The 57,671-nt window shown below is 70.6% G+C and carries 51 protein-coding genes (1 of these 51 running past the window's edge); 38 read left to right on the forward strand and 13 right to left on the reverse strand.

What is annotated here, in order from left to right:
• The first annotated feature begins 63 nt into the window (after window positions 1-63).
• From glgX to ACZ6YG_RS22295, 5 genes are all read left to right on the forward strand, one after another.
• Window positions 64-2,157, forward strand: coding sequence for a glycogen debranching protein GlgX (glgX, locus tag ACZ6YG_RS22275; RefSeq protein ID WP_148033950.1), 2,094 nt, complete (start codon window positions 64-66; stop codon window positions 2,155-2,157).
• The gene (treY, locus tag ACZ6YG_RS22280; protein WP_466019098.1) at window positions 2,150-4,318 is read left to right on the forward strand and encodes a malto-oligosyltrehalose synthase; all 2,169 of its coding nucleotides are present in this window, start codon (window positions 2,150-2,152) and stop codon (window positions 4,316-4,318) included. Before glgX ends, treY begins: the two co-directional genes overlap by 8 nt.
• Window positions 4,308-6,020 (forward strand): malto-oligosyltrehalose trehalohydrolase, encoded by a 1,713-nt coding sequence (gene treZ, locus ACZ6YG_RS22285; protein WP_466019099.1) that lies wholly within the window; start codon window positions 4,308-4,310, stop codon window positions 6,018-6,020. Before treY ends, treZ begins: the two co-directional genes overlap by 11 nt.
• A gap of 116 nt (window positions 6,021-6,136) precedes the next feature.
• Window positions 6,137-7,033 (forward strand): hypothetical protein, encoded by an 897-nt coding sequence (locus ACZ6YG_RS22290; protein ID WP_466019100.1) that lies wholly within the window; start codon window positions 6,137-6,139, stop codon window positions 7,031-7,033.
• A gap of 48 nt (window positions 7,034-7,081) precedes the next feature.
• Entirely contained in the window at window positions 7,082-8,020 is a 939-nt protein-coding gene (locus ACZ6YG_RS22295) for a hypothetical protein (RefSeq protein ID WP_466019101.1), read from the forward strand.
• Between the two features lie 43 nt (window positions 8,021-8,063).
• On the opposite strand, the gene ACZ6YG_RS22300 is transcribed toward ACZ6YG_RS22295, so the two are convergent.
• From ACZ6YG_RS22300 to ACZ6YG_RS22335, 8 genes are all read right to left on the reverse strand, one after another.
• Window positions 8,064-9,665, reverse strand: a complete 1,602-nt coding sequence (locus tag ACZ6YG_RS22300; RefSeq protein WP_466019102.1) for an FAD-dependent monooxygenase — start codon at window positions 9,663-9,665, stop codon at window positions 8,064-8,066.
• A gap of 80 nt (window positions 9,666-9,745) precedes the next feature.
• The gene (locus tag ACZ6YG_RS22305) at window positions 9,746-10,036 is read right to left on the reverse strand and encodes an MTH1187 family thiamine-binding protein (protein ID WP_271275450.1); all 291 of its coding nucleotides are present in this window, start codon (window positions 10,034-10,036) and stop codon (window positions 9,746-9,748) included.
• Window positions 10,037-10,099: 63 nt separating this feature from the next.
• Window positions 10,100-10,429 (reverse strand): hypothetical protein, encoded by a 330-nt coding sequence (locus ACZ6YG_RS22310; RefSeq protein WP_148033944.1) that lies wholly within the window; start codon window positions 10,427-10,429, stop codon window positions 10,100-10,102.
• Between the two features lie 9 nt (window positions 10,430-10,438).
• Window positions 10,439-11,116: a uracil-DNA glycosylase gene (locus tag ACZ6YG_RS22315; RefSeq protein ID WP_148033943.1), complete on the reverse strand. Its 678-nt coding sequence runs from the start codon at window positions 11,114-11,116 to the stop codon at window positions 10,439-10,441.
• 108 nt (window positions 11,117-11,224) lie between these two features.
• Window positions 11,225-12,124, reverse strand: a complete 900-nt coding sequence (locus ACZ6YG_RS22320; protein ID WP_148033942.1) for a carbohydrate ABC transporter permease — start codon at window positions 12,122-12,124, stop codon at window positions 11,225-11,227.
• Window positions 12,121-13,500, reverse strand: a complete 1,380-nt coding sequence (locus ACZ6YG_RS22325; RefSeq protein WP_364226312.1) for an ABC transporter permease — start codon at window positions 13,498-13,500, stop codon at window positions 12,121-12,123. Before ACZ6YG_RS22325 ends, ACZ6YG_RS22320 begins: the two co-directional genes overlap by 4 nt.
• Window positions 13,501-13,512: 12 nt before the next feature.
• A complete protein-coding gene (locus tag ACZ6YG_RS22330; protein WP_148033940.1) occupies window positions 13,513-14,841 on the reverse strand; it encodes an ABC transporter substrate-binding protein in 1,329 nt (442 codons plus the stop codon).
• Between the two features lie 8 nt (window positions 14,842-14,849).
• Entirely contained in the window at window positions 14,850-16,100 is a 1,251-nt protein-coding gene (locus ACZ6YG_RS22335) for an ABC transporter substrate-binding protein (protein ID WP_271275448.1), read from the reverse strand.
• 130 nt (window positions 16,101-16,230) lie between these two features.
• Between ACZ6YG_RS22335 and ACZ6YG_RS22340 the strand changes: the two genes are divergently transcribed.
• The 3 genes from ACZ6YG_RS22340 to ACZ6YG_RS22350 are packed head-to-tail and all read left to right on the forward strand — an operon-like array spanning window position 16,231 to window position 19,741.
• Window positions 16,231-16,737 carry a PadR family transcriptional regulator gene (locus ACZ6YG_RS22340; RefSeq protein WP_148033938.1) on the forward strand — a complete coding sequence of 169 codons (507 nt, stop codon included), beginning with the start codon at window positions 16,231-16,233 and terminating at the stop codon, window positions 16,735-16,737.
• Window positions 16,734-17,468, forward strand: a complete 735-nt coding sequence (locus ACZ6YG_RS22345; protein ID WP_148033937.1) for an ABC transporter ATP-binding protein — start codon at window positions 16,734-16,736, stop codon at window positions 17,466-17,468. Before ACZ6YG_RS22340 ends, ACZ6YG_RS22345 begins: the two co-directional genes overlap by 4 nt.
• Window positions 17,465-19,741 (forward strand): ABC transporter permease, encoded by a 2,277-nt coding sequence (locus ACZ6YG_RS22350; protein ID WP_466019103.1) that lies wholly within the window; start codon window positions 17,465-17,467, stop codon window positions 19,739-19,741. Before ACZ6YG_RS22345 ends, ACZ6YG_RS22350 begins: the two co-directional genes overlap by 4 nt.
• A gap of 56 nt (window positions 19,742-19,797) precedes the next feature.
• Here ACZ6YG_RS22350 and treS read toward each other — a convergent pair whose 3' ends face one another.
• Together treS and ACZ6YG_RS22360 are read right to left on the reverse strand one after the other, a co-directional pair.
• Window positions 19,798-21,498: a maltose alpha-D-glucosyltransferase gene (gene treS, locus ACZ6YG_RS22355; protein WP_148033935.1), complete on the reverse strand. Its 1,701-nt coding sequence runs from the start codon at window positions 21,496-21,498 to the stop codon at window positions 19,798-19,800.
• Window positions 21,499-21,769: 271 nt separating this feature from the next.
• Window positions 21,770-23,419 carry an asparagine synthetase B family protein gene (locus ACZ6YG_RS22360; protein ID WP_466019104.1) on the reverse strand — a complete coding sequence of 550 codons (1,650 nt, stop codon included), beginning with the start codon at window positions 23,417-23,419 and terminating at the stop codon, window positions 21,770-21,772.
• 70 nt (window positions 23,420-23,489) lie between these two features.
• Between ACZ6YG_RS22360 and ACZ6YG_RS22365 the strand changes: the two genes are divergently transcribed.
• The 6 genes from ACZ6YG_RS22365 to ACZ6YG_RS22390 all read left to right on the forward strand — a co-directional run bounded on the left by ACZ6YG_RS22365 (window position 23,490) and on the right by ACZ6YG_RS22390 (window position 31,697).
• Entirely contained in the window at window positions 23,490-25,331 is a 1,842-nt protein-coding gene (locus tag ACZ6YG_RS22365; protein ID WP_466019105.1) for a hypothetical protein, read from the forward strand.
• A gap of 22 nt (window positions 25,332-25,353) precedes the next feature.
• Window positions 25,354-25,974 carry a DALR anticodon-binding domain-containing protein gene (locus ACZ6YG_RS22370; protein WP_271275443.1) on the forward strand — a complete coding sequence of 207 codons (621 nt, stop codon included), beginning with the start codon at window positions 25,354-25,356 and terminating at the stop codon, window positions 25,972-25,974.
• A gap of 117 nt (window positions 25,975-26,091) precedes the next feature.
• On the forward strand, window positions 26,092-27,474 hold the full coding sequence (gene lysA / locus ACZ6YG_RS22375) for a diaminopimelate decarboxylase (RefSeq protein WP_148033932.1): 1,383 nt from the start codon (window positions 26,092-26,094) through the stop codon (window positions 27,472-27,474).
• Complete coding sequence (locus ACZ6YG_RS22380; protein ID WP_271275442.1) at window positions 27,471-28,760, forward strand: homoserine dehydrogenase; 1,290 nt, start codon at window positions 27,471-27,473, stop codon at window positions 28,758-28,760. The genes lysA and ACZ6YG_RS22380 overlap by 4 nt, the downstream gene beginning before the upstream one ends.
• Before the next feature lie 229 nt (window positions 28,761-28,989).
• On the forward strand, window positions 28,990-30,072 hold the full coding sequence (locus ACZ6YG_RS22385) for a glycosyltransferase family 2 protein (RefSeq protein ID WP_466019106.1): 1,083 nt from the start codon (window positions 28,990-28,992) through the stop codon (window positions 30,070-30,072).
• A complete protein-coding gene (locus tag ACZ6YG_RS22390; protein ID WP_466019107.1) occupies window positions 30,069-31,697 on the forward strand; it encodes a glycosyltransferase family 2 protein in 1,629 nt (542 codons plus the stop codon). Before ACZ6YG_RS22385 ends, ACZ6YG_RS22390 begins: the two co-directional genes overlap by 4 nt.
• 16 nt (window positions 31,698-31,713) lie before the next feature.
• Here ACZ6YG_RS22390 and ACZ6YG_RS22395 read toward each other — a convergent pair whose 3' ends face one another.
• A complete protein-coding gene (locus ACZ6YG_RS22395; protein WP_261808806.1) occupies window positions 31,714-33,096 on the reverse strand; it encodes a glycosyltransferase family 2 protein in 1,383 nt (460 codons plus the stop codon).
• A 251-nt stretch (window positions 33,097-33,347) separates the two neighbouring features.
• Between ACZ6YG_RS22395 and thrC the strand changes: the two genes are divergently transcribed.
• The 3 genes from thrC (at window position 33,348) to rho (ending at window position 37,914) form a co-directional block, all read left to right on the forward strand.
• Entirely contained in the window at window positions 33,348-34,406 is a 1,059-nt protein-coding gene (gene thrC / locus ACZ6YG_RS22400) for a threonine synthase (protein ID WP_148033928.1), read from the forward strand.
• A gap of 138 nt (window positions 34,407-34,544) precedes the next feature.
• Window positions 34,545-35,450, forward strand: coding sequence for a homoserine kinase (thrB, locus tag ACZ6YG_RS22405; protein WP_466019108.1), 906 nt, complete (start codon window positions 34,545-34,547; stop codon window positions 35,448-35,450).
• Window positions 35,451-35,907: 457 nt separating this feature from the next.
• Window positions 35,908-37,914, forward strand: coding sequence for a transcription termination factor Rho (gene rho / locus ACZ6YG_RS22410; RefSeq protein WP_466019109.1), 2,007 nt, complete (start codon window positions 35,908-35,910; stop codon window positions 37,912-37,914).
• Between the two features lie 50 nt (window positions 37,915-37,964).
• Here the strand turns inward: rho and ACZ6YG_RS22415 are convergent, their stop codons facing one another.
• Window positions 37,965-38,999 (reverse strand): hypothetical protein, encoded by a 1,035-nt coding sequence (locus tag ACZ6YG_RS22415; protein WP_466019110.1) that lies wholly within the window; start codon window positions 38,997-38,999, stop codon window positions 37,965-37,967.
• Window positions 39,000-39,214: 215 nt separating this feature from the next.
• On the opposite strand from ACZ6YG_RS22415, the gene rpmE reads away from it, so the two are divergent.
• From rpmE to ACZ6YG_RS22510, 19 genes are all read left to right on the forward strand, one after another.
• Window positions 39,215-39,433 (forward strand): 50S ribosomal protein L31, encoded by a 219-nt coding sequence (gene rpmE / locus ACZ6YG_RS22420; RefSeq protein WP_148033924.1) that lies wholly within the window; start codon window positions 39,215-39,217, stop codon window positions 39,431-39,433.
• Between the two features lie 85 nt (window positions 39,434-39,518).
• Window positions 39,519-40,571: a peptide chain release factor 1 gene (gene prfA, locus ACZ6YG_RS22425; RefSeq protein ID WP_148033923.1), complete on the forward strand. Its 1,053-nt coding sequence runs from the start codon at window positions 39,519-39,521 to the stop codon at window positions 40,569-40,571.
• On the forward strand, window positions 40,568-41,422 hold the full coding sequence (prmC, locus tag ACZ6YG_RS22430) for a peptide chain release factor N(5)-glutamine methyltransferase (protein ID WP_219551045.1): 855 nt from the start codon (window positions 40,568-40,570) through the stop codon (window positions 41,420-41,422). Before prfA ends, prmC begins: the two co-directional genes overlap by 4 nt.
• A gap of 103 nt (window positions 41,423-41,525) precedes the next feature.
• Complete coding sequence (locus ACZ6YG_RS22435; protein WP_148033921.1) at window positions 41,526-42,173, forward strand: L-threonylcarbamoyladenylate synthase; 648 nt, start codon at window positions 41,526-41,528, stop codon at window positions 42,171-42,173.
• Between the two features lie 87 nt (window positions 42,174-42,260).
• Window positions 42,261-44,648 carry a hypothetical protein gene (locus ACZ6YG_RS22440; RefSeq protein ID WP_466019111.1) on the forward strand — a complete coding sequence of 796 codons (2,388 nt, stop codon included), beginning with the start codon at window positions 42,261-42,263 and terminating at the stop codon, window positions 44,646-44,648.
• Window positions 44,648-45,022, forward strand: coding sequence for a hypothetical protein (locus tag ACZ6YG_RS22445; RefSeq protein ID WP_466019112.1), 375 nt, complete (start codon window positions 44,648-44,650; stop codon window positions 45,020-45,022). Before ACZ6YG_RS22440 ends, ACZ6YG_RS22445 begins: the two co-directional genes overlap by 1 nt.
• A gap of 50 nt (window positions 45,023-45,072) precedes the next feature.
• Window positions 45,073-46,335 (forward strand): serine hydroxymethyltransferase, encoded by a 1,263-nt coding sequence (locus ACZ6YG_RS22450; protein ID WP_219551049.1) that lies wholly within the window; start codon window positions 45,073-45,075, stop codon window positions 46,333-46,335.
• Window positions 46,336-46,395: 60 nt separating this feature from the next.
• Window positions 46,396-47,682, forward strand: coding sequence for a glycosyltransferase family 4 protein (locus ACZ6YG_RS22455; protein WP_219551051.1), 1,287 nt, complete (start codon window positions 46,396-46,398; stop codon window positions 47,680-47,682).
• A gap of 129 nt (window positions 47,683-47,811) precedes the next feature.
• Window positions 47,812-48,231 (forward strand): hypothetical protein, encoded by a 420-nt coding sequence (locus tag ACZ6YG_RS22460; RefSeq protein ID WP_148033917.1) that lies wholly within the window; start codon window positions 47,812-47,814, stop codon window positions 48,229-48,231.
• Between the two features lie 67 nt (window positions 48,232-48,298).
• Window positions 48,299-48,514, forward strand: coding sequence for an AtpZ/AtpI family protein (locus ACZ6YG_RS22465; protein ID WP_187281350.1), 216 nt, complete (start codon window positions 48,299-48,301; stop codon window positions 48,512-48,514).
• Between the two features lie 67 nt (window positions 48,515-48,581).
• On the forward strand, window positions 48,582-49,379 hold the full coding sequence (gene atpB / locus ACZ6YG_RS22470; RefSeq protein ID WP_271280216.1) for a F0F1 ATP synthase subunit A: 798 nt from the start codon (window positions 48,582-48,584) through the stop codon (window positions 49,377-49,379).
• Between the two features lie 70 nt (window positions 49,380-49,449).
• Entirely contained in the window at window positions 49,450-49,680 is a 231-nt protein-coding gene (atpE, locus tag ACZ6YG_RS22475; RefSeq protein WP_148033915.1) for an ATP synthase F0 subunit C, read from the forward strand.
• A 35-nt stretch (window positions 49,681-49,715) separates the two neighbouring features.
• Window positions 49,716-50,273: a F0F1 ATP synthase subunit B gene (locus ACZ6YG_RS22480; RefSeq protein WP_148033914.1), complete on the forward strand. Its 558-nt coding sequence runs from the start codon at window positions 49,716-49,718 to the stop codon at window positions 50,271-50,273.
• Window positions 50,273-51,082 carry a F0F1 ATP synthase subunit delta gene (locus ACZ6YG_RS22485; protein ID WP_148033913.1) on the forward strand — a complete coding sequence of 270 codons (810 nt, stop codon included), beginning with the start codon at window positions 50,273-50,275 and terminating at the stop codon, window positions 51,080-51,082. Before ACZ6YG_RS22480 ends, ACZ6YG_RS22485 begins: the two co-directional genes overlap by 1 nt.
• 23 nt (window positions 51,083-51,105) lie before the next feature.
• Window positions 51,106-52,755 carry a F0F1 ATP synthase subunit alpha gene (gene atpA, locus ACZ6YG_RS22490; RefSeq protein WP_148033912.1) on the forward strand — a complete coding sequence of 550 codons (1,650 nt, stop codon included), beginning with the start codon at window positions 51,106-51,108 and terminating at the stop codon, window positions 52,753-52,755.
• A gap of 3 nt (window positions 52,756-52,758) precedes the next feature.
• Window positions 52,759-53,661 carry a F0F1 ATP synthase subunit gamma gene (locus tag ACZ6YG_RS22495; RefSeq protein ID WP_148033911.1) on the forward strand — a complete coding sequence of 301 codons (903 nt, stop codon included), beginning with the start codon at window positions 52,759-52,761 and terminating at the stop codon, window positions 53,659-53,661.
• 1 nt (window position 53,662) lies between these two features.
• Entirely contained in the window at window positions 53,663-55,111 is a 1,449-nt protein-coding gene (atpD, locus tag ACZ6YG_RS22500; protein WP_148033910.1) for a F0F1 ATP synthase subunit beta, read from the forward strand.
• A 69-nt stretch (window positions 55,112-55,180) separates the two neighbouring features.
• Window positions 55,181-55,582, forward strand: coding sequence for a F0F1 ATP synthase subunit epsilon (locus ACZ6YG_RS22505; protein WP_148033909.1), 402 nt, complete (start codon window positions 55,181-55,183; stop codon window positions 55,580-55,582).
• A 25-nt stretch (window positions 55,583-55,607) separates the two neighbouring features.
• Window positions 55,608-55,985: a DUF2550 domain-containing protein gene (locus ACZ6YG_RS22510; protein ID WP_148033908.1), complete on the forward strand. Its 378-nt coding sequence runs from the start codon at window positions 55,608-55,610 to the stop codon at window positions 55,983-55,985.
• 4 nt (window positions 55,986-55,989) lie between these two features.
• Here ACZ6YG_RS22510 and ACZ6YG_RS22515 read toward each other — a convergent pair whose 3' ends face one another.
• Window positions 55,990-56,580, reverse strand: a complete 591-nt coding sequence (locus tag ACZ6YG_RS22515; RefSeq protein WP_466019113.1) for a cob(I)yrinic acid a,c-diamide adenosyltransferase — start codon at window positions 56,578-56,580, stop codon at window positions 55,990-55,992.
• Between the two features lie 126 nt (window positions 56,581-56,706).
• On the opposite strand from ACZ6YG_RS22515, the gene ACZ6YG_RS22520 reads away from it, so the two are divergent.
• Window positions 56,707-57,603, forward strand: coding sequence for an ABC transporter ATP-binding protein (locus tag ACZ6YG_RS22520; protein ID WP_364226351.1), 897 nt, complete (start codon window positions 56,707-56,709; stop codon window positions 57,601-57,603).
• Between the two features lie 5 nt (window positions 57,604-57,608).
• Window positions 57,609-57,671: the start of an ABC transporter permease gene (locus ACZ6YG_RS22525; RefSeq protein ID WP_246641218.1), read on the forward strand. It continues 1,038 nt past the right edge of the window; the window shows 63 of its 1,101 coding nt (coding positions 1-63); it begins with the start codon at window positions 57,609-57,611; the stop codon falls past the right edge of the window.

Below are 57,671 nucleotides of genomic sequence, written 5' to 3' on the forward strand. Positions count from 1 at the left end.
GAGGCCGGGCTTGTCCGGTAGGGCGGGGGAACGGAACATGGGAGGGACCGGGAGGAAGCCTCGATGATCGAAATCTGGCCGGGAGATCCTTACCCGCTCGGGGCGACCTATGACGGCGCCGGCACCAACTTCTCGCTCTACACCGAGGTCGCGGATGCCGTGGAGCTGTGCCTGTTCGACGAGGACAACCGCGAGGAGCGGGTGAAGCTCACCGAGGTCGACGGCTTCATCTGGCACGGCTACCTGCCGGGCATCGGGCCCGGCCAGCGCTACGGCTACCGGGTGCACGGTCCGTACGACCCGGCGCACGGGCTGCGCTGCAATCCGAACAAGCTGCTGCTCGACCCGTACGCGATGGCGATCGAGGGCGGGGTGACCTGGCACGAGGCGGCGTACGGTTACCGGTTCGGGCATCCCGACACCCGCAACGACCTCGACTCGGCCCCGTACGTGCCGCGCTCGATCGTCGTCAACCCGTTCTTCGGCTGGGGTCACGACCGGCCGCCGGCGACCCCGTACCACGACACGGTGATCTACGAGGCGCACGTGCGGGGGCTGACCATCAGCCATCCGAAGATCCCCGCGCGGGTGCGCGGCACCTACGCCGCGCTCGGCCATCCGGTGATCACCGACCATCTGACGAAGCTGGGCGTCACGGCGCTGGAGCTGATGCCGGTCCACCAGTTCGTCACCGACCACGTCCTGGAGCAGCGCGGGCTGTCGAATTACTGGGGCTACAACTCGATCGGCTTCTTCGCGCCGCACAACCGCTACTCCAGCACCGGGCAGCGGGGCCAGCAGGTGCTGGAGTTCAAGGCCATGGTGAAGGCACTGCACGAAGCCGGCATCGAGGTCATCCTGGACGTCGTCTACAACCACACGGCCGAGGGCAACCACCTGGGGCCGACGCTGGGCTTCCGCGGCATCGACAACCCCAACTACTACCGGCTGGTCGACAACGACAAGCGCTACTACATGGACACCACCGGCACCGGCAACAGCCTGCTCATGCGCTCGCCGCACGTGCTGCAGATGATCATGGATTCGCTGCGTTACTGGGTCATCGAGATGCACGTCGACGGGTTCCGGTTCGACCTGGCCTCGACGCTGGCCCGGGAGCTGCACGAGGTCGACCGGCTGAGCGCGTTCTTCGACCTGGTGCAGCAGGACCCGGTGCTGTCGCAGGTCAAGCTCATCGCCGAGCCGTGGGACGTCGGGCCCGGCGGCTACCAGGTGGGCAACTTCCCGTCGCGGTGGACCGAGTGGAACGGCCGCTACCGCGACACCATCCGCGACCTGTGGCGCGGCCAGCCGGCCACGATGCCGGAGTTCGCCTCCCGGTTCACCGGGTCGAGCGACCTCTACCAGGCCGACACCCGCCGCCCCGCCGCCTCGATCAACTTCGTCACCTGCCACGACGGCTTCACGCTGCGGGACCTCGTCTCGTACGACCACAAGCACAACGAGGCCAACAAGGAGGGCAACCGCGACGGCACCGACGACAACCGGTCCTGGAACTGCGGCGCGGAGGGCCCGGCGGGCTGGGCCATCGAGTCCCTGCGCGAGCAGCAGAAGCGCAACTTCCTGACCACGCTGTTCCTGTCGCAGGGCGTGCCGATGCTGTCGCACGGCGACGAGCTGGGCCGCACCCAGCAGGGCAACAACAACGGCTACTGCCAGGACAACGAGCTGACCTGGGTCGACTGGTCGGACGTGCGGGAGAACTGGCTGCTGCTGGAGTTCACCCAGAGCCTGGCGGCGCTGCGCAAGAAGCATCCGGTCTTCCGCCGCAGGCGGTTCTTCTACGGCAAGCCCGTACGGGGACTCAGCGACATCGCCTGGCTGACCCCGTCGGGCGAGGAGATGACCGACAGCGACTGGAACGTCGGCTACGCCAAGTCGCTGGCCGTCTTCCTCAACGGCGAGGCCATCACCGAGCCCGACCGGCGCGGCCGGCCCATCAGGGACGACTCGTTCCTGCTGCTGTTCAACGCGCACCACGACACCATCCGCTTCACGATCCCCAAGGACTACGGCGAGATGTGGCAGACCGAGATAGACACCGCGATGCCGATCAGATTGGACGTGCGCATGTGCCGCGCCGGGGAGGGCGTGGCGGTGCCGGGGCGGAGTGTGCGGGTGCTGCGCCGTGTCTGATTCCCTGACCAGGCCCGTCTCGACTTACCGGCTGCAGCTGACCCCCGACTTCGGCTTCGCCCAGGTGGCGGAGATCGCCGGCTACCTGCGCGACCTCGGGGTCAGCCACGTCTACCTGTCGCCGATCCTCCAGGCGACGCCCGGCTCCCTGCACGGCTACGACGTCACCGACCACTCCAGGATCCGCGAGGAGTTCGGCGGCGCGAAGGGCTTCCGCGAGATGGCCGAGCAGCTCGCGGCGCACGATCTCGGCGTCGTGCTCGACCTGGTGCCCAACCACATGAACACCAAAAACGCCGCGTTCTGGTCGGTGCTGAAGGACGGCCCGGAGTCCCCGTACGCGCGCTGGTTCGACATCGAGTGGGAGGACGGCAAGGTCGCGCTGCCCGTGCTCGGCGACGACACCGAGCCGGTCGTCGACGGCGACGTGCTGCGTTACCACGAGCACGAGTTCCCCTATCCGGGCCACTACCGGCTGGTCGACTGGCGGGAGGGGCCCGGCTACCGGCGTTTCTTCGACGTGTCCACCCTGATCGGGCTGCGGGCCGAGGACCCGGAGGTGTTCTTCGCCACCCACGAGGTGATCTTCTGGCTGCTCGACGAAGGGCTGGCCGACGGGCTGCGGGTCGATCACCCCGACGGCCTCGCCGACCCCCGGGGCTATCTGGAACGGCTGCGCGCCAGGTCCGGCGGCACCTGGACGGTCGTGGAGAAGATCCTCATCGGGGAGGAGCGGCTGCCCGCCGACTGGGCGTGCGACGGCACCACCGGCTACGAGACGCTCAACCGGGTCACCGGCCTGTTCGTCGACCCCGGTGGCAAGCGGCCGCTGGTCGAGCTGTTCACCCGGCTGACGGGCGAGCCCGCCGACTACCGGCAGGTCATGACCCTGGCCAAGCAGGAGGTCGTCGACCTGTTCTTCGGCGCCGAGGTGAGCCGGCTGGCCCGCGCCGCCTCCTGCGACCCGGCGGCGGTCGCCGAGCTGCTCGCCGCCATGCCGGTCTACCGGGCGTACGTGGTGCCGGGCGAGCCGCCGCCCGCCGTGTCGGTCGAGATCGTCGAGGGGGCGGCAGCGGTCTGCTCCTCCGCCGTCCACCCGCTCGTCGAGCAGGTCCTGCACGGGCCGCCCGAGGTGATCACCCGGTTCCAGCAGGCCTGCGGTCCCGTCATGGCCAAGGGCGTCGAGGACACCGCGCTCTACCGGTGGTTCCCGCTGTCGTGCCTGAACGAGGTCGGATGGGAGCCGGACCACTTCGGCGTGCCGGTCGAGGAGTTCCACGACTACTGCGCGGCCATGCCGCCGCACACCATGACCACGCTGTCCACCCACGACACCAAGCGCTCGGAGGACGTGCGGGCCCGGCTCTCGGTGCTGTCGGAGCTGCCCGAGGAGTGGGAGAAGGCGGTGTCGGAGTGGTCGGCGCAGGTCGCCTTCGACCGCCGGCTCGACTACCTGGCCTGGCAGAACCTCATGGCCGCCTGGCCGATCTCGGCCGGCCGGTTCACCGACTACCTGCTGAAGGCGGCGCGCGAGGCCAAGACCGCGATCTCGTGGGTGCGCCCCGACCCGGACTACGAGCGGGGGCTGCGCGCGTTCGCCGAGGCGGCCGTGCGGCTGCCGGTCGGCGAGTTCACCGAGCGGATCGACCGCTACGCGATGGCGAACTCGCTCGGGGCCAAGCTCGTGCAGCTCATGATGCCCGGCGTGCCCGACGTCTACCAGGGCAACGAGACGACCGACTTCTCCCTGGTCGACCCCGACAACCGGCGGCCCGTCACATATCCGCGCACCCCCGCCTCCGCCTGGGACGCCGCCAAGCTCCGGGTCACCACCCAGGCGCTGCGCCTGCGTCGGCGCGTCGGCCCCGCCGCACCGTACACGCCGCTGCGCGCGGACGGCGCGGCGGCGGAGCACGTGATCGCGTTCGCCCGAGGCGGCGACGACCCCACCGGGACCGGTGTCGGCGCGCGGGCCGTCGCCGTCGCCACCCGGCTGCCCGTCGGCCTGGAGCGGCGCGGCGGCTGGGGCGGCACCACGCTGTCGCTGCCGCCGGGCACCTGGCGCGACCTGTTCGGCGGCGGCGTGCACACCGGCCGGGTCCCCCTGGCCCACCTGCTCGGTTCCCTTCCCGTCGCACTCCTGGAGCGAAATGATCTTTGACGTGTGGGCCCCCAACGCCACGGCCGTCGAGGTCCTGGTCCTGGGCGAGCGGCGCGGGCTGTCCGCCGGGACGGACGGCTGGTGGTCGCTCGACGTGCCGGACGCCGTGCACGGCACCAGCTACGCGTACGTGATCGACGGCGACGGCCCCTACCCCGACCCCCGCTCCCGCCGGCAGCCCGAGGGCGTCTTCGGGCCCAGCGCCGTGTACGACCACGCCCGCTACACCTGGTCCGACCACGACTGGAAGGGCCGCGACCTGCGCGGCGGGGTGATCTACGAGCTGCACATCGGCACGTTCACCCCCGAGGGCACGTTCCAGGCCGCCGCCGGCAGGCTGGACCATCTCGTCGAGCTGTGCGTCGACTTCGTGGAGATCATGCCGGTCGCGCCGGTGCCCGGCACCCGCAACTGGGGCTACGACGGGGTCGACCTGTACGCGGTGAACGAGACCTACGGCGGGCCCGACGGGCTCAAGACCTTCGTCGACGCCTGCCACCGGGCCGGCATCGGCGTCATCCTCGACGTGGTCTACAACCACCTGGGGCCGTCGGGCAACTTCCTGCACCCGTTCGGCCCGTACTTCGGCGGGTTCGAGGGGAGCTACTGGGGCGAGGCGGTCAACCTGGACGGGCCCGGCTCCGACGTGGTGCGCCGCTACTTCATCGAGAACGCGTTGCAGTGGCTGCGCGACTACCACGTCGACGGCCTGCGGCTGGACGCCGTGCACGCGCTGCACGACAAGCGCGCCACCCACCTGCTGGCCGAGCTGGCCGAGGAGGTGGACGCGCTGTCGTGCGCGACCGGCCGGCCGCTGACGCTGATCGCCGAGTCCGACCTGAACGACCCGCGCATGGTGCGTTCCCTGGACGCGGGCGGCCTGGGCATGACCGCCCAGTGGAACGACGACGTGCACCACGCGCTGCACACCGCGGTGAGCGGCGAGACCCACGGCTACTACGCGGACTTCGCCGGGCTGTCCGCCCTGGCGAAGGTGTTCACCGACGGAGTCCTGCACGACGGCGGCTACTCCAGCTTCCGCCGCCGCTCCCACGGACGGCCCTACACCGGCGTCCCCGGCCACCGGCTGGTCGCCTGCCTGCAGAACCACGACCAGATCGGCAACCGGCCGATGGGCGACCGGCTGCCGATGCCCGCGCTCAAGCTCGGCGCGGGCCTGCTGCTGACCTCGCCCTTCACACCGATGCTGTTCATGGGGGAGGAGTGGGGGGCGGGGACGCCTTTCCTGTTCTTCTCCGACCACGCCGAGCCCCACCTGCGCGAGAGCGAGGGCGGGCGCAGGCAGAAGGAGTTCGAGGGCTTCGGCTACACGTGGGAGGCGCCCGACCCGTCGGCGGAGGAGACGTTCCTGAGCTGCAAGCTCGACTGGCAGGAGCTGAAGGACGAGGCGCACTGGTCGCTGCTGTGCTGGTATCGCGACCTGATCGCGCTGCGCAAGGCGCTGCCCGAGCTGACCGACCCGCGCCTCGACCGGGTCAGGGTGGAGACGGATCCGGCGGGGAAGTGGCTGGTCGTGTGGCGGGGCGAGGTGTGCGTGAGCGTGAACTTCAGCACGGACACGGTCACGGTGCCGGTGCCGCTGGGCGGGCTGCTGCTGTCGTCGGACGAGCCGCTGTCGGCGGACGGGCAGGGGGTACGGCTCCCGGGCCAGTCCCTGGTGGTCCACCGCCCCTCTTCCTGAGCGTCCGCCGTCCACAGGCAGTGGGTCCCGCGCCGGGTCATCCACAGAACCTGATTCGTGCCCGCGCGCGCTGGTGCGCTCCGCCGATCCTGGGGTCCCGACCACCGGAGGCCCTCATGAAGATCGTCCTGCCCCTGCCCCTCACCCTGACGTCCCTGTTCGTCGTCACGCTCACCGGCGGCGCCTTCGAGCCCTGGCACCTGACCGGCCCCCACAGGAAGGCCGCCATGGCCGCGCTCGGCTCCCGCCGCCTGCGGCTCACCCACCACCCCACCCCGTGGAAACCCGCCGCCGTCGCCCTCACCCCCGGCGAGCGCCGCCTGCTGCGACGCTCCAGACAGCACCTCACCGTCTCCTCCGCCGCGCCGCCCCACGACCAACCGGCCGCCGTCCAGGCCGCCAGGGCCGTCGCCCGCGCCCTCGCCCAGGCGTACGGCGGCCTCCTGGCCGACCCGCTGACCGGCGCCGTCCTGCCCGCCCACGACCCGGAGCCCACCGCCTTCCACCTGGCCGACGGCTGGCTCGGCTGGGACGTCCAGGTCCACGACGACGCCACCTGCTCGCCGTGGGACCCGGCGGGCGTCGGATCCTGCGACGGCCTCATGGTCACCTCCCGCGGGCTGCGCAGGTTCGCCCTCCCGGAGATCACCCTCGACGGCGCGGCCTGCGCCCACACCCTGTGCGCCACCAACCTCCTGCGTACGGTGGCCGCCCGCCTGGTCGCCGGCCACCTCGCCTTCGCCGCCGCCCACCCCGGGGCCCGCCGCCGCGCCATCGACGACCACCTCCCCCTCCCGCCCGCCCCCCTCGGCGTCCGGCTCACCCCCTGCGCGCCGGCCCCTTCACCCGGAGGCGGCAGCATCAGACGCCTGAAGGTCGGCCCGGCGGGCGACGCCGGCCCCGTCGCCTACCTCAAGGTCGGCCCCCCGGCCGGCTTCACCGGCTCACTCAACGATTGGCTCTGCGCCACCCAGGCCCCCGCCCGCGCCGCCGTCACCTCCATCGCGGCTTGACGCTCTCCGGCGGGGGAACGACCGGGGCCGGTCGTTCGTAGGACTGATGTGGACCCATTCGAAGACCTCGACCGCAGATTGAGGGAGGCACGCGAGCGCGTCCGCTGGTTCGACCACCTCGCGGCGCGGCGCTCCTCACTCGGGCGGCAGATCCGGGAGGTCGCCGACCTGGTGACCGAGCTGGAGCAGCAGCTGGCCAAGGAACGGCGAGACGTCGAACGCCTGGAGGGCGGCCTGTCCGCGTTCATGGCCAGGCTCACCGGCTCCAGGGAGGAGCGCCTCACCCGGGAGCGGGCCGAGGCGGCGCTCGCGGGGGAGCGCCTCGACGGCCAGCGCGCGAGACTGGAAGCCCTCACCGGCGACCTCGGCGAGACGGAGCGCGACCTCGCCGCCACCGCGGGGGCCGCCGGCGACTACCAGCGGCTGTTGTCCGAGAAGGAGCGCCTCCTCGTCGAGCGGGGCGACCAGCGCGGGCGGCGCCTCATGGAGCTGTCGGGCCTGATGGCCGACACGCAGGCCGACCTGCGCGAGCACGACGAGGCCGTGCAGGCGGGCAAGGCGGCGGGGCAGTGGGTCGGCCACGTGCTGACGCAGCTGGAGCACGCCCGCGGCGCCTCGACCTGGGACATGCTCGGCGGCGGCGTCTTCGCCGACGCCGTCGAGCGGGAGCACCTCGTCACCGCCGACCAGGCCACGTGGCAGGCCCAGCAGGCGCTCGACACGTTCGCGAGGGAGCTGGCCGACCTCGGCTGGGCCGTCCGGCCGAAGATGCCGGAGGTGGACACCCGCTGGTTCGCCGACGTCTTCTTCGACAACATCATCACCGACGCGCTCAAGCACCAGCGCATCAACAGGACCCGCACCGCCGTGGCCGAGATGTCCGCCTGGATCGACGACTCGCTCCGGACGCTCGCCCAGGGCCAGGCCGACCTGACCCGGCGCCTCGGCGACCTCACCGGCGAGCGCGAACACCTGCTCGCCACCTGACCGTCAAGGGACGGCCGCCCAACTATGCCGGGCAGGTCGCATCTCAGCGGCTGAGGACGCGGCGCAAGGCGGACTCCAGCGCGGTGGCCGGTTCGGGGGCGGGGCCGGTGGCGCGCCAGGCGACGTAGCCGTCCGGGCGGACCAGGACCGCCCCGCCCGCGCCGACGCCGTACCGCGACCGCCACTCGCCCTTGACGTCCACCGCGTCGTCGCCGAGCACGACCCTCGACAGCGCGACCCCGAGACGCCTGGACACCAGGCGGCCCGCGTCGGACCAGGACTGCCCGCCCTCGCCGTCGGCCAGGAGCACGAACCCGCCGCCGAACAGGTCGATCGTGGACATCGGGCGGCCCTCCCAGGTCAGCGGCACGTGCGGGGCCCGGCTGCCGGGCCGGCCGGTGGGGTGGCGCGGGTCCTCCAGCAGGGAGCGGTCGTCGTCCGGATCCTCGATGACGGCCGTGGAGTGGTAGCGGGCGCCGAGGACGGCGCCCTGCGGGTCGCCGAGCGGCTCGGGATAGCCGACGCGGGCGGCCGGAGGCATCCGCATGCCGAGGTTGGCCAGCTGGGCGTCGGCGGTCATGACCCCGATCGGGCGGCGTTCGGCGTCGTAGGAGTCCAGGAAGTCCGGCCCCGCCTGACCGGTGATCACCAGCCAGAGGCGCCAGGCCAGGTCGGCGCCGTCCTGCAGCGCGAGGCTGCCGCCCTGGCCGCCGGTGGGCGGCATGGTGTGGGCCGCGTCCCCGGCCAGGAACACCCGGCCCTCGCGGTAGCGCCCGGCCAGCACGTGCGCCATGGCGAAGCTGGTCCGGTCGAGCAGCTTCACCGCCAGGTCGGGCACGCCGGTGGCGACGCGGGCCAGCTCGACGCAGCGTTCGGGGGTGAAGTCGGCCTCGCTCCGGCCCGCGCCGGTGTCGTAGTTGACCGCGAGGACGTGGGCGCCGACCCCGGTGCCGGTGAGGATCACGCCGGTCATCGCGTCGTTCCGCAGGTACCAGAGCGTCACCTCGCGCTCCCGTACTAGCCCTGACAGGTCGGCGTCGAACATGATCGAGCACATCCGCCCGAGCTCGCCCTTGCCCGTCACGGGGATGCCGAGGCTCCGGCGCAGCGGGCTGCGGTAGCCGTCGGCGGCCACCACGTAGTCGGCGCGCACAGTGACCGGCCCGTCGCCGGAGCGGACGGTGGCGGTGACGCCCGCGCCGTCCTGGTGGAGCGCGACCAGCTCGGTGGAGAACCGCAGGTCGGCGCCGAGATCCTCGGCGCGCTCCCGCAGGATGCGCTCCACCTCGGCCTGCGGGGCGCCCACGAGCGCGGCGGGGGTGGCCTCGGCCATGAAGGCGAACTCCTCCCGCTCGTCCGAGACGATCATCTGCGGGTCGGGGTCGTCGAGGGCCGAGGCGATGGCGATGCGCAGGTTGTCGCCGATGCCCGCCCAGATGTCGCACAGCTCCTGCTCGACACCGGGGACGGAGCGAAGCAACTCGACGGCCCGGTGGTTCACGCCGAACGCCTTGGGCTGGAGCGAGGTGCCGGGCCGCCGCTCGACCAGCATGACGGGGATGTCACGCCAGGCCAGGAGCAGGGCCGCGCTCAGACCGGCGTAGCCGCCGCCGACGATCAGAACAGGGACACGGTGGTACGTCATGACGACCTCCCGAGGCACGAGTAATATCGCGATGATCACGATATGTCGCGTCTCGGGAGCGGTCAAGACATATCTCGAACTCAGTCCAGGTGCTTCTCCAGCGACTCCACCTTGCCGGTCATGGCGTCCGTCACGCCGGGGCGCAGGTCGGCCTTGAGCACCAGCCCCACCCGGGGAGCGACCTCCGCCACCGCGTCGACGGCCCGCTTGACGACGTCCATCACCTCGTCCCACTCACCCTCGACGGTGGTGAACATGGCATCCGTGTGGTTCGGCAGCCCGCTCTCCCGCACGACCTTGACGGCCCTGGCGACGGGCTCGGCGACCCCCTCGCCGACGCCGAGCGGGGTGATGGAGAATGCGACGATCACGGCGTGACCTCCTGAGCTCCTGGCGCGGCAGGTCCGCGCCGACGAACGTGGCAGGCCGGACGGTCAGAGGTGGAGGTGCTCGTCCTCCGCCTCCTCCTCGTCCTCGGCCGGGCCCTCGGAGGGCTCGACGCCGAGCATCGCCTCACGCGGCTCGATCTCGTCGATGTGGTCGACGAGCTGCAGCACGTGCTCGGGCTCGATCAGCCACTGGAGGGCGGAGGCGCCGGTCTCGTCGGACTTGACCAGCTCGGCCTGCTCGCTGCGCTCTTCGTCGGTCAGCTCGGCCTCGGGGTGGCGGATCTCCGCCAGGGCCGCCGCCTGCAGGGCGTCCACGTCGAGCACTTCGACCGTCAGCTCGACCGTGAGTCGTAGGAACTTCTGTGCGTCACTCATGCGACGAGCCTAGGGCAGCTTCCACTCCACGGGGGCCGCGCCTTGCTGGGCGAGCAGTTCGTTCGCGCGGCTGAACGGCCGGGAGCCGAAGAACCCGCTGCGCGCCGACAGCGGCGACGGATGGGCGGACTCGACGCGCGGCACGGAGCCCAGCATGGGCGCGAGATTGCGGGCGTCGCGGCCCCACAGGATGGCCACCATCGGCTTCTCACGCGCGACCAGGGCGCGGATGGCCTGCTCGGTGACCTCTTCCCAGCCCTTGCCCCGGTGGGAGGCGGGCTTGCCCGGCATCACCGTCAGCACCCTGTTGAGCAGCAGCACGCCCTGGTCGGCCCAGGGAGTGAGGTCGCCGTTGGCCGGCCTGGGCAGCCCCAGGTCGGACTCCATCTCCTTGTAGATGTTGACCAGGCTGCCGGGCAGCGGCCGCACGTCAGGGGCGACGGAGAACGACAGCCCGACGGGGTGACCCGGGGTGGGGTACGGATCCTGACCCACGATCAGGACCCTGACATCGTCGAAGGGCTGGTTGAAGGCACGCAGCACGTTGGCTCCCGAAGGGAGGTACTGCCTGCCTTCGGCGATCTCGTTGCGGAGGAACTCGCCCATGTGGGCGATGCGCTCGGCCACGGGCTCCAGCGCGCGGGCCCATCCGGCTTCGACGACTTCGTTCAGTGGACGTCCGGCCATGGGCGTTGAGCTTAGCCAGGTCTGGCGGGCGATGCGTACGGAACCCGGAGAAATGATCACCAAGGGCGGGCGCCCGCGCCCCCGCGGGAAGACGGGCGCCCGCTTGGGTCACTTCACCGAGCCGGCCATCATGCCCTGGACGAAGTAACGCTGGAACGCGAAGAACAGCACCAGCGGGATGATCAGCGACAGGAAGGCGCCGGACGAGAGGATGTCCATGTTGGTGCCGAACTGCCGCATCTGGGACTGGAGGTACTTGGTCATCGGCTGGTTCGCCGGGTTGGCGTAGACCAGCGCGATCAGCATGTCGTTCCACACCCAGAGGAACTGGAAGATGCCGAGCGAGGCGATGGCGGGCTTGCCCAGCGGGAACACCACCGACACGAAGATCCGCCACTCCGGCGCCCCGTCCATCCGCGCCGCCTCCAGCAGGGAGGCCGGGATGCCGATGAAGAAGTTACGGAGCAGGAAGATCGCGAACGGCAGCCCGAACGCCACGTGGAAGAGCACGACGCCGGGGATCGAGCCGAAGATCCCGACCTGGCCGTAGAGCGCGGCCACGGGGATCAGCGCGATCTGGATCGGCACGATCAGCAGCCCGACCACGACCAGGAACAGCAGGTCCCGGCCGGGGAACTCCATCCAGGCGAACGCGTACGCCGCCATGGCCGCGATGCCGATGACCAGGATCGTGGTCGGCACCGTGATGGCCACGGTGTTCCAGAAGGACGCCCCGAAGCCGCCGGCCAGCAGGTCGGCGTAGTTGGCGATGGTGATCTCGGCGGGCTTGGTGAAGATCGTCCACCAGCCCTCGGCGTTGTTGACCTCGGTCGTGCGCAGCGAGACCACCAGCAGGCCCAGGGTGGGCACCAGCCAGAACAGGCCGAGCAGGATCATCACGACCTGGACGACGCCGCTGCCGAGGCGGTCGACGATGCGTCCGGCCAGGTTTCGCCGTGGCGCGCCGGCGTGGCTCTGCGCCGGGGCCGTGGCCGTGGCCGTGGTCATGACTCACCCCTCTTGAACCTGCGGATGTTCATGATCATGAAGGGCAGGACCAGGATCAGCAGGAAGACGGCCAGCGCGCTGCCGAGCCCCTGGTTGTTCCCGCCGCCGAACGCGACCCGCCACATCTCCAGCGCGATCACGTTCGCCTCCGGCTGAACCGACGGCGGTGCGATGATGAACACCAGGTCGAACACCTTCAACGTATTGATGATCATCGTCACGAAGACGACGAGCAGCACCGGCGACAGCAACGGCACCGTGATCCTGCGGAACACCTGCCATTCGGTGGCGCCGTCGATGCGGGCCGCCTCCAGCGCGTCACGCGGGATGGCCGCCAGGCCGGCCGCGATCAGCACCATGGCGAACCCGGCCCACACCCAGACGAACGCCCCGATGATCGCCGGTGTGATGAGCGTCGGGCCGAGCCAGGTCAGGCCGTTGTAGGCGGCCGTGAAGTTCTCCTGCGGCAGCCGTACCTCGTAGGAGCCCGAGGGCAGGCCGTCGAACCGGAACGATCCGTCAGCGGCCGTCGTGGCGGTCGCCGCCACCTCGCCGTCGCTCACGGCCTCCACGGTCATCCCGGGCAGGCCCTTCTCCGTGGGGTCCGGCTGGCCGTTCACGCCGCCGCCGCCCGGGGTGAAGTCGAACCACACCGTGCCCGACAGCCCGTCGCCGCCGGTCGCCGCGACCGCCGGCTGGGCGTCCGCGGGCATCACCTCCGGCTTGACGCCCACGATCGGGATCAGCACGGTCTGGCCGGACTCCACCGGCTGCTTGGTGACGACCGAGCCGTCCTCCTGGGCGGCCACCGGTGACTGGTCGCCCTCGCGGGCGCGCGCCTCCGGATAGCCCTGGGAGGAGGAGAACGTGTCGTGCACCACGGTCATGATGGCGTTGGCCACGCCCTTGTCCGGGTCCTCGTCGTACACGAGGCGGAAGATGACGCCGGCGGCCATCAGCGAGACGGCCATCGGCATGAAGACGATCAGCTTGAACGCGGTCGCCCACTTGATGCGCTCGGTCAGCACCGCGAAGATCAGGCCGATCGTGGTGACCACGATCGGGGCGACGATCACCCAGATCAGGTTGTTGCGGATGGTCTTCAGCGTCCCGGCGTCACTGAAGATCGTCCCGTAGTTCTCCAGCCCGACGAACACCTGGTTGGTGGAGTCGTACATGCTGCGGACGATCGAGTATCCGATCGGGTAGACCACCCAGATGCCGAGGAGCAGGGCCGCCGGCAGCAGGAAGACGATGGCGATCGTGGGTGACGGGCCGAGGCGTCGTCGTGTGCGGGGGGTATCAGCCGGTCCCGAGGTAGGCCCGCCCGTGTCGTCCACGGGCGGGTCCTGGGGGCCGTCCAACCTTTCGGTCACGGCCATGCCTCTTTACTTCCAGGCCTTCTTGGCCTCTGCTTCGAGCGCCTCCTGGGCGCCCTTGACGTCACTCGGGTCGCGCAGGAAGTCCTGCAGGACCTTCCACTCGCCCTTGCCGTCGGTGCCGCCGAAGGCGCTCGGCGCGAGGTCGGACATGTCGTAGCGGACCGACTCACCGGCCGTGACGATCGTCTGGCCGAGCTGCTTGGTCATCTCGTTCGGGTAGTTGTCGGGGGAGACGTTCCTGTTGGGGGACAGGTAGCCGGGCAGCTTGGCCCAGACCTCGCCGCCCTCCTTGGAGGCCAGGAACTGCAGCAGCGCCATGGCGCCGGGGGAGTCCTTCATGGCCACCGCGACGTCACCGCCGAGCACGACCGGAGCGGTGTCGCCCACCTTCGGGAACGGGAAGTACTTGGCCTCCTCGCCGACCTTGGCGCCCGACTCCTCGGCCGTGACGGCGACGAAGTCGGCCTCGATCACCATCGCGGCTTCCTTCTCGCCGTAGACCTTGGTGACGCAGGTCGGGAAGTCGGTCTGCAGCGCGCCGGAGGTGCCGCCCGCGACGAACTCCTTCTTGCCGGCGATCTGCGCGATCTTCTCCAGGGCCGTGGCCACACTGGGGTCGGTCCAGGGGATCTCGTGCTTGGAGAGCTGGTCGTACTTCTCCGGGCCGGCCGAGGACAGGTAGACGTTCTCGAACAGGTCGGTCAGCGTCCAGCCGGAGGCGCCGCAGAACGAGAACGGCGCGGTGCCGGAGTCGGCGATCGTCTGCGAGGCGGTCACCAGCTCGTCCCACGTGGTCGGCGGCTGCACGCCGGCGTCCTCGAAGGCCTTCGACTGGTACCAGACCAGCGACTTGTGCGCCGCCTTGATCAGCACGCCGTACACCTGGCCGTCGGCGGAGCCGAGCTCCTTCCAGTATTCGGTGTAGTTGGCGTCGATCTCCTTGGTGACGTCCTCGGTGAGCGGCTTGAGCGCCTTCTGCTCGGCGTACTGCTGGACCAGGCCCGGCTGCGGCAGGATCGCCACGTCGGGCGGGCTGCCGCCCTGGATGCGCGGGCCGAGGTAGGCGCCGGTGTCCTCACCGGTGGAGGCATAGGTGACCTTGGCGCCGGTCTTGTCGGAGAAGGCCTTGAGCACCTGCTCGAAGTTCTTCTGCTCCTCGCCGGTCCACTTGGCGGCGACTTCGAGCGTGACGCCTTCGAGCGTCTTGGCGCCGCCGCTCTCGCTGGCGGCGGGAGCGGACTCGGTCGGCTGGGAGGTCGTCGGGGCGTTGCCGCCGCAGGCGGTCACCGCCAGCGCCAGTCCGGCCAGAATCGCTGTTGCTCTGCCTTTACGCATGGCTTGCCTCACTGGGTTCTGATGATCTCTTCGAGTTCAGCTTTCAGCGAGGCCGCCACGTCGTTCGCGGACTCGCTGATCGGGGGGGTGAGCGCTTTGGCGACCGTGCTCGCGATCACCAGGCTGAGCTGGTTGTAGTGCGGGCTCGCCGCGCGCGGCTCGGCGGCGAGGATGCTCTCCTTGAGTACGGGCAGGTACGGAAAGCGCTCGATGAGCTCTGGGTCGTCGTAGAGCTCGGTCCACACCGGCGGGAACGACCCCTCGGTGAGGACCCGGCGCTCGTTCTCCAGGCTCGTGAAGTAACGGATGAACTCCGTCGCGGTCTGCTGGTGCTGCGAGTAGGCGCTGATGGCCAGGTTGATGCCGCCCAGCGAGCTGCTCCCCGGCCCGTCGGGGCCCGGCAGCGTGGTGACCGCGACCTTGTCGCCGAGCCTGTTCCTGGCCGGCCCGTAGGCGTGCGGCCAGTTGCGGGCGAAGGCGAGCCGGCCTTCCTGGAAGGCCAGGCGGGACTCCTCCTCCTTGTAGTTGAGCGACTCCTCGGGGATCCAGCCTTCGCGCAGGCCCTGCTGGAGGAACTCCAGCGCGGTCGTCGCGGCGGCGGGTTCGAGGGTCACCCTGGTGCCGTCGGCGCTGAGGATCTGGCCTCCCGCCGACTGCACGGCCTCGGAGAAGTTGACGGTCAGTCCCTCGTACGCGAGGAACTGTCCGGCATAACCCTCGATATCGTGCTTTTTCGTGATCTTTTGGGTCTGTTCGCGAAGTTCCGCCCACGTGCGCGGCGGCTTCTTCACCAGGTCGGTGCGGTAGTAGAGCAGCCCCGCGTTGCTCGTGTACGGGACCGCCCACAGCTTGTCCTTGTAGATCGCGGTCTTCACGACAGGCGGCAGGAACTTGTCGAGCGGGAAGGACCCGCGCTCCAAGGGGATGATCCAGCCGTTCTCCGCGAACTCCGCGGTCCACACCACGTCCAGCCCGAGCACGTCGTAACGGGTGCTGCGGGCCTGCAAGTTGGCCACCATCTGGGCGCGCTGCTCGTCGGCCGCCTCGGGCAGCTCGATGAGCGTCACCTTTTCGGCCGGGTGGGCCTGGTTCCAGCGATCCAGCAAGGGTTGAAGGTACGCCGTGGTGTCGCGCCCGGTGGCGAACGTGATCGGGCCGGTGCTTCCCGCCCGGGACTCGCCGCCACCGTCATCGCCCGTCGCCGCGCACCCTCCGGACGCCGCGAGGACGGCCAGGACGATCGCCAGACGACGGAGCACCGGTTTTTCCCTCCTTGTGCACGGGGGTTACATACGTGTTAGGTAGATGCATTCATGTTATGCACACCGGTAATCTGGTGGTCAACGGCAAGCCATGTAACGCATCCGTAACACACGGGGAGGTGAGGCGGTGCGGCTTCACCTGCTGGCGCTTCTGGCCAAGGAGCCTGCCCACGGCTACGAACTGAAACAGGACCTTGAACAGACCTTCGGAAGCGCCTACCCGTCGCCCAACATCGGGCAGATCTATGTGACGTTGGGCCGGCTGGAGAAGGACGGCCTGGTGAGAGCCGTCGACGTCGAGCAGTCCAACCGGCCGAACAAGAAGGTCTACTACCTCACGGCCAAGGGCCGCGACGTGCTCCACCTGTGGGTCGACGAGCCGACCGAGGGTCCGCGGGTGCGCGACGAGTTCTTCATGAAGCTGGTGCTGGCCCCGATGACCGGCATCGCCGACCGGATGGTGCTGATCAACCGGCAGCGCCGCCACTACCTGTCGCTGATGAAGGACCTCAACGAACTGCTCGACCGCACCTCTCCGGATGACAAGATCGCCATACTGCTCATCGAAGGTGCGATGCTCCACCTTCAGGCCGATCTCGACTGGCTCGAACGTTGTCAGGAGGACCTCGCATGAGTGACGAGGCCGTGCTCAAGGCGATCAACCTGGTGAAGATCTACTCCGGCGGCGCGGTGCCGGTGCCCGCCGTGCGCGGCGTGGACCTCCAGGTCGACGCGGGGGAGTTCGTGGCCGTGATGGGCCCTTCGGGGTCCGGGAAGTCGACGCTCGTCCACATGCTCGGCGGCCTCGACTCCCGCACCAGCGGCGAGATCTGGCTTGACGGCAAGCGGGCCGACACCCTCTCCGAGAGCGCCTGGGCGCTGCTGCGCCGCAAGAAGATCGGCTTCGTCTTCCAGTTCTTCAACCTGGTCGCCAACATGACCGTGGCCGACAACGTCGAGCTGCCCGCGCTGCTGGCCGGGGCCTCGCCCAGGGAGGCCCGCGAGCGCCGCGAGGACCTCCTGGGCGCGCTCAACCTCGGCGACCGGGCCGACGCCTCGCCCGCCCAGCTCTCCGGCGGCGAGCAGCAGCGGGTCGCGCTCGCCCGCGCGCTCGCCAACCAGCCCAGCGTGCTGCTGGCCGACGAGCCCACCGGCAACCTCGACAGCCGCAACACCCGCGACGTGCTCCGCCTGCTCGGCCGGGTCCACAAGGACGGCCAGACGATCGTCATGGTCACCCACGACGCTCGCGTGGCCGCGCTCGCCGACCGGGTGGTCAGCCTGCTCGACGGTGAGATCGTGGACGACGGCCGCATCGCCAGGCCCCGCCGGCGCACCGTCGGAGAAGTGATCGACCTGCGATGAGCACCGCACGCGCGGGCAGCCGCTGGATCAGGGCGGACCTGCGGGCCAGGAAGGGCCAGGCGACGCTGACCGTGCTCGCCGTGGCCGGCATCGTGGCCGCCCTGATCACCGCGGTGACCCTCCTGGAGGACTCCACCAACCCGTGGCGCGGCCTGTTCGCCCAGACCGAAGGCGCCCACGTCTGGCTCTACACCCGCGACAACACCGCCCAGCTGGCCGGCGTGCAGGCGCTCGACGGGGTGACGGCCACCGCCGGCCCGTACCGGTCGGCCCCCGTCACCGCGCTGCAGGACGGCAAGCGCGAGCCAGCCTCGCTGCGCGCGATGCCCGCCACGCCGCCCCGCGTGGCGCATCCCGCGGTCGTCGAGGGCGGCTGGCTCGACCCCGCGCAGCCCGACGGCGTGGTCGTCGAACGCTCCTTCGCCCGCGAACTGCGGCTGCGGATCGGCGCCCCGTTCACCGTCGTCGCGCTCAGCGGCCAGCGCCACACCCTGTACGTGCGCGGCATCGCCGACTCCGCCGACCAGGGCTTCTACCCGGAGTGGACCCCCGGCCTGGGCTGGGTGCTGCCCGAGGCGCTCGACCGGATCGAGCCGATGCTGGGCCGCAGCGAGTGGGTGACCGGGCTGCGGCTGGCCGACGCCGACGCCGCCCAGGTGGTCTCCCAGCGGGTCGTCGTCATGCTCGACGACCAGCTCCAGCGGCTCTACACCTGGCGCGAGATCCGGGCCGCCATGGAGCTCGACAACCGGCTGCTCGGCACCATGCTCGCGCTGTTCGGCGTGGGCGGCCTGGTGGCGGCGGCGCTCGCGCTGGCCAACGCGGCCGGCGGGCGCGTGCTGGGCCAGCTCCGCGACCTGGCGACGCTCAAGTCCATGGGCTTCACCCGCGGCCAGGTCGCGCTGCTGCTGCTCGTCGAGCACGGCGCGCTCGGCCTGATCGGCGTCGCGCTCGGCACGGTCGCCGGCTGGGCGGTCACCGCTCTGGCCGTCGGCGCCAGCTCCGTCGCGCCGATACCCGTGCTCACCATCGTCGCCGGCACCGCCCTGGCCGTGCTGGCCGCGGTCGGCGTGCCGGCCTGGCGCGGCGGGCGCACCCCGCCCATCCCGGCCGCGCCCTCCCAGCCGCCCGGCGGCCGCCTGTCCAGGCTGGCCAGGCTCGCGCTGCTGGTACGGCTGCCGCCCGCGCTCGTGCTGGGCACCAGAGACGCCTTCACCCGCCGGGTGCCCGCGTTCCTGACCGTGTTCGGGCTGGCCGTGCCGATGATGATGATCACGATCGGGCTGGGCGTGTGGGCCACGCTCGACAACTTCGCCCGCAATCCCGAGCAGGTCGGCCAGCACGCCTCGCTCTACGTGCGCCCCGGCAAGCTGGAGGCGGCCCAGGCCGCGCGGCTGGCCGGCGCCGACCGCGACGTGGCCGCCGTCTATCCCGGCACCGACGTGAACGCGCTGGCGCCCGGCGAGGGCCGGTCCGTCCGGGTGCGGGCGGTCGGCGGCTCCGCCTCCGACCGCTACCCGTTCCCGGTCGTCGAGGGCCGCATGTACGCCGAGCCCGGCGAGGCCGTGGCCGGGCAGGGGCTGCTCGACCTGCTCGGCGTGAAGATCGGCGACCGGGTGCGGCTGACCGTGGGCGGCTCGCCGCTGATCGTGCGCGTCGTCGGCCGCACCGTCGAGCCCGACCAGGACGGCGAGGTGCTGTCGGTCGGCCTCGACAGCCTGGCGGCCAAGGACTCCGTGCCGCCTGAGTACTACGCGCTCGCCCTGCACCCGGGGGCGAGCCGCGACGAGGTGGCGGCCCGGCTGCTGGCGGAGTCAGGGGAGAACCTGGAGGTGCAGGCCGCGGTCAACCCCGCCGACCGGCTGGCGATGATCCGGGTGGTGATCGTGGCGCTGACCGCCGTGCTCACCCTGATCGGGCTGGCCAACCTGCTCACCGCGAGCGCGCTCGGGCTGCGCGACCACGCCGCGGACCTGGCCGTGCTGAAGGCGATGGGGCTGACACCCCGCCAGGTGATGGCCACCCTCGTGACCGGCACCGGCCTGCTGGTGGTGCTGGGCGTCGTGGCGGGGGCCGCGGCCGGGGCCTCGGTGGCGACCGGGCTGATCGACCTGCAGGGGCACACCAGCGGGGTGGGCGCCGGGATCGGCCGCCCGCCCTCACCGGTGACGCTGGCCCTGGCGGTGCTGCTGGCCGTGGGCACCGCCCTCGCGGTGGCGCTCATCCCGGCCCGCCGCGCGGCCCGCGCCCAGGTGCCGATCACCGCCCGCTGACCTGCGGAAACGCCACCGCCCGGTGACCAGGTGACTGGTCACCGGGCGGTGATCGGTCAGCGCGACGCCTCTCGCCGCAGCGCGAACCAGTAGAAGCCGTGACCCGGCAGGGTCAGCAGGTAGGGCAGGGCGCCGATCACCGGGAAGTGCACGCCGCCGCGCGCCTCCACCGGCGTCATGCCCTCGAACCGGCGCAGGTCCAGCTCCACCGGCTGCGGGAACTTCGACAGGTTGTTCACGCAGAGCATCACGTCGTCGCCCTCCTCACGCACGTACGTGAGGACCGACGGGTTGGACGACCACATCTCCGTGTACGAGCCGGTGCCGAACACCGGGTGGTCGCGCCGGATCTGCAGCATCTTGCGGGTGAAGTGGAGCAGTGACCCCTCGCTGCGCTGCTGGGCCTCCACGTTGATGGCCTGGTAGCCGTAGATCGGGTCCATGACCACCGGCAGGTAGAGCCGGCCCGGATCGCCGGTGGAGAAGCCCGCGTTGCGGTCGGGGCTCCACTGCATCGGCGTGCGCACCGAGTCGCGGTCCTCCAGCCAGATGTTGTCGCCCATGCCGATCTCGTCGCCGTAGTACATGACGGGCGAGCCGGGCAGCGACAGCAGCAGGGCGGTGAACAGCTCGATCCGGTCGCGGTCGTTGTCGAGCAACGGCGCCAGCCGGCGGCGGATGCCGAGGTAGGCCCGCATCCGCGGGTCCTTGGCGTACTCGCTGTGCATGTAGTCGCGCTCTTCCTCGGTCACCGTCTCGAGCGTCAGCTCGTCGTGGTTGCGGAGGAAGATGCCCCACTGCGCGGTGTCCGGCAGCTTCGGCGTACGGGACATGATCTCGGAGATCGGCTCCCGGGTCTCCTTCTTCACCGCCATGTAGATGCGCGGCATCAGCGGGAAGTGGAAGGCCATGTGGCACTCGTCGCCGCCGACCGTCGGGTCGCCGAAGTACTCGACGACGTCCTCCGGCCAGCCGTTGGCCTCGGCCAGCAGCACCCGGTCAGGGTAGAGGCGGTCGACCTCGGCCCGGACCTTCTTCAGGTAGGCGTGCGTCTCCGGCAGGCCGGCGCAGGCGGTGCCCTCGCGCTCGAACAGGTACGGCACCGCGTCCAGCCGGAACCCGTCGATGCCCAGGTCGAGCCAGAAGCGCAGCACCTCCAGCATGGCCTCCTGCACCGCCGGGTTGTCATAGTTGAGATCCGGCTGGTGATGGAAGAACCGGTGCCAGTAGTACTGCTTGCGCACAGGGTCCCAGGTCCAGTTGGACTCCTCGGCGCCGACGAAGATGATCGGCGCGTCGGGGTAGCCCGTCGGCTCGTCCGACCAGACGTAGAAGTCGCCGTACGGGCCCTCAGGGTCGTGACGGGACGCCTGGAACCAGGGATGCCGATCAGAGGTGTGGTTCATCACCAGGTCGGTGATGATCCGCAGGCCGCGTTCGTGGGCGGCCTCCACCAGTTGGATGAAATCGGCGAGATCCCCGAAGTCCGGCAGGATCTTCATGTAGTCGGAGATGTCGTAGCCGCCGTCGCGCAGCGGCGATTCGTAGAGCGGCAACAACCAGAGGCAGTCGACGCCCAGCCACTCGAGATAGTCGAGCTTCTCGACGAGGCCGCGAAGATCTCCGGTGCCGTCGCCGTTGGAGTCCTTGAACCCCCGGACGAGAACCTCGTAGAACACCGCCCGCTTGTACCAAGCCGGATCTTCCGAGATGAAGTTCTCGGCCACCGGCTCCGGTGATGGGGATGCGTTGATCATGTGTCGCTCACAGAAGGAGATGTGGGCAGGACGAAGTCACCGGGTACCCCGGCGTTCATATCTGGTGACCGCGCCGCGTGGAGTCGTCATCCCTGCGAATCCATGCCCTTGACAGGCCCGGATTTGTGATCCGGTGCCCGCTTGTGCGGCGCTTACGGGCCGAACACTACCAGCCCGTTGGCTTTCCGGAACCCGCTTGTGGTGTGCCAGCTGTAATACCCCGGAGATCCCTGCGTAACCGTGATGTTACTGGCTGTTCTTCTCGGTGTAACTAGAACGGGGCAGAGAGGTCATCCAGGTCGTTTTCGAAGTCACTCAGCCAGAGACCGAAAAGCACCAGCCCGCGCACCCAGAACCGGTCGTTCCACCCGTTGAACCGGGTCAGCGCGTCGGGCCCGTCGGCGACCAGCGCGTGCAGCTCATCCGACAGCAGGCCGGGCACCCGCGTGGCGACCACCCGCAGCATCCGGTGGGAGTAGTCGCGCGCGGGGGCGGCCGTGGAGCGCAGCGCCACCCGCCGCAGCGGCTGCTTGATCACGTTGGTCGAGGGCAGCGCCGCCACCCGCGGGTCGGCGGCGTGCAGCACCTCGCGGTAGAAGCGGCCCTTGTCCTTGCGGGCCACGCCCACCGACAGGGCCGCGTCGAAGAAGTCCGGGTGGATGAACGGCGCCGCGAACGACGCCTCAGGCCCCACCAGGTTGACCGCCGAGCGGGCGATGCCGCGCACCGTGCGGGTGTGGAGCACCGACAGCGGCAGCTCGGCCCGGTGGCCGTGGAGCATCGAGGTGGCCGCCGCGAACTGCTCGCGCACCGTCTCGTCGATCCACGCTTCGGCCGCCTCCGACAGGAACGGCTGAGAAGGCGCCCCGAGGCTGAGCGAGCCCAGCACGGCCGCCGACCGCTCGGCCTGGCTGGTGGCCTCCAGGGCGGCGCCGCTGACCATGAAGTTCTTCAGCAGCGGACCGCCCGCCAGCCCGTCGACCAGGATGCGGCCCGACGTGTGGACCTCCTTGGCGAACGGGGCGTACCACGCGTGGTGCGGCGTCAGGTATTCGAGCCTGCGCGCCACCTCCGCGGCGTCGTCCGGGTACGAGGCCGCGTCCTGGGTGATCACCCGGTGCGGGATGCCCAGCTCGCCGGTGATCGCCCTGGCGAAGGCGATGTCGGTGTCGGTGCCGTCGTCGGGGCTCGTGGTCCACGACTCCACGTCGAACCCCCGGGCCTTGGCCACGCTGCCCAGCAGCCGGGAGTCGTAACCGCCGCTGATCGGCACCAGCAGCTTGCGGCCGTCGTAGTCCTTGTAGACGTCGTGCAGCAGCTCCACGATCTCGCCCGCGCCGACCCACGTCTCGTAGGGCTCGCTGCGCAGCCAGCGCGGCAGCCTGCGCTCGGTCGACAGCCGCTCGCCGTCCCAGACCAGCGCGCTGGAGCCCGGCAGCCGCTTGATCTCCCGGTAAGGAGTCGCCTCGCCCAGCGGGAACGTCACCCGCAGGATCGACGCCCAGGCCGACCAGTCGATCTCCAGCGGCACCAGGGCCATCAGGGGCTGGATCAGGGACGAGAAGTAGACCGCCTCGCCGATCCGTACGTAATAGACGTCGACCAGCCCGAGCGCGCCGGTGTGCAGCGTGGTGCGCGGGCCGTCGCCGATCAGGCCGGGCGTCTCGTACGTCTCCGCGACCGCCATCCAGTCGGCGGCCCGTTCCGAGCGGGCGGCGGGCGGCCTGCGCTCTCCCCAGGAGAACGCGAACGCCTCGCCGGAACGCTGGTAGGGAGGCAGCGGGGCGGAGCTGAACAGCGCCGCCTCGGCCGTCTGGAGCGCGGGGCGCACGCGAGGGCCGGCGGAGGACAGTTTGCCGACGAGGGCGCTGTCGATCCGTCCGAGACCGCCGCAGACATAGGGCCGCACGATGAACTGCACCGGATCTCTTCCCTTCGAGCCGCTTCCCGCAAAAGAGTATCCTTTGCCGGGCTGAGAGACGGAGGTCCAGTTGTCCACCGAGCTGGAGAGCACGCGCAAGGCGCTGCGGGAAGCGGTCGCGCAGGCCGAGCACGCGGCTGAGCTGGCGAGGCTGCTGGACGCGGCGCAGAGCAGGCTGGCCGAGGCCGAGCGGCACGCGGAGGAGGTCAAGGCGCTCGCCGAACGGCTGGCGGGGGCCGAGGAAGACCTGGAGCGCGAGCGCGCCGCCGCCGACAAGCTCCGCAAGGAGCTGGCCGAGCAGCGCTACCAGGCCGAGGTGGCCAACTGGAAGCTCAAGTCGATCAAGGTCGCGCGCTGGAGCAGGCTCGGCGACGCGATCAAGACCGGCAAGAGCAACCCCGTCCGGCTGGCCAAGGAGCTCAAGGGCGCCACCAAGCCGGTGAAGCGGCCCATCGCCCCCAAGCGCAGGCCCGTCGTCGTCCAGCGCAAGGACGACCGGCCTGGCGCCGCCTTCCAGGCCACCACCACGACCCGCACGCTCGCCGGCGAGTCGTTCAAGCTGAGGCCGTTCCGGGTGCCGACCGGCCCCAACACCCGTCCTCACATCACCGCCGCGGTGATCGCCGAGCCGCACGCCGAGGCGCTGCTGCGCTACGAGTGGCGGCAGACCACCGGGTTCACGCCGCGCGACTTCGCCAGGGTGCTGCCGCTGGAGGTGCCCCACCTGCTCGTGGTCGAGTCCGTCGCGACCGGGCCGTGGGCCGAGGAGCTGCGGGGCGAGCCGGGCGAGGGGCTCAAGGCGCTGCTGGCCTGGTGCGCCGAGCGCGGCATCCGCACCGTGTTCTGGCACACCCACGGCGACGTGTCGGCCTACGCCGCCTCCGCCGAGCTGTTCGAGCACCGCTTCACCACCGACCTGACCGTCGGCTGGCCGCGCCTGCAGTTCGGCGTCCAGCCCCGGGTGCACAACCCGCTGCCGCTGTCCGGCGGCCGCATCGACCGGGTGCTCACCCTCGACCAGTTGTTGCCGGGTCACCTGGCCTATCCCGACGTGCTGACCTCCTACCGCTGGCCGGCCGGCGTCGACTGCCCGCCCGGCACGCCCATGTGGCGCCTGGCCGAGATCGCCGCCTGCGGCACCCCTATCGGCCCGGACCCCGACACCCGACGCGCGCACGTCGCGCTGCGGCGCGCCTACGACAGCGGCACCATGACCGAGCGGATCGACGAGCTGCTCGACAAGGTCGGGCTGCCCAGCGCCCGCGCCACCCTCGACACCTCCGTCCTGCTCGTCGTCCCCGAGCCGGGGCGGACGGAGCACGCGCTGGCCCAGGTCGCCAGGCAGAGCGGGGTCGCCCAGCTCGTCGTCTTCGGCCCGCCCGAGGCGGGGGAGCGCGCCCGCGACGTGCTGCCCGACGCCGACGTGATCCACCGGCCGCTCCGTCCCGAGCTCACCGTCGGCGCGATGCTCGGGCGCGGGCTCGACCTGTGCGAGGCCGACCTGGTCGCGGTCATGGACCCGCGCGACGTCTACGGCTCCCACTACCTGTCCGACCTGCGGCGCGCCTTCCTGTTCACGACGGCCGACATCGTCGGCAAGGCCGCCTTCTACGCCCACCTGCGCAAGCCGCAGGCCACGCTGCTCAAGCAGCCGGAGGCCGAATACTCCTACCTGCCGGAGATCGCCGGCGCGACCCTGCTCGCCCGCCGCAACCCGCTGCGCGAGCTGGGCTTCGCCGACCTCACCGACGGCTGGGACGAGGTGCTCATGCGCCAGTGCCGCCAGGACGGCGTCAAGGTGTTCGCCGCCGACCGGTTCGGCTACGTCCGGGTGCGCGACGAGGACCGCTGGCTGCTCGGCGCCGCCCACCTCGTGGAGTACGGCTCCGCCGAGCCGCACGCCCTCATCTGACCATGCGCCGGCGGGGGTCCCGGTGATCGCGCGACTGGCGGAGGTGCTCGGGGAGCCGCCGGTCCCTGACGGCACGTGGGAGCGGGAGGCGGCCTACGTCTCGCCCGCCGCGTTGCGGAGCGGGGTGCCGGCGAAGGATCTGGCCGCGCGGCTGCGGGCGCTGCCGGGCGTGACCGGGGCCGAGGCGCTGCCCGGCGGGTTCGTGCGGGTCGTGGTGGCCGTGCCGGGGGCGCTCCTGGACGACTTCGAACCTCCCGCGCTGCCGGAGCCCGCCTGGCCGGACTTCCCCCGTACGTGGGAGAACCCCGGGTTCGTGGTCCGGTACGGGCACGCGCGGGCGGCGGGCGTGCGGCGGTGGGCGCGCGACCTGGGCGTCCCGGAGACCGGCTTCCGGCCCGGCCTGCTGGAGTCCCCGTACGACAGGAAAGTCCTGCGGGTGCTGGCCGAGCTGCCGGGACGGGCGGCGAGCAGGGACCCGGGCTGGGACGCCTACCAGGTGCGGCTGGCGCTGGCGTACCACGACGCGCACGAGCGCGCCCCCGCGGTGCCGATGGGAGACGCGCCGCCGCGGCCGGTGCACACCGCGAGGGTGCGGCTGGCGGCGGCGGTGGAGAGCGTGCTGGCGGGACCGGACCGCATCTAAGATATATCCGGCGAAACAGTAAAAAGACGTAAAATCTTCGCCTGTCGGCCCGTGATCGTGTCTCGATAGGTGAGCACCGGGCACGGGCAGACGGGCCGTTCCGATAGCCTCGATCGGGTGAGTCGATTCGCCCACCCAGCCGGGGACCGGCACGCCGAGCCGCCGCCCCACGAGCGCCCTCCGCTGGCGCCCGCCGACCTCAACCGGATCAACCCCGCGATCTGGCCGCGAACGGCCGGCCGGGCCGACGGCGCGCTCACGATCGGCGGGCTGGACATACGCGATCTGGCCCGCGAGTACGGCACCCCGCTGTACGTCCTCGACGAGGACGACGTGCGCTCGCGCATGCGCGACTACGTCACCGCCTTCGCCGGCTCCGACGTCCACTACGCGGGCAAGGCCTTCCTGTGCAAGGAGATGGTCCGCTGGCTGCAGGACGAGGGGCTCGGCCTCGACGTGGCCAGCGGGGGCGAGCTGGCCGTGGCGCTGAGCGTCGGCTTCCCCGCCGAGCGCATCACCCTCCACGGCAACAACAAGTCGTCGGCCGAGCTGAGGCGGGCCCTGGAGGTCGGCGTCGGCCACGTCGTGGTCGACTCCTACGAGGAGATCGCCCGGCTCGGCTACTTCGCCGCCGAGCTCGGCAAGCGGCCCAAGGTCATGATCCGGGTGACCACCGGCGTCGAGGCGCACACCCACGAGTTCATCGCCACCGCCCACGACGACCAGAAGTTCGGCCTGTCGCTGAGCTCCGGCGCCGCCGCCGAGGCCGTGCGCCGCGTCCTGGAGCTGCCGTCGCTGGAGCTGGTCGGCCTCCACTCCCACATCGGGTCCCAGATCGTCGACACGGCCGGGTTCGAGGTGGCCGCCCGCCGCCTCACCGCGCTGCTCGTGCAGATCAAGGAGGAGCACGGCGTCGTGCTGCCCGAGCTCGACCTCGGCGGCGGCTACGGCATCGCCTACGTCGAGGGCGACGAGGCGCTCGACGTCAAGACCATCGCCGACAGCCTGCGCGAGATCGTGCGCAAGGTCTGCACCGACGCCGGGCTGCCCGTGCCCCGCCTCACCGTCGAGCCCGGCCGCGCCATCGTCGGCACCGGCGGCATCACCCTGTACGAGGTCGGCACGGTCAAGGACGTCGAGGGGCTGCGCACGTACGTGAGCATCGACGGCGGCATGAGCGACAACGTCCGCACCGCACTCTACGGCGCCGAATACACCGTCGTGCTGGCCAGCCGTGAGAGCGACGCCGCGCCCATGCTGAGCCGCGTCGTCGGCAAGCACTGCGAGAGCGGCGACATGATCGTGCGCGACTGCTACCTGCCGGCCGACCTGGTGCCCGGCGACCTGGTGGCGGTCGCCGCCACCGGCGCCTACTGCCGTTCCCTGGCCAACAACTACAACTACCTGCCCAAACCTGCCGTGGTCGCCGTCTCCGACGGCCGGTCCCGGGTGATCGTGCGGGGCGAGACCGAGGACGACCTGTTGAGGGGGCAGCTGTGAAACCGTTGAAGGTGGCCCTGCTGGGCTGTGGAGTGGTCGGCTCCCAGGTCATCCGGCTCATGCACGAGCAGCACGACGACCTCGCCGCCCGCGTCGGCGCCCCGTTCGAGATCGCCGGCGTCGCCGTGCGCCGCCTGGGCCGCAAACGCGACGTGGAGGTCGACCCCGGCCTGTTCACCACCGACGCCGAGTCGCTCGTCACCCGCGACGACGTCGACATCGTCATCGAGGTCATCGGCGGCATCGAGCCCGCCCGCTCGCTCATCACCGCCGCGCTGACCCGCGGCAAGTCCGTCGTCACCGCCAACAAGGCGCTGCTGGCCGAAGACGGCGCGAGCCTGTACGAAGCGGCCAGGGCCGGCGGCGGCGACCTCTACTTCGAGGCGAGCGTGGCCGGGGCGATCCCGCTGCTGCGGCCGCTGCGCGAGTCGCTGGCCGGTGACCGCGTCAACCGCGTGCTCGGCATCGTCAACGGCACCACCAACTACATCCTCGACAAGATGGACTCGACCGGCGCGTCCTTCACCGACGCCCTGGAGGAGGCCCAGACCCTCGGCTACGCGGAGGCCGACCCCACCGCCGACGTCGAGGGCTTCGACGCCGCGGCCAAGGCCGCCATCCTGGCGAGCCTCGCCTTCCACAGCCGGGTCACCGCCGAGCAGGTCCACCGCGAGGGCATCACCGAGATCACCGCCACCGACGTGGCCTCCGCCAAGGACATGGGCTACGTCATCAAGCTGCTGGCCATCTGCGCCCGCTCCGACGACGGCCGCTCCATCGGCGTCCGCGTCCACCCCGCCATGATCCCCAGGTCCCACCCGCTGGCCGGGGTGCGCGAGGCCTACAACGCGGTCTTCGTCGAGGCCGAGTCGGCGGGCCAGCTCATGTTCTACGGCAAGGGCGCGGGCGGCGCCCCCACGGCCTCGGCCGTGCTCGGCGACCTGGTGGCCGTCGGCCGCAACCGGCTGGCCGGCGCCCGCGGGCCGCAGGAGTCGACCTACGCGTCGCTGCGCGTGCATCCCATGGGCGAGACCGTCACCCGCTGCCACGTCGCGCTGGACGTCGCCGACAAGCCGGGTGTCCTGGCCCGGGTGGCGGAGCTGTTCGCCAAGCACGACGTGTCCATCCAGACGGTGCGCCAGGAGGGCCACGGCGACGACGCCCAGCTCGTCATCGTCACCCACCGGGCCACCGACGCGGCGCTGTCGGCGACGATGGAAGGGCTGCGCGAGCTCGACATCGTCCGGGCCGTCGCCAGCGTGATGCGCGTCGAGGGCGACGAGTAACCGGCGAATCACCGTTTTCATCCCGTGATCGTGAAGAGCTGATCACGGGATGATTTCGTACACTATCCGTGATCTTCTGCGGGAAATGTAACTACGCGTAGAAGATGCTGAATGAGTGCTGTGACCAGCCTTCGGGGTTTCCGGGAAAGAACACCGGATGAGTCCGCTTGTGTAAGAAGCGGCGTAAGGTAGGCGCCGGTCGAGTTTCCGGTCCTCAGGAGCAGCATCGATGTCCCTCACCCCATGCGGTTTCGCGCGCACGCCGGAGAAAGGGCTCGCCCGCCTGCTCTGGCGTGACGGCGAATGGGTCGTGGACGGGCAGGAGGAGCCCGGGGAGGCGGCGCTGCGGGCGCTGCGCGGGCTCGAAGTCGACTGGCCCGAAGAGCGGGTGCCGCTCGACGGCGTCATGCGCATGGCAGCCGCCGGGGTGCCGCTGACGTCGTCCGGGGCGCCCTCGTGGGTGCCGGAGGAACTGCGTGAGCCGCTCACCGACCACGCCTGGCTGGCGCACGAGCCCGACGGCACCGCGCGGTGCCTGGCCGACCTGCGGCGCGAGGAGCACAGCATCCGTCTGCGCCGCCTGGCCGCGCCTCGCCGGCCCGCGCAGCCGCTGGTCAGCGTGGTGATGGCGACCAAACGGCCGGAGTACGTCGCCTCCGCGCTGGGCCAGATGGCGCGCCAGCGCGGGGTGCGGGCCGAGGTGGTGCTCGGGCTGCACGGGGTCGCGTTCGAGCGGGTGCGGGAGGCCGTCGAGGGCTGCCCGCTGCCGGTGAGCTGGGTGGAGGCGGACGCCGGGGTCCCGTTCGGCGAGGTGCTGAACCGGGCCGCCGCCCGGGCCGGCGGCGACTACGTCACCAAGTGGGACGACGACGACTGGTACGGTCCCGGCCACCTTTCCGATCTGCTCATGGCCGCCGCCTATTCGGGGGCCGACGTGGTCGGCGTGACGGGCGAGTTCTTCTATCTGGAGCCGCTCAATCTGACGATCAGGCGCACGACCTTCGCGAGCGGGGCCTCGTACCCGAGCGAGGTGTGGGCGGATCACATAGCGGGCGGGACGATCTTGCTGTCCCGGGAGAAATTTCAGGAAATAGGGGGGTTTCCTGCCTTGCATTCGGCAGTGGATCGGGAGTTTCTCAAGGCGGCGACCGGCCTCGGCGCGCGGGTGTACCGCACCCACGGGCTCGGGTACGTGCTGCGCCGCGGGCTGAGCGAGCAGCACACCTGGCAGCTGCCGCTGGCCCACTTCGTCAAGGTCGCGGCCAACCAGTGGCACGGCTTCCGTCCCAGCCTGCTGATGGAAGCGGCATGAGGGTACGCAACAACGACTACCGCCCGATCCGGCCCGCCGCGGACTTCGAGCCGGAGCTGCGGGTGAGCGTGGTCATCCCCGCCTACGGCGCCCAGGACAAGCTCGACCTGGTGCTCGCCGGGCTCGCCAGGCAGACCTACCCGGCCGGTCTGACCGAGGTCATCGTCGTCGACAACGGCAGCGACCCGCCCCTGCGGCTGCCCGCCGACTGCCCGCCGGACACCCGGCTGATCCGCTGCGAGACCCCCGGCCGCGGCAGCGCGCGCAACGCCGGGCTGGCCGAGGCCACGGGCGACGTCATCCACTGGCTCGACTCCGACGTGGTGCCGACCGCCGGCGCGATCACGGCGCACATGCGCTGGCACCACGCGGCCCCGTACCTCGCCGTCACCGGCTACATCCGCTTCTCCGAGTCCCCGCTGCCCGAGAAGCTGCCCGACGACATGGAGGCGTACTTCGAGCCGGCCGAGCCGCACGCCTGGATCGTCCGCCTGGTCGAGCGGACCGACGGGCTGACCGACAACGGCGAGCGCCCCTTCAGCCTGCACGTCGGCGGCGCCACCTCCGTCAGCGCCCGGCTGATCGAGGCCGCCGGGCCCATGGACGGCGACCTCGTCCTCGGCCAGGACACCGAGATGGGCTACCGGCTCATGCAGGCGGGGGCCGTGTTCGTGCCCGAACCGGAAGCCCGCGCCTACCATCTCGGCCCCACCATGCGGATGCGCCACAAGGAGCGCATCGACCGGGTCAGCTACGCGTTCATCGGCGACCGCATCCCCGCCTACCGCTGGCTGCGCCGCCATCCGGGCCGCACGTGGAAGATCCCGTACCTGCAGGTCCTGGTCGACGGGACCGCCGGGTACGACACCGTGCGCGCGACCGTGGACGCGCTGCTGGCGGGCACGGCGCACGACCTGCGCGTGGTGCTCGTCGGGCCCTGGGACACGCTCGAACGCGACCGCCGCGCCCCGCTCCGGGACCCGAACCTGGAGCTGGAGCTGGTCCGCGGGCACTACGCGTACGAGAGCCGGGTGCGGCTGGCCGCCGACGACCGCGTCGACCCGGCCGTGCCGTACGTGCTGCGGCTGCCGCCCGGCTGGGCGCCCGGCGAGGACTCCGTGGCCGCGCTGCTCGAACGGGCGCGCACCGAAGGGCTCGGGCTGATCAACATCCTGCTCGACGAGACGCCGGACGGGGTGGTGTCCGCCCGGCTCGAACGCGCCGCGTCCTTCGCCAGGGCCCGCATGCTCGCCGGTCCGGGCGAGGACCTCGACGACGTGGTGGACGAGGTGTCCGGCATCGTCTGGGTGTCCGGTGAGAGCTGCGGTTTCGCCGGCGAACAGCCGGCGCCGCAGGGCCGCCGCAGCGCCTACCGGGCCCGGGTCGCGGCCCAGGCGGAGGCGGAGCGGCTGGCCAAGGAGACCGAGCGGCTGCGGGGCGAGGTGGCCAGGTGGCGCGACGAGGCGGGCAAGTGGCGCAAGAGCGCCGTCGAGTACCGCCGGGAGATCGCCACGCTCCGCAAGGAGGCGGCGGGCCTGCGCCGCGACCTGTCCGCCGCCGACCGCAGCCGGCAGACCCTCCGCACGGCCTTCTCCGCCCGCGTCAAACGCGCCCTCCGCAAGTAGGCGCCTTTCTCGTACGTCAGTCGGGGCGTAGCGCGGATCTGAGGCGGCCCAGGAGGGTGCGGTCGGGGCCGGGAGCCGCCGGGGCCGGGATGGTGACCGGGGCAGGCGGCTGTTCCTTCGGCTGCGGCCAGTAACGGTCGGGGGAGACGCGGCGTACTCCGTGGGTGGTGCCGACGACCGCGTCCGGGTCCTCGCAGGGACCCGACAGGAGCAGGGCGCGGCCCAGCGCGGAGGTGCGCTCCAGCCGGGCCTCGCGGCCGTCCGGCAGGTCCACGACCAGCACGCCCGTCAGGTCCTTCTGCACCGTCTCGATCATCCGCTCCAGCGTGACCCGGTGCAGCGGCACCTCCACCGGCCCCCGGTAACGGAAGGGGATCGGCGCGGGTGTCGGCGCGGCCTCGTCGATGAGCCTGATCCGGTCGTCGTGGCCGAACAGGTCGCGCATCAGCCGCAGGTCGAAGTGCGGGTCCGCCAGCACGGACCGCCGTCCCTCGCGCAGCCGGGACCACGGCCCGACCAGCGTCACCACCACGTCGTGCAGCTTGCCGTCGAGCGCCGCCGAGACCGCGCGCCGCACGTCCGCCTCCGCGGCGCCCGTGACGTCCAGCACCACCTCCACGTACGGCACCAGCCACCGCCGCCCGCGGTCCTTGCGCAGGTCACGCCGGAGCGGGACGCGGTGCGCCAGGTACGGCTCGACGGCCCGCACGGCGCGCTCCCTGTCGCGGTGCTGCGCGGGCAGCCCCAGGTGGACGGCCTGCGCCCGCGTCTCCGGCACGAAGACCACGCCGTGCATCGCCAGCCGGTAGGCGAACTCGGTGTCCTCGCCCCGCAGCACGTTCGGGTCCAGTCCGCCGACGGCGTGGAACACCTCGCGCGGCATGGCGACCGTCGGCCCCGTGCACACGTGGTACGGGTTGCGGCTCTTGCGCAGCCCGTCGGTCTTGGCGATCGTCGCCTCGGTCGAGCTGGCCACCGCCGCGTCCAGGTCGAACAGCTCGTCCAGGCACCGGGCGCCGAACACCTCGCGGGCGGTGAGCGGCGGCGCCTCGACGAACCTCTTCATGCCGATCGTGACCAGGTAGTCGGTCACGTGGTGCCAGCGGGCCATCGCCTCGATGTGCTCGCGGCAGGGCACCATGTCCGCGTCGAGCCGTTGGATGATCTCGCCGTCGGCGGCCTTGACGCCGGTGTTGACGGCGTTGGAGATGCCCCAGCCGCACTCCGGCCGCACGATCCTGGTGTCGGCCGGGCGGATCTCCGGCAGCACGATGGGCGGCTCGCTGCCGTCGTCGACGACCAGGACCTCCATGAGGTGGCCCGGGTACGTCTGCGCCGCCAGCGCGGCGAGCGTCAGCTCCAGGTGCGGCCCCCCGTGCGCGGGTATCACCACGCTCACGGACAGTGCCGGAGACCAGCAACCCAGCTCGGGTGGCAGCAAGGCCGAATAGTCGTTCTGCGGCAAAGCAGGACGCGCGTTCATGTGGATGACCCCCTGGCGAGACCCTATCGGGAGATGCTGGGAATTTGCTGAATAATGACGTTGCGCGACCCCACTTGTCAGGGTCTTGACAGCTCGCCCCCGCTCAGCACGCACACCCCGCCCACCCCGTACACTCGGTGCGGAACATCGCAGGTAGGGAGTCAAGCATGAGCAGGTCCTGGCGTGGCCTCATCGAGGAGTACCGCGAGCGTCTTCCGGTCACCCCCAAGACGCCCGTCATCACGCTGCTCGAAGGCGGCACGCCGCTGGTGCCAGCGCACCGCGTCTCCGCCCTGACGGGATGCGACGTCTACCTCAAGGTCGAGGGCGCCAACCCGACCGGCAGCTTCAAGGACCGCGGCATGACCATGGCCATCAGCAAGGCCGTGGAAGAGGGCGCCAAGGCCGTCATCTGCGCCTCCACCGGCAACACCTCCGCCTCGGCCGCCGCCTACGCCGTGCGCGCCGGTCTCACCTGCGCCGTCCTGGTGCCGCGCGGCAAGATCGCGATGGGCAAGCTCGCCCAGGCGCTCGTCCACGGCGCGACGCTGCTGCAGGTCGAGGGGTCGTTCGACGACTGCCTGGAGATGACGCGCAAGCTGTCGTCCAACTACCCGATCGCGCTGGTCAACTCCGTCAACCCGTTCCGCCTCCAGGGACAGAAGACGGCCGCGTTCGAGATCGTCGACGCGCTCGGCGACGCCCCCGACATCCACTGCATCCCGGTGGGCAACGCGGGCAACATCTCCGCCTACTGGATGGGCTACCAGGAGTACGCCGCGGACGGCCTGGCCGCCAGGCGGCCGCGCATGTTCGGCTTCCAGGCCAGCGGCGCCGCGCCCATCGTCGACGGCGCGCCCGTGTCCCACCCGCACACCATCGCCACCGCCATCCGCATCGGCAACCCCGCCTCCTGGCAGCTCGCCACGGCGGCCAGAGACGAGTCCGGCGGCCTGATCCACAAGGTGACCGACCGGCAGATCGCGGCCGCCTACAAGCTGCTGGCCCAGGAAGAGGGCGTCTTCGTCGAGCTGGCCTCGGCGGCCAGCGTGGCGGGCCTGCTCCAGGCGCACGCCGAGGGCCTCGTCGACCCGGGGCAGCGGATCGTCTGCACCGTCACGGGCAACGGGCTGAAGGACCCCGACTGGGCCATCTCCGGCGCGCCCGCCCCGATCACCATCCCCATCGACGTCCACGCCGCCGCCTCGGCGCTCAGCCTGGCCTGACCCTCGCGCGGCACGGTGCTCCCGCGTCCGGGTGGCGGTCGCGGGAGAAGAGGGATGGCATGACGGGGATGTGCGTGCGAGAGGCATGAAGAGCCTTCGCGTTCCGGGGGCCGCGTGGTCCGCGGGGAAAGGTGAGAAATGAGCACCGTCGAGGTACGCGTGCCCGCCACGTCCGCCAATCTCGGGCCGGGGTTCGACACGCTCGGGCTGGCGCTGACGCTGTACGACCACGTCGAGGCCACGCTCACCGACGAGCCCGGCGTGACGGTGGCCGTCGAGGGCGAGGGCGCGGGGACGGTCGACACCGGCGAGGGCAACCTGATCGTCAAGGTGATGCGCAGGACGTTCGACCGGATGGGCGTCCCCCAGCCGGCCGGGATCCGGCTGCGGTGCCGCAACCGGATCCCGCACGCGCGCGGGCTCGGCAGCTCGTCCGGCGCCATCTGCGCGGGCATCCTGGCCGCGCGGGCGCTGGGCGGCGGCGGGCTGAGCGACGACGCGGTGTACGCGCTCGCCACCGAGATCGAAGGCCACCCCGACAACGTCGCTCCGTGCCTGGCCGGCGGCCTGACGATCGCATGGAGCGAGCATGACGGAGCACCACGTATGGTGAAGCTGACGCCCGACGCGGGCATCCGCCCCGTCGCGATCGTTCCACCGGTACGACTGGACACGGAGACCGCTCGGGGGTTGCTGCCGAAGGACGTGCCCCACAAGGACGCCTCCTTCAACACCGGCCGGGCCGCGTTGCTGATCGCGGCGCTGACCCGACGTCCGGATCGGGAGCTGCTGCTCGCCGCCACCGAGGATCGTCTGCACCAGCCCTACCGCGCGCCTGCCATGCTGGAGAGCGCGGATCTGGTAGAACGGCTCCGTGCAGTGGGCGTGCCCGCCGTCGTTTCGGGAGCGGGTCCCACGGTCCTTGCGTTTTCGACATCGGATTCGCAGGATTTGATCGCGCCAGAAGTGGGTAGTGACTGGCACATCCAGCTAATGGACGTCGACCCAGTTGGTGCGAACGTTCAGTTCCCCGAGACACGCTGATGCCTCTCTAGACCTTCAGGGAATAGCCGTGTGCGCTGGTGATGTTAGGCTGATAGCCGCACCAGGTGCCCCCTTGTTGGGTGCGTGCTTGTCAGCCACACATCGTTGCATCATGCTTCACGTCGCGAGGCGTGAGCAGCGCGGCTGTCTCCCCGGAATCCGTCGCCTCCGGTTGGCCCACACCCGGTTGGCCCGACGTGAGGTGGCGACGACGGGGACTCGCGCGTTCGATCACCTCGACATCTGGTTGTCGGCAGCAATCTGGGGGGTGTCATCCACGCGCCACCGTCCTGTGGCGGCCTGGACGAGCCCCTCGCCAAGAGTGGCGACCGTCCCCAGCGGCGGCCGAAGATCGCAAACGTGCACCCCGACCCGGTCTGTCCCGCCGGATCGCAAGCACCTCCGGGACGCCCGGTCGAACGAAGCCGGGGCCCGACCCCTGGGAAGGACCTTTTAGTTGAGCGACACCACCGAACTCCTCTCCGACGCAACAGGCACATCTGCGGCGTCCGGCGACACCCCCACTCGCGCCGCGGCCAAGCCCCGCGCGCGTCGCTCCGGCACGGGCCTGTCGGCCAAGGTGCTGCCCGAGCTGCAGAAGATGGCTGCTGAGCTGGGCATCAGCGGGACCGGGCGGATGCGGAAGAGCCAGCTCATCGCGGCCATCCAGGAGAAGCAGGGTGGCGGTTCCGGAGAAGGCGCGGCGGCTCCCGCCGCCGAGGCACCCGCCGCGGCCGACGCGGCGCCCGCCACGGAGCGACCCACCCGGACGCGCAGGGAACGCTCCCGCGCCAAGACCGCCGAAGAGCCCGCTCCGCAGGCCGCCGAGCCGGTGGCCGCCGCGGCCACCGTGACCGCGCCCGCCGAGCCCGTCGCGGCTCCGGCCGAGGCCGTCGTCGAGCAGCCCGCGCAGCCCGCTGCGGACGCCCATCAGGGCGACTCCCGTGGCGAGCGCGGTGAGAGCCGGCGCGAGCGCCGCAGCCGTGGCGAGCGCCGCGAACGCGGCAACGACCGCGGCGACCGCGGCAGTGACCGCGGCGGCGACCGTGGCAGCGACCGTGGCGGCGACCAGCGCGTCGCCGACTCGGGCAGCCGAGGCGACCAGCGCGGCGGCGACCAGCGGGGTAGTGACCAGCGCGGTAGCGACCAGCGTGGCAGTGACCAGCGTGGCAGTGACCAGCGCGGTGGCGACCAGCGCGGTGGCGACCAGCGGGGCGACGGCGACGACGACCGCGGTGGCCGTGGCCGCCGGGGCCGGTTCAGGGAGCGCAACCGCGGTCGCGGCCGCGACCGCTTCGACAGCAGCGAGCCCGTGATCGGCGAGGACGACGTCCTCATCCCGATCGCCGGCATACTCGACATCCTCGACAACTACGCCTTCGTGCGCACCAGCGGCTACCTGCCGGGCAGCAACGACGTGTACGTCTCGCTCGCCCAGATCCGCCGCAACGGCCTGCGCAAGGGCGACGTCGTCACCGGAGCCGTGCGCCAGCCGCGCGATGGCGAGCGACGCGAGAAGTTCAACGCCCTGGTCCGCCTCGACACCGTCAACGGCATGGACCCGGAGCAGGCCCGCAACCGGCCCGACTTCAACAAGCTGACCCCGCTCTACCCGCAGGAGCGCCTGCGCCTGGAGACCGAGCCGAACATCCTCACCACGCGGATCATCGACCTCGTCTCCCCGATCGGCAAGGGCCAGCGCGGTCTCATCGTCTCGCCGCCGAAGGCCGGCAAGACGATGGTGCTGCAGGCGATCGCCAACGCGATCACCCACAACAACCCCGAGTGCCACCTCATGGTCGTCCTCGTCGACGAGCGGCCTGAAGAGGTCACCGACATGCAGCGTTCGGTCAAGGGCGAGGTCATCCACTCGACCTTCGACCGTCCCGCCGAAGATCACACCACGGTCGCGGAGCTGGCGATCGAGCGCGCGAAGCGCCTGGTGGAACTCGGCCATGACGTGGTCGTCCTGCTCGACTCGATCACCCGCCTCGGCCGTGCCTACAACCTGGCGGCCCCGGCGTCCGGGCGCATCCTGTCGGGTGGTGTCGACTCCACCGCCCTCTACCCGCCCAAGCGCTTCTTCGGCGCGGCCCGCAACATCGAGAACGGCGGCTCGCTGACGATCCTCGCCACGGCCCTGGTCGAGACCGGGTCCAAGATGGACGAGGTCATCTTCGAGGAGTTCAAGGGCACCGGCAACATGGAGCTCAAGCTCAACCGGTCCCTGGCCGACAAGCGCATCTTCCCCGCGGTGGACGTCGACGCGTCCGGCACCCGTAAGGAAGAGATCCTCATGGCGAGGGAAGAGCTCCAGATCGTCTGGAAGCTGCGCCGGGTGCTGCACGCGCTCGACATGCAGCAGGCGCTGGAGCTGCTGCTCGACCGCATGAAGGAGACCAAGTCCAACGCGGAGTTCCTGCTCCAGGTGCAGAAGACCACGGTCAACAACGACCGCGACTAGCGGCTGACGCGCGACGGGCGGCGGGGGCGACCCCGCCGCCCGTTCCGTCTCTAGCGGACGTCCACGAGCCGCTGCGGCGACAGCGCGGCGCTGGTCCTGCTCGTGCCGGCCGACTTCACCTGGTAGTAGCCGTCCCTGCGGGCCTTGAAGGACCTGGTGTAGCGGCCGGTGGAGTTGGTGGTCGCGTAGCCGGCGAGGCGATACTTCGCGGCGCCCACGGCCTTGAAGGAGATGCGGACCTTCTTGCGCGTGTACGGCCTGCCGTCGCGGTACACCTTGCCGTGCACGCGGAACCACCGGCCCTTGCCGACTCGCTTCGGCACGCCGACGGTGACCCTGGCGCCGGCCTTGGCCGGGGTGCCCGCGGCGGGTTTCGTGACGGTGAAGGAGAGCAGGCTCCTCAGCGTCTCGCCGCCGCGGGTGGCGTGCACCTGCAGCGTCCACTCGCCGGGCGGGCTGTGGTCGCCGAAGTACGTGACGCCGCGGTGGACGCCGTTCGACTCCCTGGCGAGGGTGCCGAGGTCGTAGTAGGCGGTGGAGCTCTCGGCGATCAGCTTGGCCGTGACCGTCTCCGAGCCCTTGACCTTGACCTCGACGCTCACCTTGACGTCCTTGCCCCTGACCAGCTTGACGGGGGAGGGGCTGACCGTCGCCCCGGTGATGGCTTGCCTGGCGGCGACCTGCACGGTGAGGTCGTTGGCCCGCGGGGCGCCGCCGCGCGTGACCTCGGCGGTCAGCCGCCACGCGCCCGCCGGGTCGCCGGGCGCGACGGTCCACTTCCCGGTGACGGTGGCCGAGCCGGGCCTGAGGTCGAACGTGACCCGGCGCCGCTGCTTGCCCGGCGGCACGATCCAGCCGGTGACACGCTCGACCGTGGCCGGGTCCCTCAGTTTGAGCGTCGCCCTGGCCTCCGCGTCGGCGTGGGCGGGCACGTACGCGACCGCCTGGACCTCCCCCGTGAAGTCCGGCACCGTGGAGACCTGCCCGTACCGGGTGCCGGCCTGCGCGGACGGCACCCCCGTGCCCGTGAGGAGCAGCGCCGCCCCCGTGGCGGCCGCGAGCAGCGACCGTGCCCTGCCTGTCATCTGATGACGTCCCCCGTCCGATCGATGATGTGCGGGAGCCTAGTGTGACCGGCGGCGCGGGTCGTCATCAAGATCGGGTGGAATGCCTGGCGGCGCTGGACGGTTGAAGGATCTGGCACACTGGTAGCTGACCGATTTTCGCGGTACCGGCTCCCGCCCCTGCGCTCCGTCGCACCTTGTCTGGCGACCCGGCGACCGCACCCGAAAGGACAGCCATGAAGCGCGACATCCACCCTGACTATCACGTGACGCAGGTGACCTGCTCCTGCGGCAACACGTTCACCACCCGCAGCACCGCCAAGAACGGCGTGATCCACGCCGACGTCTGCTCTGCCTGCCACCCCTTCTACACCGGCAAGCAGAAGATCCTCGACACCGGCGGCCGGGTGGCGCGTTTCGAGAAGCGCTTCGGCAAGAAGGCCTCGGGCAAGTAGCTTCACCGACGCCGGCCCGACGCACGACCGTGCGGCGGGCCGGCGTTCTTGGTTCGAACACAGCCCACACACGAAGGACCCGACGGTGAACCTCGACGAGTTGCTCAAGGAATACTCCGAGCTGGAGCTGCAGCTCGCCGACCCCGCCGTGCACGCCGACCAGAGCAGGGCCCGCACGCTCGGCAGGCGCTACTCCCAGCTCACCCCCATCGTCGCCACCTACCGCGAGCTGGAGACGGCCCGCGACGACCTGACCGCGGCCAGGGAGCTGGCGGGCGAGGACGAGGGGTTCGCGGCCGAGGCGGCGGAGATCGAGGAGCGCATTCCCAAGCTCGAAGAACGGCTCAAACACCTGCTGATCCCGCGCGATCCCAACGATGACAAGGACATCATCATGGAGATCAAGGCGGGCGAGGGCGGTGAGGAGTCCGCGCTGTTCGCCGGCGACCTGCTGCGCATGTACCTCCGCTACGCCGAGCGGATCGGCTGGAAGACCGAGATCATCGACAGTCAGCCGTCCGACCTGGGCGGCTACAAGGACGTCACGGTCGCGATCAAGGCCAAGGGCGACGAGGGCGTGTGGTCCAGGCTCAAGTTCGAAGGCGGCGTCCACCGCGTGCAGCGGGTGCCCGTCACCGAGTCGCAGGGCCGCATCCACACCAGCGCCGCCGGCGTGCTCGTCTACCCGGAGGCCGAGGAGGTCGAGGTCCAGATCGACCCCAACGACCTGCGCATCGACGTCTACCGCTCCAGCGGCCCCGGCGGGCAGAGCGTCAACACCACCGACTCGGCGGTCCGCATCACCCACCTGCCGACCGGCGTGGTCGTCTCCTGCCAGAACGAGAAGAGCCAGCTGCAGAACAAGGAGTCGGCGCTGCGCATCCTGCGCGCCCGGCTGCTGGCCGTGGCGCAGGAGCAGGCCGACGCCGCCGCGCAGGCCGAACGCAAGTCGCAGGTGCGCACCGTCGACCGCTCCGAGCGGGTTCGCACGTACAACTTCCCGGAAAACCGCATCTCCGACCACCGCGTCGGCTTCAAGGCGTATAACCTCGACCAGGTTCTCGACGGTGAGCTCAACGCCGTCACCCAGTCCCTCATCGACGCCGAGATGGCGGAGAAGCTCGCACAACACTCATGACATTTCTGCTGGACGAGATCGCCCTCGCCACCGCCCGGCTGGCGGAGGCGGGTGTGCCGTCACCGCGCACCGACGCCGAGGAGATCGCGGCGTTCGTCCACGGCGTGCGCAGGAGCCAACTGCACGCCGTGAAGGACGCCGACTTCGACGCGCTGTTCTGGGAGGGCGTCGCGCGGCGTGAGGCCCGCGAGCCGCTCCAGCACATCACCGGCCGCGCCTATTTCCGCTACCTCGACCTTGAGGTCGGGCCGGGGGTCTTCGTGCCGCGCCCCGAGACCGAGGTGATGACCGGCTGGGCGATCGAGACGCTGCGCGAGATGGACGTGACCGCGCCGCTCGTCGTCGACCTCGGCACCGGTTCGGGCGCGATAGCCCTGTCGATCGCCCAGGAGGTGGCGCTGTCCGAGGTGCACGCCGTGGAGGTCGACCCCGACGCCTACACCTGGGCCAAGCGCAACATCTCCGAGCACGGCCAGGGCCGCACCCACCTGCACCCCGAGGACCTCGCCGCCGCTCTGCCCGAGCTGAACGGCAGGGTCGACCTGGTCATCTCCAACCCGCCGTACATCCCGCCCGGCGCGGTGCCGCGCGACCCCGAGGTGCGCGACTACGACCCGGTACGCGCCCTCTACGGCACCGGCGACGACGGGCTCGGCGAGGTGCGGGCGGTCGAGCTCACCGCGCGGCGCCTGCTGCGCCCCGGCGGCTGGGTCGCCGTCGAGCACGCCGACGAGCAGGGCAGGGACGTCTACCTGCAGTTCTCGGAAGACAACGGCTGGCGTGACGTACGGCTACGGCAGGATCTCACCCGCAGAGACCGATTCGTCACCGCCAGGCTGGGCCAGGACTAGGATGCACGCGAAGCGGCGCGGCCTTCTCCGGACGACGCCGAACATGACGGAAGGAGGAGGCCTCGTAGAGCGCCGCTCGCGAGCGGAGCGAGGCAATGAGACCGTGACAAAGCGCTTTGACTGCAGCGATCTCGAACAGCGGGCCGAGGGCCTGCGAGAGGCGGCCGCCGCCGTCCGGCGCGGCGAGCTCGTCGTGCTGCCCACCGACACGGTGTACGGGATCGGCGCCGACGCCTTCACCCCCGCCGCCGTCACCGCGCTGCTGGACGCCAAGGGCCGCGGCCGCGACATGCCGCCGCCCGTCCTCGTCGGCACCGTACGGGCGGCCAACGCGCTCGTCGAGGACCTCGGACCGTACGGGCAGGACCTGATAGACGCGTTCTGGCCGGGGCCGCTGACCATCGTCTGCAAGGCGAACCGCGCCCTGTCGTGGGACCTCGGCGACACCAAGGGCACGGTCGCGCTGCGCATGCCGCTCCACCCGGTGGCGCTCGACCTGCTCAAGGAGACCGGCCCGATGGCCGTCTCCAGCGCCAACCGCTCGGGCATGGCGGCCGCCGCCACCGCGGCGGAGGCGGAGGAGCAGCTCGGCGACTCGGTCGCGGTCTACCTCGACGGCGGCAAGACCACCGACAACACCCCGTCGTCGATCCTCGACCTGACCACCGCCGTGCCCCGGCTCCTGCGCCGCGGCGCCATCCCGGTCGAGAAGCTGCGCGGCATCATCGGGTACGTCGCGACCGACGGCTGACCGATACCGTCTGCTTATCCCGCCTGCGCGGTGGGTGGTGGCGAGAATACGGTGGGCCCGGGAGCTAGCGACGTCCGGGAGTGGCCCATGGGCAAGTTCGACGGCATGGATCCCCAGCTGGTCCGCGAGCTGCTGGCGGAGACGAAACAGGCGGCCGTCGAGCTGCGCGAGGTGGAGGGGCGCGTCTCGCAGATCATGTCCAGGGCGGGCCTCGCGACCCAGACCACCCATCGGCCCGTCCAGGTGGCGGACTCCGCGGACCGGATGGTCAAGGACGTCTCCGCCCGGCTGGACCTCCTCGAGAAGCGCGCCGCCGGCGAGTCCCCTTCTGGCGACTCCCGCCGCACGGACCCTCCCCCCACCGACAAACCAGGCACCGACCCAAAGCCCGACAAATCCAACCCAGACACGGACGCCCGCGACGGGAAGCCGGACGGGAACGCGCGGGACGGGAAACCCGACGGGGGCAAGCCGGACGCGGATGCGCGGGGCGACAAGCCCGATGGGGGCAAGCCGGACGCTGACAGTCGCGGCGAGAAGCCGGACCCGGGCAAGCCTGACGCGGACGCCCGCGGTGAGAAGCCGGACGCGGATGCGCGGGGCGAGAAGCCGGATGGGGGCAAGCCTGACGCGGGTACGCCTGAGGAGAAGCCGGACGCGGACGCTCGTGGTGAGAAGCCGGATGCGGACGGCCGGGACGGGAAGCCGGACGCGGATGCCCGGGACGGGAAGCCGGACGGGGACGCGCGGGACGGGAAACCCGATGGGGGCAAGCCCGACGCCGGTACCCCTGAGGAGAAGCCTGACGCGGACGCTCGTGGTGAGAAGCCCGATGTGGATCGGCCCGAGGCCAAGCCCAGCGAGGACGGGAAGTGTGACGACGGCGCCACGGCCCGAGAGGACAAGCCCGTTACCGGTACCCCCGAGGAGAAGCCAGACGCCGACGCTCGCGGTGAGAAGCCCGATGTCGGTACTCCTGAGGAGAAGCCGGACGCCGATGCCCGCGGTGAGAAGCCGGATGCGGATCGGCCTGAGGCCAAGCCCGGTGAGGACGGGAAGTGTGACGACGGCGTCCGGGGACGAGAGGACAAGCCCGACGTCGGTACTCCTGAGGAGAAGCCGGATGCCGACGCTCGTGGTGAGAAGCCCGACGCGGATACAGGCGAGAAGCCGGACGCGATAGGCCAGGAAAAGCCGGACGCGGACCGGTCCGAGACGAAGCCCGGGGAGGATGGCCGACGGGACGGGGCGTGCGATGGCGAGCCCGGGACCCAGAAGCCTGATGCCGGTGGACAGCGGGACGGAAACACCCAGGGCATCGCCGACACCCCCCGTAAGGATCACCCGGACGACATCGAGACCGGCAGACCACAGGTTGTCGAGATCGACGGGGTCAAGGTGGTCCAGGTGCCCCTCGACCCGCCCACCGCGAAGGAGCTGGAGAGTCTCCTGGAGAACCTCGACCAGGTCCAGCCGGCCGACACGCCCTCCGTCGGCGGCCCCTGCGACGACGGCACCTCCCAGGACACCCGCCCACCGGATCAGGGACGCGCCACCCCCGACGAGGGACGCGCCACGCCGGATCAGGGACGCGCCACGCCCGACGAGGGACGGACGACGCCCGACCAGGGACGCGCCACGCCTGACGAGGGAAGGACGACGCCCGATCAAGAACGTACGACGCCTGACGAGGGACGGACGACGCCCGATCAGGGACGCGCGACGCCCGACACGCCTGGGACCGGCCAGGATGCCCCCTCAAGGGGTGGCGACACCGGGCTGGTCGTTCCACCCACCCCACCCCCTGATGACGCCGCCACGGCTGCTGTGAGCGCCAGCGCTCCGCCGCCTGACGGCGCCGTCTCGTCCGGCGACGGTTCGCGTACCGAGGGCGCGGTCTCGTACGACGCAGGCTCCCGTCGTGACGATGCGGTCTCGCACGGCCAGGGCTCGCGTCCGGACGGTGGTGTCTCGTATGGAGAGGGTTCGCGTACCGAGGGCGCGGTCTCGTACGACGCAGGCTCACGTCGTGACGATGCGGTCGCGTACGGCGAGGGTTCGCGACCCGAGGGTGCGGTCTCGTACGGCGAGGGGTTAGCCCGTGACGACGTCGTCTCGTACGGAGAGGGCTCTCGCACCGAGGGTGCGGTCTCGTACGGCGAGGGCTCGCGTCCCGGCGGCAGCGTCTCGTACGGCGAGGGCTTAGGCCGTGACGACGTTGTCTCGTACGGAGAGGGCTCACGTACCGAGGGCGCGGGCTCGTACGGCGAGGGTTCGCGGCCTGGTGTGGTGGTGGGGGAGGGTGCGACGCCGAGTGACGAGGAGCTGCGGGAGCTCATCGCGCGGGCCGCGGGCGTGCCTCCTGCGGAGATGCCGCCCGTCGAGGGGGAGTGGGGCCCGGGGGCCGACGGTCCGCCGGGGCAGACCGAGCCCGGTGGTCCGCGGAGAGGCGATGACGATGGGAGGAGTGCCTGATGTACGTGGATCCGCCCGCGCCGCGGCCCCGTGAGCTGGGGGAGATGCCGCCCGCCACCGCGACCGGTCCGCTCGACGAGCAGCCGCGGGTGTGGGAGTTCAACCCTGAGTACCAGCGGCTGGTCACCGCATGGCAGGAGGCCCTGCCCCTGCTCGACAAGCTGTCCAAGGCCTTGGACAAGCCCTACGCCAAGGCCAGGAGCCCGCAGACCTGGGACTCCCCGGTGGGGTCGCGCTACGTCGAGGACATCGGCCAGTGGCGCACCAGGCTCGGCCTCTACCGTCAGGCCGTGCTCACGGCCATCAGCGACGAGGCGGCCGACACGCCCCGGTGGATCCCGGCTCCGGCGGGGGCGCCGCACGCCTTCTCCTGAGAAGGAATGCCAAACTAGGGCAAAGAGGTACGTCGCCGTACAGTGGGGTCATGGGCGCAGGACCCTTCTACGGTCCGGGCTTCGGGCTCCTGGAGGAGCGGGACCCGGAGGTGGCCGCGCTGCTGCTCGACGAGGTCGAGCGGGTGCGCGGCGGCCTCCAGCTCATCGCCAGCGAGAACTTCGCCTCACCCGCCGTGCTGGCCGCCCTCGGCTCCACGTTGAGCAACAAGTACGCGGAGGGCTACCCGGGCGGCCGCTACTACGGCGGGTGCGAGGTCGTCGACCGGGCCGAGCGGCTGGCCGTCAGGCGGGCGCGCGAGCTGTTCGGCGCCGAGCACGCCAACGTGCAGCCGCATTCGGGCGCGTCCGCCAACCTGGCCGCCTACGCTGCGCTGCTGCAGCCGGGTGACCGGATGCTGGCCATGGCGCTGCCGCACGGCGGCCATCTCACGCACGGGTCGCGGGCCAACTTCTCCGGCCGGTGGTTCGACGTGGCCTCGTACGGGGTGCGGCGCGACACGGAGCTGATCGACTACGACGAGGTCAGGGACCTGGCGCTGCGGCACCAGCCCAAGCTCATCGTGTGCGGGGCGACCGCCTATCCGCGGCTGATCGACTTCGGGGTGTTCCGGGGGATCGCCGACGAGGTGGGGGCGTGGCTGATGGCGGACGTGGCGCACCCGATGGGGCTGATCGCGGCCCGCGCCATCCCGTCCCCGGTCCCGGAGGCGGACGTCGTCACCTTCACCACCCACAAGACGCTGCGCGGACCGCGCGGCGGCGGCATCCTGTGCACCGCCGAGCTGGCCGCGCGGATCGACCGGGCGGTGTTCCCGTTCACGCAGGGCGGGCCGATGATGCACGCGGTGGCGGCCAAGGCGGTGGCGTTCGGGGAGGCGCTGCGGCCGGAGTTCGCCGGCTACGCCCGGCAGGTGATCGCCAACGCGCGGGCGCTGAGCGAGGCGCTGGCGGAGGCGGGCATGCGGCCTGTCACCGGCGGCACGGACACCCACCTGGCGCTGATCGACGTGCGCGGGCTGGGCGTCACCGGTGCCGAGGCCGAGCTCAGGTGCGCCGCGGCCGGCATCACGCTCAACCGCAACGCGATACCGTACGACCCCGAACCGCCGCGCGTGACCTCGGGCGTCCGGGTCGGCACGCCGTGCGTCACCACCCAGGGCCTGGAGCCCCGGGATCTGCGGGAGGTCGGGGCGCTGGTGGCCCGCGCGGTGCGCGACCAGGAGTCGGCCGCGGACGTCAGGGACAGGGTGACGGCGCTGCTGGGCATACATCAGCCTTATATGGACCAATAATAAGCTGGTCTGTGTCGTTTTCCGGTCACAGCCGGCCGGAGCATCCGGGAAACTAGGTCCGTGCGCGAATACCTGTTCATGGCGCTCATCGCGGCAGCGGTGACCTATCTGCTGGTCCCTCTGGTGCGCCGCTTCGCCATCCGCATCGGCGCGGCCCCCGAGATCCGTGATCGTGACGTGCACACCACGCCCACGCCCCGGCTGGGCGGCCTGGCGATGTACGGCGGGCTGGTCGTCGGGCTGCTGGTGGCCGCCCAGCTGACCAACACCGGCAAGGCGCTGGCCGGCACCGCCGCCGAGCCGGTCGTGGCCCTGATCCTGGCGGGCGGCCTGATCACGGTGACCGGCTTCCTCGACGACTGGTGGGGGATGGACCCCTTCATCAAGCTGGCCGGGCAGATCGCCGCCGCCGGGGTGCTCGTCCACTTCGAGCTGAGACTGACCTACATCCCGCTGCCGAAGGACTGGGGCGGCTCCACCAGCCTCGACTACACGCTGAGCGCGATCATCACGATCCTCGTGGTGGTGGTGGCGATCAACGCGGTCAACTTCGTCGACGGGCTCGACGGGCTCGCGGCCGGCATCGTGTGCATCGCCGCCATGGCGACCTGGGCCTACTCCATCTACCTCGGGCAGAACATCAGCGGTGACCGCATCACCACCACCGCCGCCATCTCCGCCGTGCTCATCGGGGCCTGCATCGGCTTCCTGCCGCACAACTTCCACCCGGCCAAGATCTTCATGGGCGACACCGGCGCGATGCTGATCGGGCTGGTGCTGGCCTCGTCGCTCGTCACCGTGATGCCGGTGGACCCGTCGGTCATCGAGGGCATCAACCGGTTCGGCGTGCTGCTGCCCCTGCTGGTGCCGGCCGCGGTCCTGGTGCTCCCGCTCATCGATCTGATAACGGCCGTGGTGCGCCGCACCTCCTACGGGATGTCGCCGTTCGCGCCCGACCGCGGCCACCTGCACCACCGGCTGATGGACATCGGCCACTCCCACCGGCAGTCCGTGATGATCATGTACGCGTGGACGTTCCTGTTCGCGTTCGGCATCTTCGCGATGTCCGTGGTCACGGTGCCGGTGCTGGCGTTCCCGGTGGTCATCCTGCTGGCCCTGGGCGTGCTGGTGCTGATGGCGCTGCCGCGCTGGCGGGGCCGGGGCGGCGCGCACACCTCGCGGGGCAAGCCGTCGAGCGACGACGACGACGGCCCGCCCACCGGCCCGATGCCGCCGGTCCGGCCCGACGCCGAGTTCCGGCGGCCGGTGCCGCCGCCCGGCCCGCCGCGGGAGCGGCCGAGCACCGATCCGAACTCGGTCATTCCCATCTATCCGGGCCGATCGTGATCGCGAACTAGAAACGGCAGGTAAAAGCAGCCTTCCGTGAGCTTGTGATATCTTTCACGAGCAGGGCCTCCAGATTTTCGTGTTCTGGAGGTAGCAAACGCTCGCTTGATAACTCGCGATGGAGCACCGATGCAGGCCAACGACGTGCGCGTACTGAAAAGCGCCGCGCTTCCCACCCTCGGGGTCGGAGTCGTCGCGCTGGCCGCGGCCACCATCCTGGCCGGTGGCAAAGGAGCGCTCGGCGCGGCCATCGGCGTGCTCCTGGTAATGGTCTTCTTCAGCGTCAGCGTGGTGGCCGTGTCGTACGCGGCCCGCGTCTCGCCCCAGCTGATGGCCATCGCCGCGATGGGCAGCTACCTCGTGAAGGTCATCGTCATCATGCTGATGCTGGCCACCTTCGGCGACACCACGCTGTGGAACTCGCAGGCTTTCGCCTGGACCGTGGTGGTCGGCACGATCGTGTGGACGGCCTTCGAGGTCCGCGCCTTCCTCAAGACCAAGATGCTGTACGTCGACCCCGACGCCAAGGTCCCCGGGCACGGCGACTGATGAGCCTGGTAAAACACGGGGTCCGATATGACTAGTCCTCTGCCCGCCTGCTATCGTCAGGGCCGCGATGAGCGAACAGGAACGCCGACCGGAGACAGACGGTCGCGACTTCGCCGACGCCATGTGGTCAGTCCCCAGCTATCTTCTCGCCGGGATGGCGGTCTACGGCGGCATCGGCTGGTTGCTGGACCGTTGGCTCGACCTGTCCGCGTTCTTCCCCATAGGCATCGTCCTGGGGCTGGTGCTGGCCGGCTACGCGGTCTACCGACGGCACGGTCGCTAGCCCCACGCCGCGACCGCTTCGCCGAGGAAATTCCTGTGATCCACTACGACGTTGAAGGGAACGCCGCGTGAGTGCGCTGACGGTCCTAGCGGCACCACCGGGTGAGTTCGGTGCGCCGACGCCTGGCGAGCTGTTCGACCTGCCCCCCATCATTCCCGGGGTCGCCTGGTTCACCAAGCCGGTCCTGCTCGCCATTCTCAGCTCGATCATCGTGATCGGCGTGTGCTGGGCGGCCTTCGCCAAGCCGAAACTCGTCCCCCGGGGCATCCAGAACGTCACCGAATATGGCTACATGTTCGTTCGCGACCAGGTCGCCCGGCCCTTCCTGGGCAAGGACACCGACCGGTGGATGGGCCTGCTCGTCAGCGTCTTCTTCCTGGTGCTGGTCTGGAACCTCATGGGCGTCATCCCCTTCCTCCAGTTCCCGGTCGCCTCGCACATCGCCTTCCCGTTCGTGCTGGCGCTCTCGATCTACGTCCTGAAGATCTACCTGGGCGTCAAGCACCAGGGCGGCATCGGCTACTTCAAGAACATGATGTTCCCGCCGGGGCTGCCGAAGCCGATCTATCTGCTGCTGGCCCCGATCGAGTTCCTCTCGAACATGATCATCGCGCCGTTCACGCACGCCGTGCGACTGTTCGCGAACATGTTCGCGGGCCACATGCTGCTCGCCTTCTTCAGCATGGTGGGTTTCTGGTTCCTCTTCGAGAAGCTGACCCTGCCGGGCTCCACCATCGGTGTCCTCGGCGTGGTGATGACCATCATCCTCACCGGCTTCGAGATGTTCATCCAGTTCCTGCAGGCATTCCTCTTCGCGATGCTGGCCGCGATGTACATCGGTGGCTCGCTGCACGCGGAGCACTGAACCCCATACCGGAATATCCATGACCGGTGAGACTCCACTTCACCGGCCGTCCAGTAAAGGAATAAGAGCAATGGGTCTTCTCGCTGAGGTCTCCGGCAACGTCACCGCCATCGGTTACGGTCTCGCCGCCATCGGCCCCGGCATCGGCGTCGGCATCATCTTCGGTCAGGGCGTGCAGGCCATCGCCCGCCAGCCCGAGGCCTACGGCCTGATCCGCCAGAACATGCTCCTCGGCTTCGTCCTCACCGAGGCCCTCGCCCTGATCGGTCTGGTCGCGCCGTTCATCTTCCAGGCCCTCTGACGGCCAGAAGCATCCCCTGACGAAAGGCTGCACCCATGAACATGGCAGCTACGCTCCTCACAGTGGCGGCGGAGGAGGGTGCCAACCCGCTCATGCCGCACACTTACGAGCTCGTCGTCGGCATCTTCTCGTTCTTCGTCGTCGTTCTCGTCGTCGGCAAGATGCTCGTCCCGCGCATCCAGAAGACGCTGGCCGAGCGCACCGACGCCATCGAGGGCGGCATCAAGAGGGCGGAGGAGGCCCAGGCTCAGGCCCAGGCCCTGCAGCAGCAGTACGCCGAGCGGCTCGAAGAGGCGCGGCGTGAGGCGGCCAGGCTCCGCGAGGAAGCTCGTGAGCAGGCCGCGCTGATCAAGGCGGAGCTCCGCGAGGAGGCGCAGGCCGAGGCCCGTCGCCTCGTCGAGGCCGCGCACGCCCAGATCGAGGCCGACCGCCAGGCGGCGTTCGCCCAGCTCCGCACCGAGATCGGCCGTCTGTCGACCGACCTGGCCGGCCGCATCGTCGGCGAGTCGCTGACGGACGAGGCCCGGCAGAGCCGCATCGTCGACCGGTTCCTCGACGAGCTGGAGAGCTCCAACGCGCAGGCGGTGCGCTAATGCGCGGCATGAGCAGAACCTCGCTGGCAGAGGTCGAGGAGCGCTTCAACGCGGTCGCGGGCAGCGCTGACCTCGCCACGCTCTCCGACGAGCTGTTCGCGGTCGCGGATCTGCTCGACCGCGAGCACGGCCTGCGCCGGGCGCTGTCCGACCCGGCGAGGCCCGCCGAGCAGAAGGCGCAGAGCGTGCGCGTGCTGCTGGAGGGCAAGGTCAGCGAGTCGGCGGTCGCCACCACCGAGGCCGCGGTCTCGGCCCGGTGGTCGCGCGTCGGCGACCTGGCCGACGTGATCGAGCGGCTCGGCGTGGTCGCGGCCGCCGCCGAGGCGGAGAGCCAGCGGCGGCTCGACGACGTGGAGGACGAGCTCTTCCGCTTCGGCCGCATCGTCGCCGCCAACCCGTCGCTGCGCCGCGCGCTCAGCGACGCCGGCGCCCCGGCGGAGGGCAAGCGCGAGCTGCTGCGGTCCTTGCTCGAAGGCAAGGTCGCGCCCAGCACGATGCGGCTCATCACGCAGGTTGTGGTACATCCACGAGGACGTAGCCTGGAGACAGGGCTGGAGGAGTTCGGCCGGCTGGTGGCTCAGCAGAGCCGGCGCCTGGTCGCCGTGGTCCGCAGCGCGGTCGAGCTGACCGAGGAGCAGAGGCAGCGTCTCATCACGTGGCTGCGCTCCTCCTACGGCCGTGACGTGCACCTGAACGTCGAGGTGGACAAGCGAGTGCTCGGTGGGTTCTCGGTCCGCATCGGCGACGAGATCATCGACACCACCATTGTGGGACGAATCGAAGAAGTCCGCCGCCGGTTGGCCGGCTAGGCGAATAGGGAGACAGAGTAGAGATGGCGGAGCTTACGATCCGGCCGGACGAGATCCGGGACGCGCTTGAGCGCTTCGTCCAGGCGTACGAACCGGAAGGCGCCGCGCGCGAGGAGATCGGGACCGTCGTCGACGCCGGCGACGGCATCGCCCATGTCTCCGGCCTTCCCTCGGCGATGGCGAACGAGCTGCTCGAGTTCGAGAACGGTACGCGCGGCCTGGCACTTAACCTCGACCCGCGCGAGATCGGTGTCGTTATCCTCGGCGAGTTCGCCGGCATCGAGGAGGGCCAGACGGTCCGCAGGACGGGCGAGGTCCTGTCCGTGCCCGTCGGCGACAACTTCCTCGGCCGCGTCGTCGACCCCCTGGGCAAGCCGCTCGACGGCAAGGGCGCGATCGAGCACGAGGAGCTGCGCGCCCTGGAGCTGCAGGCCCCGTCGGTCGTCCAGCGGCAGCCCGTGAAGGAGCCGCTGCAGACCGGCATCAAGGCGATCGACGCGATGACCCCGATCGGCCGCGGCCAGCGTCAGCTGATCATCGGCGACCGCGGCACCGGCAAGACCGCGATCGCCGTCGACACGATCCTCAACCAGCGCGAGGGCTGGCTGTCGGGCGACCCGGAGCGCCAGGTGCGCTGCGTCTACGTCGCCGTCGGTCAGAAGGGCTCGACGATCGCGCAGGTGCGTTCCCGCCTTGAGGAGGCGGGCGCGATGGACTATACGACCATCGTCGCCGCCCCGGCCTCCGACCCCGCGGGTTACAAGTACATCGCCCCCTACGCCGGTTCGGCCATCGGCCAGCACTGGATGTACCAGGGCAAGCACGTCCTCATCATCTTTGACGACCTCACCAAGCAGGCCGACGCCTACCGCGCGGTCTCGCTGCTGCTGCGCCGCCCGCCGGGCCGCGAGGCGTTCCCCGGTGACGTCTTCTACCTCCACTCCCGCCTGCTGGAGCGCTGCGCGAAGCTCTCCAACGACATGGGCGCGGGCTCGATGACCGGTCTGCCGATCATCGAGACCAAGGGCAACGACGTGTCGGCGTTCATCCCGACCAACGTCATCTCCATCACCGACGGCCAGTGCTTCCTGGAGACCGACCTGTTCAACGCGGGCGTCCGTCCCGCGATCAACGTCGGTATCTCCGTCTCCCGAGTCGGCGGTTCGGCCCAGGTCAAGGCCATGCGTAAGGTGGCCGGCACGCTCAAGCTCTCCCTGTCGCAGTACCGCGACCTGGAGGCCTTCGCGGCCTTCGCCTCCGACCTCGACGCCGCCTCCCGGGCCCAGCTCGACCGCGGTCAGCGTCTGGTCGAGCTGCTCAAGCAGCCGCAGTACTCACCGTTCCCGGTCGAGCGTCAGGTGGTGTCGGTGTGGGCCGGCACGACCGGTGAGCTCGACGAGGTGCCGGTCGAGGACGTCCGCCGCTTCGAGTCGGAGTTCCTCGACTACCTGGCCTCCTCGCACAAGGGCATCTTCGACGGCATCCGCGAGACCAAGGAGCTGCCGGACGACGCGGCGACCGCTCTCAAGGACGCCATCACGGAGTTCAAGAAGGGCTTCACCACCTCTTCGGGCGAGCTGCTGGTGAAGGACGAGCCGGTGGCGCCGCTCGAGGCGGACGAGGTCGGCCAGGAGAAGATCAAGAAGGTCGTCCGTCCGGCGACGGGGAAGTAGCACATGGGTGCCCAGCTAAGGCTGCTGCGGCGGCGGATCAACTCGGTCAAGTCGACCGCGAAGATCACGCGCGCCCAGGAGCTCATCGCCTCCTCACGGATCGTGCGGGCGCAGCAACGGATGCAGGCGGCGCTGCCGTACGAGCGCGAGATCACTCGCGCCGTCACCGGCGTCGTCAGCAACGCGGCCAGCGTCGACCATCCGCTGACCGTGGCGAAGGAGAACCCCGCCAAGGCGGGCGTCCTCATCGTCACCAGCGACAGCGGCTTCTGCGGCGGCTTCAACGCCAACGTGCTGCGTGAGGCCGAAGCGCTGCGCGGGCTCATCGAGGGCCGCGGGATGCAGTACATCCCGTTCGTCAGCGGGACCAAGGGAGTCACCTGGCACACCTTCCGCCAGCGCGAGATGGGCGGTCAGTGGACCGGTTTCTCCAGGAACCCGTCGTACGCCGACGCCAAGGAGATCGCGACCACGCTGATCGACTCGTTCAAGGACGACAACGGGATCGACGAGATCCACATCGTCTCGACGCAGTTCGTCTCGATGCTCACGCAGAACGTCGTGGTCCGGCGGATCCTGCCGCTCGAGGTCGAGGTGACCGAGGCGACGGAAGCCACCGTGATCCCGCCGTACTTCGAGTTCGAGCCGACCGCCGGCGACGTGCTGGAGTCGCTGCTGCCGCGCTACGTGGAGTCCCGCATCTTCACCGCGCTGCTGCAGTCGGCGGCCTCCGAGGAGGCCGCGAGGCGGCGCGCGATGAAGTCCGCGACCGACAACGCCAACGAGCTGATGCGGATTCTCACCCAGCAGATGAACCAGGCTCGCCAGGCCGAGATCACCCAGGAAATCAGCGAGATCGTCGGTGGCGCCAACGCGCTCGCTGACGCCGCAGCGGGGAAAGAGTGAAATGACTGCAGAGGCTGTTGAAACTGTAGAAACCCCCGCGGCCGGCACTGGCCGCGTGGCACGTGTCACCGGCGCCGTCGTCGACGTGGAGTTCTCCGTCGAGACGATGCCGGAGATCTATAACGCGCTCAAGGTCGACGTGACCCTCGGCGGCGAGACCAGGACCCTGACCCTCGAGGTCGCCCAGCACCTGGGTGACAACCTCGTCCGGGCCATCTCCATGCAGCCGACCGACGGCCTGGTCCGCGGCCAGGCGGTGACCGACACCGGCGGCCCGATCTCGGTGCCCGTCGGCGACGTCGTCAAGGGCCACGTGTGGAACGCGCTGGGCGAGACGCTCGACGTGCCGACCTCGTCGCTCAAGATCGAGGAGCGGTGGGGCATCCACCGGCCGTCGCCGCCCTTCGACCAGCTCGAGTCCCGCACCGAGCTGCTGGTCACCGGCATCAAGGTCATCGACCTGCTCACCCCGTACGTTCAGGGTGGGAAGATCGGTCTGTTCGGCGGCGCGGGCGTCGGCAAGACCGTTCTGATCCAGGAGATGATCCGCCGCGTCGCCCGTAACTTCGGCGGCACCTCGTGCTTCGCCGGGGTCGGCGAGCGCACCCGTGAGGGCAACGACCTCTGGCTGGAGATGGAGGAGGCGGACGTCCTCAAGGACACCGCGCTCGTCTTCGGCCAGATGGACGAGCCGCCGGGCACCCGGCTGCGGGTGGCGCTGTCCGCGCTGACCATGGCGGAGTACTTCCGCGATGTGCAGAAGCAGGACGTGCTGCTGTTCATCGACAACATCTTCCGCTTCACGCAGGCCGGTTCCGAGGTCTCCACGCTGCTCGGTCGTATGCCGTCCGCGGTGGGTTACCAGCCGACGCTGGCCGACGAGATGGGTGTGCTCCAGGAGCGCATCACCTCGACGCGTGGTCACTCGATCACCTCCATGCAGGCGATCTACGTGCCCGCGGACGACATCACCGACCCGGCCCCGCACAACGCGTTCGCGCACCTCGACGCGCAGACCGTGCTCTCGCGGCCGATCTCGGAGAAGGGCATCTACCCGGCGGTGGACCCGCTCGACTCCTCCTCCCGGATCCTCGACCCGCAGATCGTGGGCGAGGAGCACTACCGGGTGGCCCAGGAGACCAAGCGGATCCTGCAGAAGTACCGCGAGCTCCAGGACATCATCGCCATCCTCGGCATCGACGAGCTCTCCGAGGAGGACAAGGTCACCGTCCAGCGGGCCCGCCGCATCGAGCGCTTCCTGTCGCACCCGATGTACGCGGCCGAGGCCTTCACCGGCCAGCCGGGCGAGACCGTGCCGCTGGACGAGACCATCGCCTCGTTCAAGGGGCTGTGCGCGGGCGAGTACGACCATCTGCCCGAGCAGGCGTTCTTCATGGTCGGTGGCATCGACCAGGCCGTGGCCAAGGCCAAGGAACTCGAGCGCCGCTAAACCGCCCTCTTATGGTGGTGGCGCGGCGGCCGGCCGTGCCACCACCTGATCGGAAAGGAACCTACACCAGTGGCTAAGCTACGCGTAGGGGTTGTCTCACCCGAGCGTGAGATCTGGTCGGGCGAGGCCGACATGGTGATTGCCAAGACCGTGGACGGCGAGATCGGTATCATGCCGCAACACGCACCCGTGCTCGGCGTCCTCGTCGAGGGCGGCGTGCTGCGCGTGAAGCGGGAGGGTGAGTCCGACCTGGTCGCCGCGGTTCACGGGGGCTTCATCTCCGTGGCCGACGACGAGGTCTCGGTGCTCGCGGAGGCGGCCGAGCTCGGTTCCGAGGTCGACGTCGCCGCGGCCCGTGACGCTCTCGACCGCGCGCAGGCCTCTGTCGAGGCCAACCAGGAAGACGCCGACGCGGCGCTCGAGGCCAAGCGGGCTCGGGCACGGCTGCGTGCGGCGGGCGAAGAGGTCTGACTTACACGAGCCTTTGGGGGGCGGCATGGTGGCAACGTTGGTGATCTGCGCGCTGCTGGCCGCCGCCCTGGTGGGCGCGCGGGTGTTCATGGTGGCCCGCCGCGGCAACGTACCATGCCGCCTGAAGGCGGGCGACGGGGGATGGCGTGCCGGAGTGGCACGCTATGCCGACGGAGAACTCCACTGGATCCCGCTCCTGGGTGTGCGACTGAGGCCGCGCCACGCGATCGCGAGGCGCGGCCTCGTCGTTTCCGGGCGCAGAGAGCTCGACAACGGGCTGTACGCCGTCGACTGCTCCGGCTCGACCCGTGACGTCTCGCTGGCGATGAGCGCCGACGCCCTGACCGGTTTCCTGGCCTGGCTGGAGTCGGCGCCGCCGAGCGCCTATCTGGACGTCGCTTGACCGGCTAGCGGGTGCCGCCGGGCTTCCAGAGGATCTCGTCGCCGTCGTGGGCGACCCTGCACAGGATGAAGAGCAGGTCCGACAGCCGGTTGAGGTAGGTGGCGGTCAGCGGGTTCATGTCGTCGTGCTCGTGCAGTGCCGCCCACGTGGTGCGCTCGGCGCGGCGGACGGTCACGCGCGCCAGGTGGAGCGCGGCGGTGGCGGGGTCGCCGCCCGGCAGGATGAAGCTGCGCAGCGGCTTGAGCCGCTCGTTGAAGAGGTCACACTGCTCCTCCAGCCAGTCGATGTACGACTGCTCGACCCGTAGCGGCGGGAACTCGGGATTCTCGGTGATCGGGCTGGACAGGTCGGCCCCGAGGTCGAACAGCTCGTTCTGGACGCGCCGCAGCACCGGTACGAGGTCGCCGGGCAGGGTGTCGTGCGACAGGGCCAGCCCGAGATGGGCGTTGGCCTCCTCCACGTCCGCGTAGGCGGCCAGCCGTGGATCGGTCTTCGAAGTCCGGCTCATGTCGCCGAGCGTGGTGGTGCCGTCGTCCCCCGTGCGGGTGTAGATACGGGAGAGGACGACCGGTTTGTCCTTGTCTGCGCGCGTCATGTGCTCAGCGTAATGACAAATGTCATCCGGAACGGACGCGGATCACACCCCAGGCCGCTGATTTCCACGACTACCAGGCGAATGCCGCACGCGCCACGATCTATCCATGACGAAGGAGAGGACCTGATGCTCGAGATAAGCGGGCTGCGCAAGCGCTTCGCCGGAGGCCCCGGGGCGCCCGAGGGAAAGCAGGCCCTGGACGGGATCGGCTTCACCGTCCGGCCGGGTGAGATGTTCGGGTTCGTGGGCGCGAACGGCGCGGGCAAGTCGACGACCATGCGGATCGTCATGGGCGTGCTCAAGGCCGACGCCGGCACCGTGAGCTGGCGCGGCGAGCCCATGACGCACGCCGACCGCCAGCGCTTCGGCTACATGCCGGAGGAGCGCGGCCTCTACCAGAAGATGCGCGCGGGCGAGCAGATCGAGTACTTCGGCCGGCTGCACGGGATGAGCCAGGCGAAGGCGAAGAAGGCCACCGAGGACCTGCTGGAGCGGCTCAGCCTGACGGACCGCAGGAACTCCAGCGTGGAGTCGTTGTCGCTGGGCAACCAGCAGCGCGTCCAGCTCGCGGTGGCGCTCGTGCACGACCCCGAGCTGCTGATCCTGGACGAGCCGTTCTCCGGTCTCGACCCGATCGCGGTCGACGCGCTGGCCACGGTGCTGCAGGAGCGGTGCCGCGGCGGGGTGCCGGTGATCTTCTCCAGCCACCAGCTCGAACTGGTGGAGCGGCTGTGCGACTCCGTGGGCATCGTCTCCGCGGGCCGGATGGTGGCCAGCGGCACGGTCGACGAGCTGCGCGCCGCCGAGGGCGGCATGCTGCGGGTCGTGGTCCGCGACCCGGCCCCCGGGTGGGCGGACGGCCTGCCGGGTCAGGTCAACGTGCAGGGCAACCGGCACGTGCTGGTCACCGAGGACGGCGACGACCAGGACATCCTGCGCCGGGCCATCAAGGCGGGACACGTCGAGCACTTCGGGGTCGAGCAGCCGACCCTCACCGAGATCTTCAAGGAGGCCGTGGCGTGAACGGGATGATGCTGGTCGCGCGGCGGGAGATCACGACGCAGATACGGACCCGGTCGTTCGTCATCAGC

The organism is Nonomuraea sp. NPDC054003, assembly GCF_055585125.1.

What these genes read in the sequence shown, in the direction of transcription:
- ACZ6YG_RS22440 (WP_466019111.1), top strand. Translation starts at nt 42,261, where the DNA reads ATGGGCAAGTTCGACGGCATGGATCCCCAGCTGGTCCGCGAGCTGCTG.
- prmC (WP_219551045.1), top strand. Translation starts at nt 40,568, where the DNA reads ATGACATTTCTGCTGGACGAGATCGCCCTCGCCACCGCCCGGCTGGCG.
- treZ (WP_466019099.1), top strand. Translation starts at nt 4,308, where the DNA reads ATGATCTTTGACGTGTGGGCCCCCAACGCCACGGCCGTCGAGGTCCTG.
- ACZ6YG_RS22330 (WP_148033940.1), bottom strand. Translation starts at nt 14,841, where the DNA reads ATGCGTAAAGGCAGAGCAACAGCGATTCTGGCCGGACTGGCGCTGGCG.
- ACZ6YG_RS22345 (WP_148033937.1), top strand. Translation starts at nt 16,734, where the DNA reads ATGAGTGACGAGGCCGTGCTCAAGGCGATCAACCTGGTGAAGATCTAC.
- ACZ6YG_RS22350 (WP_466019103.1), top strand. Translation starts at nt 17,465, where the DNA reads ATGAGCACCGCACGCGCGGGCAGCCGCTGGATCAGGGCGGACCTGCGG.
- ACZ6YG_RS22320 (WP_148033942.1), bottom strand. Translation starts at nt 12,124, where the DNA reads ATGACCACGGCCACGGCCACGGCCCCGGCGCAGAGCCACGCCGGCGCG.
- ACZ6YG_RS22515 (WP_466019113.1), bottom strand. Translation starts at nt 56,580, where the DNA reads ATGACGCGCGCAGACAAGGACAAACCGGTCGTCCTCTCCCGTATCTAC.
- ACZ6YG_RS22510 (WP_148033908.1), top strand. Translation starts at nt 55,608, where the DNA reads ATGGTGGCAACGTTGGTGATCTGCGCGCTGCTGGCCGCCGCCCTGGTG.
- thrB (WP_466019108.1), top strand. Translation starts at nt 34,545, where the DNA reads ATGAGCACCGTCGAGGTACGCGTGCCCGCCACGTCCGCCAATCTCGGG.
- ACZ6YG_RS22290 (WP_466019100.1), top strand. Translation starts at nt 6,137, where the DNA reads ATGAAGATCGTCCTGCCCCTGCCCCTCACCCTGACGTCCCTGTTCGTC.
- ACZ6YG_RS22315 (WP_148033943.1), bottom strand. Translation starts at nt 11,116, where the DNA reads ATGGCCGGACGTCCACTGAACGAAGTCGTCGAAGCCGGATGGGCCCGC.
- ACZ6YG_RS22485 (WP_148033913.1), top strand. Translation starts at nt 50,273, where the DNA reads ATGCGCGGCATGAGCAGAACCTCGCTGGCAGAGGTCGAGGAGCGCTTC.
- atpE (WP_148033915.1), top strand. Translation starts at nt 49,450, where the DNA reads ATGGGTCTTCTCGCTGAGGTCTCCGGCAACGTCACCGCCATCGGTTAC.
- atpD (WP_148033910.1), top strand. Translation starts at nt 53,663, where the DNA reads ATGACTGCAGAGGCTGTTGAAACTGTAGAAACCCCCGCGGCCGGCACT.
- ACZ6YG_RS22450 (WP_219551049.1), top strand. Translation starts at nt 45,073, where the DNA reads ATGGGCGCAGGACCCTTCTACGGTCCGGGCTTCGGGCTCCTGGAGGAG.
- ACZ6YG_RS22480 (WP_148033914.1), top strand. Translation starts at nt 49,716, where the DNA reads ATGAACATGGCAGCTACGCTCCTCACAGTGGCGGCGGAGGAGGGTGCC.
- ACZ6YG_RS22385 (WP_466019106.1), top strand. Translation starts at nt 28,990, where the DNA reads ATGTCCCTCACCCCATGCGGTTTCGCGCGCACGCCGGAGAAAGGGCTC.
- ACZ6YG_RS22310 (WP_148033944.1), bottom strand. Translation starts at nt 10,429, where the DNA reads ATGAGTGACGCACAGAAGTTCCTACGACTCACGGTCGAGCTGACGGTC.
- rpmE (WP_148033924.1), top strand. Translation starts at nt 39,215, where the DNA reads ATGAAGCGCGACATCCACCCTGACTATCACGTGACGCAGGTGACCTGC.
- ACZ6YG_RS22495 (WP_148033911.1), top strand. Translation starts at nt 52,759, where the DNA reads ATGGGTGCCCAGCTAAGGCTGCTGCGGCGGCGGATCAACTCGGTCAAG.
- atpA (WP_148033912.1), top strand. Translation starts at nt 51,106, where the DNA reads ATGGCGGAGCTTACGATCCGGCCGGACGAGATCCGGGACGCGCTTGAG.
- ACZ6YG_RS22460 (WP_148033917.1), top strand. Translation starts at nt 47,812, where the DNA reads ATGCAGGCCAACGACGTGCGCGTACTGAAAAGCGCCGCGCTTCCCACC.
- treS (WP_148033935.1), bottom strand. Translation starts at nt 21,498, where the DNA reads ATGATCAACGCATCCCCATCACCGGAGCCGGTGGCCGAGAACTTCATC.
- ACZ6YG_RS22465 (WP_187281350.1), top strand. Translation starts at nt 48,299, where the DNA reads ATGAGCGAACAGGAACGCCGACCGGAGACAGACGGTCGCGACTTCGCC.
- ACZ6YG_RS22390 (WP_466019107.1), top strand. Translation starts at nt 30,069, where the DNA reads ATGAGGGTACGCAACAACGACTACCGCCCGATCCGGCCCGCCGCGGAC.
- ACZ6YG_RS22300 (WP_466019102.1), bottom strand. Translation starts at nt 9,665, where the DNA reads ATGACGTACCACCGTGTCCCTGTTCTGATCGTCGGCGGCGGCTACGCC.
- ACZ6YG_RS22415 (WP_466019110.1), bottom strand. Translation starts at nt 38,999, where the DNA reads ATGACAGGCAGGGCACGGTCGCTGCTCGCGGCCGCCACGGGGGCGGCG.
- glgX (WP_148033950.1), top strand. Translation starts at nt 64, where the DNA reads ATGATCGAAATCTGGCCGGGAGATCCTTACCCGCTCGGGGCGACCTAT.
- ACZ6YG_RS22520 (WP_364226351.1), top strand. Translation starts at nt 56,707, where the DNA reads ATGCTCGAGATAAGCGGGCTGCGCAAGCGCTTCGCCGGAGGCCCCGGG.
- ACZ6YG_RS22445 (WP_466019112.1), top strand. Translation starts at nt 44,648, where the DNA reads ATGTACGTGGATCCGCCCGCGCCGCGGCCCCGTGAGCTGGGGGAGATG.
- thrC (WP_148033928.1), top strand. Translation starts at nt 33,348, where the DNA reads ATGAGCAGGTCCTGGCGTGGCCTCATCGAGGAGTACCGCGAGCGTCTT.